Origin of the sequence: Streptomyces sp. NPDC048392 (assembly GCF_043200575.1) — a bacterium.
Taxonomy (GTDB): Bacteria; Actinomycetota; Actinomycetes; order Streptomycetales; family Streptomycetaceae; genus Streptomyces.
In genome coordinates this window covers 56154-112034 of record NZ_JBICYB010000018.1, presented here as the reverse complement: position 1 = coordinate 112034, position 55881 = coordinate 56154, and the positions used below count along the sequence as shown (strand labels likewise).

52 protein-coding genes and 2 pseudogenes (2 of these 54 running past the window's edge) are annotated in these 55881 nt (G+C 72.4%); 22 read left to right on the top strand and 32 right to left on the bottom strand.

The window, feature by feature from the left end; all coding sequences use genetic code 11:
- Positions 1-16, bottom strand: partial view of a M23 family metallopeptidase gene (locus ACGFYH_RS23510; protein WP_393805117.1) — the beginning only. It extends 674 nt beyond the left edge of the window; only the first 16 of its 690 coding nucleotides appear in the window; it begins with the start codon at positions 14-16; its stop codon lies beyond the left edge, outside the window.
- A 409-nt stretch (positions 17-425) separates the two neighbouring features.
- Between ACGFYH_RS23510 and ACGFYH_RS23505 the strand changes: the two genes are divergently transcribed.
- The 6 genes and pseudogenes from ACGFYH_RS23505 to ACGFYH_RS23480 all read left to right on the top strand — a co-directional run bounded on the left by ACGFYH_RS23505 (position 426) and on the right by ACGFYH_RS23480 (position 8066).
- On the top strand, positions 426-3011 hold the full coding sequence (locus ACGFYH_RS23505) for an NACHT domain-containing protein (RefSeq protein ID WP_393805116.1): 2586 nt from the start codon (positions 426-428) through the stop codon (positions 3009-3011).
- A 9-nt stretch (positions 3012-3020) separates the two neighbouring features.
- Positions 3021-5588 carry an NACHT domain-containing protein gene (locus ACGFYH_RS23500; RefSeq protein WP_393805115.1) on the top strand — a complete coding sequence of 856 codons (2568 nt, stop codon included), beginning with the start codon at positions 3021-3023 and terminating at the stop codon, positions 5586-5588.
- Between the two features lie 131 nt (positions 5589-5719).
- Positions 5720-6379 carry an HAD family acid phosphatase gene (locus ACGFYH_RS23495; protein WP_393805114.1) on the top strand — a complete coding sequence of 220 codons (660 nt, stop codon included), beginning with the start codon at positions 5720-5722 and terminating at the stop codon, positions 6377-6379.
- Between the two features lie 185 nt (positions 6380-6564).
- Entirely contained in the window at positions 6565-6993 is a 429-nt protein-coding gene (locus tag ACGFYH_RS23490) for a hypothetical protein (RefSeq protein ID WP_393805113.1), read from the top strand.
- 248 nt (positions 6994-7241) lie between these two features.
- Positions 7242-7640: pseudogene (locus ACGFYH_RS23485) on the top strand (NACHT domain-containing protein); the annotation flags it as partial.
- A 234-nt stretch (positions 7641-7874) separates the two neighbouring features.
- The gene (locus tag ACGFYH_RS23480; RefSeq protein WP_393805152.1) at positions 7875-8066 is read left to right on the top strand and encodes a hypothetical protein; all 192 of its coding nucleotides are present in this window, start codon (positions 7875-7877) and stop codon (positions 8064-8066) included.
- Positions 8067-8155: 89 nt separating this feature from the next.
- Here ACGFYH_RS23480 and ACGFYH_RS23475 read toward each other — a convergent pair whose 3' ends face one another.
- The gene (locus ACGFYH_RS23475) at positions 8156-10684 is read right to left on the bottom strand and encodes an ATP-dependent Clp protease ATP-binding subunit (RefSeq protein ID WP_393805112.1); all 2529 of its coding nucleotides are present in this window, start codon (positions 10682-10684) and stop codon (positions 8156-8158) included.
- Between the two features lie 441 nt (positions 10685-11125).
- Between ACGFYH_RS23475 and ACGFYH_RS23470 the strand changes: the two genes are divergently transcribed.
- Entirely contained in the window at positions 11126-11827 is a 702-nt protein-coding gene (locus ACGFYH_RS23470; protein WP_393805111.1) for an SCO3374 family protein, read from the top strand.
- Here the strand turns inward: ACGFYH_RS23470 and ACGFYH_RS23465 are convergent, their stop codons facing one another.
- The 10 genes and pseudogenes from ACGFYH_RS23465 to ACGFYH_RS23420 all read right to left on the bottom strand — a co-directional run.
- Positions 11828-12163, bottom strand: a complete 336-nt coding sequence (locus tag ACGFYH_RS23465) for an Lsr2 family protein (RefSeq protein WP_271319599.1) — start codon at positions 12161-12163, stop codon at positions 11828-11830.
- 256 nt (positions 12164-12419) lie between these two features.
- A complete protein-coding gene (locus ACGFYH_RS23460) occupies positions 12420-12929 on the bottom strand; it encodes an amino-acid N-acetyltransferase (RefSeq protein WP_393805110.1) in 510 nt (169 codons plus the stop codon).
- A 9-nt stretch (positions 12930-12938) separates the two neighbouring features.
- Entirely contained in the window at positions 12939-13337 is a 399-nt protein-coding gene (locus tag ACGFYH_RS23455; RefSeq protein WP_393805151.1) for a BlaI/MecI/CopY family transcriptional regulator, read from the bottom strand.
- A 152-nt stretch (positions 13338-13489) separates the two neighbouring features.
- Complete coding sequence (locus ACGFYH_RS23450; protein WP_393805109.1) at positions 13490-13669, bottom strand: hypothetical protein; 180 nt, start codon at positions 13667-13669, stop codon at positions 13490-13492.
- A gap of 23 nt (positions 13670-13692) precedes the next feature.
- Complete coding sequence (locus ACGFYH_RS23445) at positions 13693-14376, bottom strand: hypothetical protein (protein ID WP_393805150.1); 684 nt, start codon at positions 14374-14376, stop codon at positions 13693-13695.
- Positions 14377-14870: 494 nt separating this feature from the next.
- Positions 14871-15668 (bottom strand): type III pantothenate kinase, encoded by a 798-nt coding sequence (locus ACGFYH_RS23440; RefSeq protein ID WP_393805108.1) that lies wholly within the window; start codon positions 15666-15668, stop codon positions 14871-14873.
- A gap of 5 nt (positions 15669-15673) precedes the next feature.
- Positions 15674-16654 carry a carboxylating nicotinate-nucleotide diphosphorylase gene (nadC, locus tag ACGFYH_RS23435; RefSeq protein WP_393805149.1) on the bottom strand — a complete coding sequence of 327 codons (981 nt, stop codon included), beginning with the start codon at positions 16652-16654 and terminating at the stop codon, positions 15674-15676.
- Positions 16655-16659: 5 nt separating this feature from the next.
- Positions 16660-18393, bottom strand: a complete 1734-nt coding sequence (locus ACGFYH_RS23430) for an L-aspartate oxidase (RefSeq protein WP_393805107.1) — start codon at positions 18391-18393, stop codon at positions 16660-16662.
- Positions 18390-19391 (bottom strand): pantoate--beta-alanine ligase, encoded by a 1002-nt coding sequence (panC, locus tag ACGFYH_RS23425; protein WP_393805106.1) that lies wholly within the window; start codon positions 19389-19391, stop codon positions 18390-18392. Before panC ends, ACGFYH_RS23430 begins: the two co-directional genes overlap by 4 nt.
- Positions 19392-19675: 284 nt before the next feature.
- Positions 19676-20593: pseudogene (locus ACGFYH_RS23420) on the bottom strand (Rossmann-like and DUF2520 domain-containing protein); the annotation flags it as partial.
- Between the two features lie 212 nt (positions 20594-20805).
- Here ACGFYH_RS23420 and ACGFYH_RS23415 point away from each other — a divergent pair.
- Positions 20806-22002 (top strand): threonine aldolase family protein, encoded by a 1197-nt coding sequence (locus ACGFYH_RS23415; RefSeq protein WP_393805105.1) that lies wholly within the window; start codon positions 20806-20808, stop codon positions 22000-22002.
- A gap of 138 nt (positions 22003-22140) precedes the next feature.
- Here ACGFYH_RS23415 and ACGFYH_RS23410 read toward each other — a convergent pair whose 3' ends face one another.
- Complete coding sequence (locus ACGFYH_RS23410; RefSeq protein ID WP_393805104.1) at positions 22141-22815, bottom strand: response regulator; 675 nt, start codon at positions 22813-22815, stop codon at positions 22141-22143.
- Positions 22816-22934: 119 nt separating this feature from the next.
- On the bottom strand, positions 22935-24140 hold the full coding sequence (locus ACGFYH_RS23405; protein WP_393805103.1) for a sensor histidine kinase: 1206 nt from the start codon (positions 24138-24140) through the stop codon (positions 22935-22937).
- Positions 24141-24258: 118 nt separating this feature from the next.
- Here ACGFYH_RS23405 and ACGFYH_RS23400 point away from each other — a divergent pair, with 118 nt between their 5' ends.
- A complete protein-coding gene (locus tag ACGFYH_RS23400) occupies positions 24259-25401 on the top strand; it encodes an SAM-dependent methyltransferase (RefSeq protein ID WP_393805102.1) in 1143 nt (380 codons plus the stop codon).
- On the opposite strand, the gene ACGFYH_RS23395 is transcribed toward ACGFYH_RS23400, so the two are convergent.
- Positions 25366-26517 carry an NADH-quinone oxidoreductase subunit D gene (locus ACGFYH_RS23395; RefSeq protein ID WP_393805101.1) on the bottom strand — a complete coding sequence of 384 codons (1152 nt, stop codon included), beginning with the start codon at positions 26515-26517 and terminating at the stop codon, positions 25366-25368. The genes ACGFYH_RS23400 and ACGFYH_RS23395 overlap by 36 nt on opposite strands.
- Before the next feature lie 31 nt (positions 26518-26548).
- Here ACGFYH_RS23395 and ACGFYH_RS23390 point away from each other — a divergent pair, with 31 nt between their 5' ends.
- Both ACGFYH_RS23390 and ACGFYH_RS23385 read left to right on the top strand, forming a co-directional pair.
- On the top strand, positions 26549-27079 hold the full coding sequence (locus ACGFYH_RS23390; RefSeq protein ID WP_393805100.1) for a PH domain-containing protein: 531 nt from the start codon (positions 26549-26551) through the stop codon (positions 27077-27079).
- Positions 27080-27474: 395 nt separating this feature from the next.
- On the top strand, positions 27475-28749 hold the full coding sequence (locus ACGFYH_RS23385; protein WP_393805148.1) for a PH domain-containing protein: 1275 nt from the start codon (positions 27475-27477) through the stop codon (positions 28747-28749).
- Between the two features lie 55 nt (positions 28750-28804).
- Here ACGFYH_RS23385 and ACGFYH_RS23380 read toward each other — a convergent pair whose 3' ends face one another.
- Together ACGFYH_RS23380 and ACGFYH_RS23375 are read right to left on the bottom strand one after the other, a co-directional pair.
- Positions 28805-30127 (bottom strand): hypothetical protein, encoded by a 1323-nt coding sequence (locus tag ACGFYH_RS23380; RefSeq protein WP_393805099.1) that lies wholly within the window; start codon positions 30125-30127, stop codon positions 28805-28807.
- Positions 30128-30261: 134 nt separating this feature from the next.
- Positions 30262-31413 (bottom strand): alpha/beta hydrolase, encoded by a 1152-nt coding sequence (locus ACGFYH_RS23375; protein ID WP_393805098.1) that lies wholly within the window; start codon positions 31411-31413, stop codon positions 30262-30264.
- 204 nt (positions 31414-31617) lie between these two features.
- On the opposite strand from ACGFYH_RS23375, the gene ACGFYH_RS23370 reads away from it, so the two are divergent.
- The 6 genes from ACGFYH_RS23370 to ACGFYH_RS23345 all read left to right on the top strand — a co-directional run bounded on the left by ACGFYH_RS23370 (position 31618) and on the right by ACGFYH_RS23345 (position 36726).
- A complete protein-coding gene (locus tag ACGFYH_RS23370) occupies positions 31618-33420 on the top strand; it encodes a phosphatidylglycerol lysyltransferase domain-containing protein (protein ID WP_393805097.1) in 1803 nt (600 codons plus the stop codon).
- Between the two features lie 191 nt (positions 33421-33611).
- On the top strand, positions 33612-34475 hold the full coding sequence (gene folP / locus ACGFYH_RS23365; RefSeq protein WP_393805096.1) for a dihydropteroate synthase: 864 nt from the start codon (positions 33612-33614) through the stop codon (positions 34473-34475).
- Positions 34472-34975, top strand: coding sequence for a nuclear transport factor 2 family protein (locus ACGFYH_RS23360; protein ID WP_393805095.1), 504 nt, complete (start codon positions 34472-34474; stop codon positions 34973-34975). Before folP ends, ACGFYH_RS23360 begins: the two co-directional genes overlap by 4 nt.
- 233 nt (positions 34976-35208) lie before the next feature.
- Positions 35209-35568: a dihydroneopterin aldolase gene (gene folB / locus ACGFYH_RS23355; protein WP_393805094.1), complete on the top strand. Its 360-nt coding sequence runs from the start codon at positions 35209-35211 to the stop codon at positions 35566-35568.
- Positions 35565-36176, top strand: a complete 612-nt coding sequence (gene folK / locus ACGFYH_RS23350) for a 2-amino-4-hydroxy-6-hydroxymethyldihydropteridine diphosphokinase (protein WP_393805093.1) — start codon at positions 35565-35567, stop codon at positions 36174-36176. Before folB ends, folK begins: the two co-directional genes overlap by 4 nt.
- 61 nt (positions 36177-36237) lie before the next feature.
- The gene (locus tag ACGFYH_RS23345) at positions 36238-36726 is read left to right on the top strand and encodes a DUF3180 domain-containing protein (protein ID WP_393805092.1); all 489 of its coding nucleotides are present in this window, start codon (positions 36238-36240) and stop codon (positions 36724-36726) included.
- Positions 36727-36816: 90 nt separating this feature from the next.
- Here ACGFYH_RS23345 and folE read toward each other — a convergent pair whose 3' ends face one another.
- The 6 genes from folE to dacB all read right to left on the bottom strand — a co-directional run bounded on the left by folE (position 36817) and on the right by dacB (position 44515).
- Entirely contained in the window at positions 36817-37422 is a 606-nt protein-coding gene (gene folE / locus ACGFYH_RS23340) for a GTP cyclohydrolase I FolE (protein WP_393805091.1), read from the bottom strand.
- 120 nt (positions 37423-37542) lie between these two features.
- A complete protein-coding gene (gene ftsH / locus ACGFYH_RS23335; RefSeq protein WP_393805090.1) occupies positions 37543-39582 on the bottom strand; it encodes an ATP-dependent zinc metalloprotease FtsH in 2040 nt (679 codons plus the stop codon).
- A 194-nt stretch (positions 39583-39776) separates the two neighbouring features.
- Positions 39777-40316: a hypoxanthine phosphoribosyltransferase gene (hpt, locus tag ACGFYH_RS23330; RefSeq protein ID WP_238696629.1), complete on the bottom strand. Its 540-nt coding sequence runs from the start codon at positions 40314-40316 to the stop codon at positions 39777-39779.
- 95 nt (positions 40317-40411) lie between these two features.
- Entirely contained in the window at positions 40412-41458 is a 1047-nt protein-coding gene (tilS, locus tag ACGFYH_RS23325; protein WP_393805089.1) for a tRNA lysidine(34) synthetase TilS, read from the bottom strand.
- 191 nt (positions 41459-41649) lie between these two features.
- The gene (locus tag ACGFYH_RS23320) at positions 41650-42777 is read right to left on the bottom strand and encodes a zinc-dependent metalloprotease (protein ID WP_393805088.1); all 1128 of its coding nucleotides are present in this window, start codon (positions 42775-42777) and stop codon (positions 41650-41652) included.
- 136 nt (positions 42778-42913) lie between these two features.
- On the bottom strand, positions 42914-44515 hold the full coding sequence (dacB, locus tag ACGFYH_RS23315) for a D-alanyl-D-alanine carboxypeptidase/D-alanyl-D-alanine-endopeptidase (protein WP_393805087.1): 1602 nt from the start codon (positions 44513-44515) through the stop codon (positions 42914-42916).
- Positions 44516-44594: 79 nt separating this feature from the next.
- Here dacB and ACGFYH_RS23310 point away from each other — a divergent pair, with 79 nt between their 5' ends.
- Positions 44595-45086 carry an inorganic diphosphatase gene (locus ACGFYH_RS23310; RefSeq protein WP_007452023.1) on the top strand — a complete coding sequence of 164 codons (492 nt, stop codon included), beginning with the start codon at positions 44595-44597 and terminating at the stop codon, positions 45084-45086.
- 113 nt (positions 45087-45199) lie between these two features.
- A complete protein-coding gene (locus ACGFYH_RS23305; protein WP_393805086.1) occupies positions 45200-46909 on the top strand; it encodes a threonine/serine exporter ThrE family protein in 1710 nt (569 codons plus the stop codon).
- Positions 46910-47001: 92 nt separating this feature from the next.
- Here ACGFYH_RS23305 and ACGFYH_RS23300 read toward each other — a convergent pair whose 3' ends face one another.
- The gene (locus ACGFYH_RS23300) at positions 47002-47994 is read right to left on the bottom strand and encodes a VTT domain-containing protein (RefSeq protein WP_393805085.1); all 993 of its coding nucleotides are present in this window, start codon (positions 47992-47994) and stop codon (positions 47002-47004) included.
- Between the two features lie 134 nt (positions 47995-48128).
- Here ACGFYH_RS23300 and ACGFYH_RS23295 point away from each other — a divergent pair, with 134 nt between their 5' ends.
- Complete coding sequence (locus tag ACGFYH_RS23295) at positions 48129-48494, top strand: YbjQ family protein (protein ID WP_393805084.1); 366 nt, start codon at positions 48129-48131, stop codon at positions 48492-48494.
- Between the two features lie 29 nt (positions 48495-48523).
- Here the strand turns inward: ACGFYH_RS23295 and ACGFYH_RS23290 are convergent, their stop codons facing one another.
- On the bottom strand, positions 48524-49285 hold the full coding sequence (locus ACGFYH_RS23290) for a MerR family transcriptional regulator (RefSeq protein ID WP_393805083.1): 762 nt from the start codon (positions 49283-49285) through the stop codon (positions 48524-48526).
- 133 nt (positions 49286-49418) lie between these two features.
- Here ACGFYH_RS23290 and ACGFYH_RS23285 point away from each other — a divergent pair, with 133 nt between their 5' ends.
- Positions 49419-50846 carry a glutamate decarboxylase gene (locus tag ACGFYH_RS23285; RefSeq protein ID WP_393805082.1) on the top strand — a complete coding sequence of 476 codons (1428 nt, stop codon included), beginning with the start codon at positions 49419-49421 and terminating at the stop codon, positions 50844-50846.
- 16 nt (positions 50847-50862) lie between these two features.
- Here ACGFYH_RS23285 and ACGFYH_RS23280 read toward each other — a convergent pair whose 3' ends face one another.
- Positions 50863-51084 carry a DUF397 domain-containing protein gene (locus tag ACGFYH_RS23280; RefSeq protein ID WP_393805081.1) on the bottom strand — a complete coding sequence of 74 codons (222 nt, stop codon included), beginning with the start codon at positions 51082-51084 and terminating at the stop codon, positions 50863-50865.
- On the bottom strand, positions 51035-51871 hold the full coding sequence (locus ACGFYH_RS23275; RefSeq protein WP_393805080.1) for a Scr1 family TA system antitoxin-like transcriptional regulator: 837 nt from the start codon (positions 51869-51871) through the stop codon (positions 51035-51037). Before ACGFYH_RS23275 ends, ACGFYH_RS23280 begins: the two co-directional genes overlap by 50 nt.
- A 435-nt stretch (positions 51872-52306) precedes the next feature.
- Between ACGFYH_RS23275 and ACGFYH_RS23270 the strand changes: the two genes are divergently transcribed.
- Positions 52307-52618 carry a hypothetical protein gene (locus ACGFYH_RS23270; protein ID WP_393805079.1) on the top strand — a complete coding sequence of 104 codons (312 nt, stop codon included), beginning with the start codon at positions 52307-52309 and terminating at the stop codon, positions 52616-52618.
- 10 nt (positions 52619-52628) lie between these two features.
- Here the strand turns inward: ACGFYH_RS23270 and ACGFYH_RS23265 are convergent, their stop codons facing one another.
- From ACGFYH_RS23265 to ACGFYH_RS23245, 5 genes are all read right to left on the bottom strand, one after another.
- A complete protein-coding gene (locus ACGFYH_RS23265; RefSeq protein ID WP_393805147.1) occupies positions 52629-53357 on the bottom strand; it encodes an ABC transporter permease in 729 nt (242 codons plus the stop codon).
- A gap of 65 nt (positions 53358-53422) precedes the next feature.
- A complete protein-coding gene (locus ACGFYH_RS23260) occupies positions 53423-54379 on the bottom strand; it encodes an ATP-binding cassette domain-containing protein (RefSeq protein WP_393805078.1) in 957 nt (318 codons plus the stop codon).
- A gap of 73 nt (positions 54380-54452) precedes the next feature.
- Positions 54453-55094, bottom strand: a complete 642-nt coding sequence (locus ACGFYH_RS23255) for a PadR family transcriptional regulator (RefSeq protein WP_393805077.1) — start codon at positions 55092-55094, stop codon at positions 54453-54455.
- 80 nt (positions 55095-55174) lie between these two features.
- On the bottom strand, positions 55175-55687 hold the full coding sequence (locus ACGFYH_RS23250; RefSeq protein ID WP_393805076.1) for a type II toxin-antitoxin system prevent-host-death family antitoxin: 513 nt from the start codon (positions 55685-55687) through the stop codon (positions 55175-55177).
- A 47-nt stretch (positions 55688-55734) separates the two neighbouring features.
- Positions 55735-55881 carry the 3' portion of an aldehyde dehydrogenase family protein gene (locus ACGFYH_RS23245; protein WP_393805075.1) on the bottom strand. The gene runs 1314 nt beyond the window's last position, so 147 of the gene's 1461 nt are visible here — the last part of the coding sequence; the start codon falls outside the window, past its right edge; its stop codon occupies positions 55735-55737.

Sequence of the window (55881 nt, the reverse complement as noted above, 5' to 3'; positions counted from 1 at the left end):
TGACACGCGGGAACATTCGAACCTCATGGGGACGGGTGCGGAGGAATGCCCACCGGCGGGACGCACAGGGCGCTCACCGGGCGGGCTCAACCTTGGTAACCCGACGCCCCCGAACCGCACAAAGGTGTGACCTACGACCCTATGTAGTACTTAAGCGCGAAACTTCATTACTCTTGACAGAGCCGCCATTACGGACAAAAGCAGCTCAGAGGCCTGGAATCCGACCTTCTCCCCGCACCCCCGCTGCTCCGTTATGTCCGTTTTCGTAGTTCTCGCGGTTTCCACTATTCCCCGTAGTACACGGTGAACGGCCTGTGCGGCACATCACCGGCGGCCGGGACCGAAGGGCCGGCGAATGTGACGGGGGCTACTCCCGTCCCGGCTAACCCGCCCCCCGCACAAGGGGGTTCACCTAGGCTCGGGCCATGGTCGACGTCACAGCACTCGGGGCCCGTGTCGCGTCCAGCGCGGTCGCGCCCCTCGTCCGCCGGCTCTTCGTCCGGGACGGGCCGGGAGCGGGGCTGGTGGACCGGCCGGTGCGGATCTCGGCGCTGGTGTCCTTCCGGGGCGAGCGGCGGAGCGTCACACCCGAGGACGTCGACAAGGTCGCCGGGGAGCTGGTCCGCAGGGCGCTGACCGCGGCCGGTCCCGGCGAGCGGCCCGTCGACGCCGCCGAGGCGACGGCCGTCAAGGACGCCCTGGCCCGCACTCTCGCCCGGCTCGGCGAGATCACCGTCGAGGACTACGAGGCCGTCGGGCTGGGCCCCGAGCGCTTCGCCCGCGAGCTGAGCGCGGGCGTGCCGCCGGCCTCGTACGGGCTCGGCGAGGCCGGCACGCTGCTGTACGAGCGGCTGCTGCACACCGCCTCGCTGCACATCCTGAACTTCCTCACCCAGCGCTCCACCTACGTCGCCCGCCAGCAGACCGTGCAGACCCGGCAGCTCGCCCGGCTGGTCCAGGCCGTGGACGTACTGCTGGAACGGCTGCCGTCCCGGTCGGCCGAGGACGCCGGGTTCGAGGAGCGCTACGCGGACCACGTCGCCGCCCGGTACGGCACCCTCACCATCTACGGGCTGGACGCCGGAACCCGGGAGTGGCCGCTGGACACGGCGTACCTGAGCCTGGAGGCCACCCGGCCGCAGACGGCAGGGGACGGGCGCCGCGACACGGAGTACCCGGTCGTGGCCGCCGAGCAGGTGCTCGCCGGCCACGACCAGGTGTTCCTGCGCGGAGTCGCCGGTTCCGGCAAGACGACCCTCGTGCAGTGGCTGGCGGTGACGGCGGCGAGCCGGGTCTACGACCACGGGCTGACCCACCTCATCGGGCGGGTGCCGTTCGTGCTGCCGATGCGCCGGATCGTCCGGCCGGGGACCGAGCTGCCCTTCCCCGGCGACTTCCTGCGCGCGGTCGGCTGTCCCGTCGCAGGGGAGCAGCCGCCGGGGTGGGTGGAGCGCGTCCTGCGGGCCCGGCGCGGGGTGCTGCTGGTCGACGGCGTCGACGAGATCGCCGCCGACCGCCGCACCGCCGCCCGGCACTGGCTGCGCGAGCTGGTGCGGGCCTTCCCCGGCAACCTGTGGCTGGTCACCTCGCGCCCCTCGGCCGTCCCGGAGGACTGGCTGGCCGCGGAGGGCTTCAGCGAACTCGCCCTCGCCCCGATGGGCCGCGACGGCGTCGCCACCTTCGTACGGCGCTGGCACCGCGCGGCCGAGGTGGCCGCTTCCGTCGGAGAGTCCCTGCTGGCGTCCGTGCGCAGCGCCTCGGAGCTGAGCGGGCTGGCCACCAACCCGCTCATGTGCGGCATGCTGTGCGCCCTGCACCGCGACCGGCGGGGTTTCCTGCCGCAGGACCGCCGGTCGCTCTACGAGGCCGCCCTGACCATGCTCCTCGAACGCCGGGACCGGGAACGTGAGCTGCGCGGCCTCGGCGGGGTGCGGCTCGCGTACGCCACACAGGTGCAGCTCCTGCAGAGGCTGGCGTGGTGGCTGATCCGCAACAGCCGGGCGGAGATGGACCGGGACGAGGCGCTCGGCATCGTGGGCCGGGCCCTGCCCGCACTGAACCTGGACGGCGCCGGTGACGAGGACGTCTACCGTGCGCTGCTGCTGCGCTCCGGGCTGCTGCGCGAGCCCGCCGAGGGCCGGGTGGACTTCCTGCACCGCACCTTCCAGGACTACCTGGGGGCCCGGCTGGCCGTGCAGGAGATGGACTTCGACCTGCTGGTCAACCACGCCGGCACGGACCAGTGGGAGGACGTGATCCTGCTCGCCCTCGCCCACGCCAGGCCGAAGGAGGCGGAGCACATGCTGCGCCGGCTCACGGACCTGGGGACCCCGCGCGGGACGCTCCTCGCGGCGGCCGGGCTGCGGTATGCGGCCGAGGTGGCGCCCGAGGTGCGCGGCCGGGTGGAGGAGGGGCTGGCGACGCACGTTCCGCCGACCGGCTTCGACGAGGCGCGGGAGGTGGCGCAGGCCGCGGGTGACTTGGTGCTGACCCTGCTGCCGGGCCCCGAGGAGGTCAGCCATGCCGTCGGCGCCACCGTGGTCAGTACGGCCGTCGAGGTGGGAAGCGAAGCGGCGTTGCAGTTCCTGACGACATACCGGGACCATCCCGGAAAGGACGCCCAGACGATCCTGGCCGCGGCCTGGCGGCACTTCGACCGGGACCGGTACGCGCACGAGATCCTCGCCCACCTGCCGCGGCAGAGGCCCGTGCACGTGTACACGACCGACGACCTCCGCACCCTGCGCACGCTGGGCGGGTGGGGGCACATCGTGGTCCGGGGCGCCTACCGCGTGGCGGACCTCACGGAGCTCATCGTCCCGGAGCGCCTCACCCTTCTCTCCCTCGATGCTCCACATCCGGTCGAGGGACTGAACTGGCTGTCGGCGTTTCCCCGTCTGGAGGGCGTCTCGGTGTTCACCGAGCCGGACGAGACCTGGGCCCGGCAGGTCCCGGCCGGGGTCCGGCTCCAGTACCCGACCCACTCCCCGTCCCTCGACCCCTGGGAGTAACCCACATCCATGGATGCCGTCGTCCGCACCCCCTCCCACCTCGCCGCCCCCCTCGTCCACCGGCTCTTCCGCGCCCCCGTTCGGCCGCCCGTGTTCTGCGAGCCGGTCCCCGGCCTCGTCACCTGGCGCGGCCCGGAGGCCTCCGCCACCCCGGACGACGTCCACCGCACCGCCGCCGACCTGGTGCACCTCGCCGCCGAGCGGCACACGGCGCCCACCGCCGAACTGGCCCCGGTCGTCGACGTCCTGGCCCGTACCCTGCTCGCCGTCGCCGAGGTCGACGTCACCGACGCCGACGCCGTACGACTGGGCCCGCAGGACTACGCGCGGCGGCTGCGGGGCGCGGTGCAGGGCGCGGACCGGGAGCTGTCGCCGGACGCGGCCTGGTTCCACGACGCGCTGCTGGTCTCGGTGTGCCTGCACGTCCTGCACCACCTGGTGCGGCGCTCCGCGTACCTCCAGCGACGACTGCCGGGACGGGCGAGCCGGATCGCCCAGCTGGTCGACCTTCAGGACGCCGAGGCGGCGGCCCGGCAGCCCGAACGGCCCGAGGCGGACGTGGCGTTCGAGGCCGAGTACGCCCGGTGGGTGGCCCGGCGGCACGGCTGGCTGACCATCGTCGGCGTGGACTTCCCCAACGCGCCCGACCGTTGGCCGCTGGAGGAGACCTACCTGAGCCTGGAGGCGGAGGAGCGCAGCGGCGGTGTGGCCGAGGACGAGCAGCGCACCGTACTGCTGGCGGACCGCGCCCTGGAGGACCACGAACGGGTGCTGCTGCGCGGCGGGGCCGGGTCGGGCAAGACGACTCTGGTGCAGTGGCTGGCCGTGGCCGCCGCCCGCGCGGGCGACCGGGTCCCCTTCGTCCTGCCCGTACGCCGCTTCGCCCGCGAGGGCTTCCCGGCCCCGGACGACTTCCTGCACGCGGTCCGGCACCCGCTCGCCGACCGGGCGCCGGAGGGGTGGGTGGTGCGCACCCTGCTCGCCGGGCGCGCGCTGCTGCTGGTCGACGGCATCGACGAGGCACCGGAGAAGACACGCGGCGAGCTGCGCGACCGGCTGCGCCGGCTGCTGCGCGTCTTCTCCGGCAACGGCTGCCTGGTCACCTCCCGGCCCTCCGCCGTGTCGGACGGCTGGCTCTCCGGTGAGGGGCTGGCCGAGGAGGACTTCGTCGAGCTGTCCCTCGCGCCCATGTCACGGGACCAGGTGACGCGGTTCATCCGGGACTGGCACTCGGCGGCCCGGACGGACGAGCAGAGCCGCTCCCCGGGGCCGCGGGAACGGGGCGCGCTGGACGAGTACGAGCAGCGGCTGCTGCACTCCGTGCGGATCTACCGCGAGCTGCGCCAGCTCGCCACCAACCCGCTGATGTGCGGCCTGATATGCGCCCTCAGCCGCGACCGGGCCGGTTCCCTCCCCAGCGGCCGCAAGGAGCTGTACGACGCCGCCCTGGAGATGCTGCTCCAGCGCCGCGACCCCGAACGGGACGTGCTGTACGCCGACGACGTGCGGCTCCAGCAGAGCACCCGTGAACGGCTGCTGCAGAAGCTGGCCCACGCCATGCTGGAGGAGGACGCCTCCGAGCTGACCCGAGAACGGGCGGTCGGCATCCTGGACGCCGCGCTGCCCGCGATGCCCGCCGCCCGCGCGCAGGGGGACGGCGCGAAGATCTTCCGGCACCTGCTGCACCGGACGGGCCTGCTGCGCGAACGGTCGGGCGAGTCGGTCGACTTCGTGCACCGGACCTTCCAGGACTACCTGGCCGCCAAGGAGATCGTGGCGCGCGACCGGTTCCCCACACTGGTCGACCACGCCCACCAGTCCGAGTGGGAGGAGGTCATCCGCATGTCCGCCGCCCACGCCCGCCCCGAGGAGTGCGCCCAGTTCCTGGAACGGCTGCTGGCGCCCGCGCCGGGACTGCGGCGCCCGCAGGTCAACCACCGCAGGCTGATGGCCGCTGCCTGCCTGGAGCACGTCACCGAGCTCGATCCGGCCGTCCAGCGGCTCGTCCACGACCGTACGAAGAACCTGGTGCGTCCCACGACGGAGCTGGCCGCCCGGGGGCTCGGCTGGGTCGGCCCCATCGTCCTGGAGCTGCTGCCCGACCCGGGCCAGGTCACCGACGACCGGCAGGCCCTGCTGCTCGCCATCACCGCGACCCGGGTGGCGGACGACGCGGCGATCGACTACCTGGTCCGGCTGCGCTCCCGTGCCGCCCTGCCGGTCCGCACCGAACTCGCCCGTGGCTGGCGCCACTTCGACACCGAGCGGTACGCCGAGGAGATCATCGCCCATCTGGACCCGGACGGCCTCTACTTCCCGGTCTCCGACACCGTCGAACTGGCGGCGCTGCGCGATCTCGGCGGGCGGCCGCGCATCCAGGTGGCCGGTGTGATGCGGGCGGAGGAACTGCTGGCGGGGCTGCTCCCCGATCAGCTGACCCACCTCTGGCTCAACGCGGAGCTGCCCGACACCGACGTCTCCTGGCTGTCCGGCCTCCCCCGGCTGCGGGTCCTGCGGGTCAACCCCCGGCTGCCACGGGTGCGGAACGTGCCGAACGGGGTGGAGATCACGGCATGAGCGCAGGCCGGACGGCCGACTACTGCCCAGTAACCCAATCGTTGCCGTCCGGCCACTTGCTGGGGCCAGCATGCACGCGACAACTTTGTGCCGTCAGGCATCCGCGCAGGCATGAGAGGACCCCACCCCCCATGACCGATCAGACCGGACAGACCAGACAGACCCGGCGCCCCACGTGGACGCGGGCCGCCGCGGCGGCCGCCGTCACCGCGGCGGCGCTCACCACCACGGCCACGCCGTCCGTCGCCGCCCCTGCCGAGACGCACCGCACGGCGGTGACGCCGTCGGCGGCCGCCGACGTCGACTACGACACCTGGCAGCGGGACTGCCGGGCCGTGCTGGACGGAGCGCTGCCCTACCTGAAGGAACGGATCGCCGACTCCGCACCCGGTGAGAAGCCTGCGATCGTCCTCGACGTCGACAACACCTCCCTGGAGACCGACTTCGGCTTCCGCTACCCCCAGCCCGCCAACCGGCCGGTCCTGGAGGTCGCCGAGTACGCCCAGGAGCACGGCGTCGCCCTGTTCTTCGTGACCGCCCGGCCCGGCATCATCGGGACGCCCACCGAGTGGAACCTCGCCCACGCCGGCTACGAGTCCTCCGGGCTGTACGTCCGCGGCTTCCTCGACCTGTTCAAGGACGTCGCCGTGTACAAGAGCGAACAGCGCGCCGAGATCGAGTCGAAGGGCTACACGATCATCGCGAACGTCGGCAACAGCGCCACCGATCTGTCGGGCGGCCACGCCGAGAGGACCTACAAGCTGCCGGACTACGACGGTCAGTTGTCCTGACGCGGCAGTGCTTACGCGGCAGTCCTGACGCGGCAGTCCTGACGCCCGTCAGGCTCCCCGTGTCGATCTACCACGGGGGCGGCGCATGGAACCGACGGTACTCGGCGGGAGGTTGGCGTCCAGCCTGGTCGCCCCGCTGGTGAGGAAGCTGTTCGTGACGGGCGGACCCGGCGCCGGACTGGTCGATGGACCGGTCCGGCTGGCCCGCCTGGTGTCCCTTCCGGGGCGAGCAGCGCACGCTCGGCGAGAAGGAGGTACGGGGGCTCGCCGGGAGGCTGGTGGCCGACTCCCTGGACTCTCCGGGCGAGCCGCCCTTCCCGCGCGACGAGGAGACGGCCGTCGCCGACGCCCTGACGGCACGGCTCCTCGCCCTGGGCGACCTGGACATGGACGACGTGCAGGCGGTGCGGCTGGGCCACCGCGAGCTGGCCGCCCGGCTGCGGCAGCAGGCGTCGGGCGCCGGGCCGGGGACCTGCCTGTCCGCCGACGCGGGCTACTTCCTCGACTCCGCGACGGAGTGGGCCTGCCTGCACATCCTGGAGTTCTTCACCCGGCGCTCCACCTTCGTCGCCCGCACTTCGGTGGCCCAGGCCCGCGGCGCCAGGCCGAGCTGATCGCGAAGGTCGACGAGCTGATCACCCGCGTCCCCCGTCCGGACGCCGGGGACACGGCGTTCGAGCGCCGCTACCTGCCCTACGTCGCCGGGCAGCACAACCGCATCACCATCTACGGCATCGACCTGCGCGACTCCCCCGACCGGTGGCCCCTGGAGATCGCCTGTCTCACGCTGGAGGCGACCAGCGACCGCGAGGACGACCGGGACGCCACGCCCGGCGAGGACGCGTCGGGACGCACCAGACGGATGCCCGCGGACGAGACGCTGGACAGGAAGCCCAGGGTGCTGCTGCGCGGCGACGCGGGCTCCGGCAAGACGACCCTGGTGCAGTGGCTGGCGGTGACCGCGGCACGCGAGCGCACGCGCATCCCGTACATCCTCCCGCTGCGCACCTGGTACGCACCGGCCCGCTGCCCGCCCCGGCCGCCTTCCTGAGCGCCGTCGGCTGCCCGCTGTCGCCGCCCGACGGCTGGACGGAACGTCCTGACCGCCGGCCGGGCGCTGATCCTGGTCGACGGTCCGGACGAGATCCCGGCAGCGGACCGGCACGCCACCCGGGACTGGCTGCGCGGTCTCCTGCACGCCTTCCCCGGCAACCGCTGGCTGCTGACCACCCGGCCCACCGCCGTACGCGCCGACCTCACCGAGGCGCTGCCGGCCGAGGCACCGCTGAGCTTTCTCTACCCGGGCCGCAACAGCACGGACACCACCGGGCTGCGCGGGCTGGCGCACTGGAAATCGCTGCGCAAGCCCAGCCTGGGACCGCTGACCACGGAGCCGGGGGCGGCCGACTGGCGGGAGGTCGCCGCACTGCCCGGGCTCACCCACCTGTACATCGACGCGGCGCTCATCCGGGATCTGCCGGCTTCCCCCGGCCGCATGCCCGAGCTGCCCCGCGTCGAGCTACTGGCCGTCTACGACGTGGAGGGCACCGAGCACCTTGACGCACTGGCGTCCCGGCTGCCCGGTCTGCGTGCGGTGAGCCTCGGAAGCAGGTACGGATACTCCTTCCCGGTTTCCGGCTTCCAGCCGGTCTTTCCCGACGTCGAAGTGAGCCTGGCCCCACGCTGACCCGGCAGGACGCCGACGCGGCACGACGAAAGGGGCCGCCCCGGGACCGAAGTCCCGAAGCAGCCCCTTTCCCGGCTCACCCCGCGGGGCTACGCCTCCTTGCTCAGGTTCGGACCCGTGCCGCCCCCGGCCGCCTGCTCGATCGGCGGGACGTCGGGGAGGGCCGCCTTCTCCTCACCCCGGAAGGTGAAGGTCTTGGTGTCGCCCTCGCCCTCGGTGTCCACGACCACGATGTGACCGGGACGCAGCTCGCCGAAGAGGATCTTCTCCGACAGCGTGTCCTCGACCTCGCGCTGGATCGTGCGACGCAGCGGACGCGCGCCCAGCACCGGGTCGTAACCCTTCTTGGACAGCAGTTCCTTCGCGGACTGGGAGAGCTCGATGCCCATGTCCCGGTCCTTGAGGCGCTCGTCGACCTTCTCGATCATCAGGTCGACGATCCGCAGGATGTCGTCCTGGCTGAGCTGCGGGAAGACGACCACGTCGTCGACACGGTTGAGGAACTCGGGCCGGAAGTGCTGCTTGAGCTCGTCCTGGACCTTGTTCTTCATGCGCTCGTAGTTGGACTTCGTGTCACCCGCGGCGGCGAAGCCGAGGTTGAAGCCCTTGGAGATGTCCCGGGTGCCGAGGTTGGTCGTCATGATGATGACCGTGTTCTTGAAGTCCACGACCCGGCCCTGGGAGTCGGTCAGGCGACCGTCCTCCAGGATCTGCAGCAGCGAGTTGAAGATGTCCGGGTGGGCCTTCTCGACCTCGTCGAAGAGGACGACCGAGAACGGCTTGCGGCGGACCTTCTCCGTCAGCTGACCGCCCTCCTCGTAGCCCACGTAGCCGGGGGGCGAACCGAAGAGACGCGAGACCGTGTGCTTCTCGCTGAACTCCGACATGTCGAGGGAGATCAGCGCGTCCTCGTCGCCGAAGAGGAACTCCGCGAGCGCCTTGGACAGCTCCGTCTTACCGACACCGGACGGGCCGGCGAAGATGAACGAGCCACCGGGACGCTTCGGGTCCTTCAGACCGGCACGGGTACGGCGGATCGCCTTCGAGAGCGCCTTGACGGCGTCCTTCTGGCCGATGACCCGCTTGTGGAGCTCGTCCTCCATGCGCAGCAGGCGGGACGACTCCTCCTCCGTGAGCTTGAAGACCGGGATGCCGGTCGCCGTGGCGAGGACCTCGGCGATCAGCTCGCCGTCCACCTCGGCGACGACGTCCATGTCGCCGGCCTTCCACTCCTTCTCCCGCTTGGCCTTGGCGGCCAGGAGCTGCTTCTCCTTGTCGCGGAGGGAGGCGGCCTTCTCGAAGTCCTGCGAGTCGATCGCGGACTCCTTGTCCCGGCGCACACCGGCGATCTTCTCGTCGAACTCGCGCAGGTCCGGCGGCGCGGTCATCCGGCGGATGCGCATCCGGGAACCGGCCTCGTCGATCAGGTCGATCGCCTTGTCCGGCAGGAAGCGGTCCGAGATGTAGCGGTCGGCGAGCGTCGCCGCCTGGACGAGGGCCTCGTCCGTGATGGAGACACGGTGGTGGGCCTCGTAACGGTCGCGCAGACCCTTGAGGATCTCGATCGTGTGCGGCAGCGACGGCTCCGCGACCTGGATCGGCTGGAAACGGCGCTCGAGGGCCGCGTCCTTCTCCAGGTGCTTGCGGTACTCGTCCAGCGTGGTCGCACCGATGGTCTGCAGCTCACCGCGGGCCAGCATCGGCTTGAGGATGCTCGCGGCGTCGATGGCGCCCTCGGCGGCACCCGCACCGACCAGCGTGTGCAGCTCGTCGATGAACAGGATGATGTCGCCGCGGGTGCGGATCTCCTTGAGCACCTTCTTCAGGCGCTCCTCGAAGTCACCGCGGTAGCGGGAGCCGGCGACCAGCGCGCCGAGGTCCAGGGTGTAGAGGTGCTTGTCCTTGAGGGTCTCGGGCACCTCGCCCTTGACGATGGCCTGCGCGAGGCCCTCGACGACGGCGGTCTTGCCGACGCCGGGCTCACCGATGAGCACCGGGTTGTTCTTGGTGCGGCGGGACAGCACCTGCATGACCCGCTCGATCTCCTTCTCGCGCCCGATGACCGGGTCGAGCTTGGACTCACGAGCGGCCTGGGTGAGGTTCCGGCCGAACTGGTCGAGGACCAGGGACGTGGAGGGCGTGCCCTCCGCAGGACCGCCGGCGGTGGCGGTCTCCTTGCCCTGGTAGCCGGAGAGCAGCTGGATGACCTGCTGCCGCACCCGGTTGAGATCGGCGCCCAGCTTGACCAGGACCTGGGCGGCGACGCCCTCGCCCTCACGGATCAGGCCGAGCAGGATGTGCTCCGTGCCGATGTAGTTGTGGCCCAGCTGGAGGGCCTCGCGGAGCGACAGCTCCAGGACCTTCTTGGCACGGGGGGTGAAGGGAATGTGACCCGACGGGGCCTGCTGGCCCTGCCCGATGATCTCCTCCACCTGCTGGCGGACCGCCTCGAGCGAAATCCCGAGGCTCTCAAGGGCCTTGGCGGCGACACCCTCACCCTCGTGGATCAGGCCCAGGAGGATGTGCTCGGTGCCGATGTAGTTGTGGTTGAGCATCCGGGCTTCTTCCTGAGCCAGGACGACAACCCGCCGCGCGCGGTCGGTGAACCTCTCGAACATCGTTAATCGCTCCTCAGAGCGGTCAGGCAGTAAGGGGAACTTCCCCTCCCTGTCCTTCCGCAGCTTAGTCCCGCAAGCGGGGACCGCTCATTCCAACTGCCGACACCGTCGATGGCCTCCTGACCCCTGACGTCGACATCTGCCACAACCCGATGGTGCGAGACGATGTTCCCGCAGGCCAGGCACTTACCCCACTCGCCAGTACGCCGATGGCGAACGCGAGACGGCCCGATCTGCTTGTCGCCCCCTCCCACTAGGGATGTCTTACCCGCCGGGGCTGACACTCCATGCCGCGCGCACCGATTCCCTCCGCTACGGGCGAACAACCTTGCGCCTCCCCGCACCCCCGCACGCCCCCTCTTACCGGCCTTTTCGGGCACTCTGCGCACCCACGACGCCACCCAGCGTAACCCGGACGTACTTCCGACTGTTGCGCTTGGCATGCTTGGCGCCCCGCACCCGGTCCCCGTCGCTCCCCCGGCTCCCGTCGTGCCGTCGCCCCGCCGGCCCACCGGGAACGGCGGCTCGGCACGGGAGCGGACGCGGTGGTGGTACGAGAGCGTGCTCGGGTGGCCGACGGTGCCCGGGGAGCCGCTGCGGCTGCGCGCGGGCGTCCGCTTCGACGTCCTGGACGTCCCGGCCGGGGCCGGGCACGCGGCACTGCGACGGCTGGAGCCACCGCAGGGGCGGGAGCGGTCCGGGCGGCCCGGCCCGCTCCCGCCGCGGCCGGGCTTTCCGGTGGCCGTCCGGGGTGAGCGGATGCTGCTGCTCGTGGCGGCGGGCGGCGCGGAGGAACTGCCGGGGCTGCTGGAGTGGCTTGAGTGGGGCTCGCTGGCCCTCGATCTGACGGCGGTCGGAGCGGGCGGCCTCGTGGAGGCGCCCCGCGCCCCGGGACCCGGCTCGGCCGTCCCGTCGCCGCGTCCCCCGGACCGCGACGGCCCGCGGGGGGCCGCCGTCTGGCTGCGGCCCCCGGAGCCGGGACGCGAGGTCGAGTCCTCGCTGCCGGCGCTCTCCGCCCTCGGGGGTGCCGGGGCCGCCCTCGATCTCGCACGGTTGGTCCACACCCTGGCCACGCAGTGCCACCGCGTCCGGATCACCGCTTCCGGATCACCGCGGGTGCGCCCCGCGCCGCGGACCGGGTGATCAGCCGTTGGCCTGCTCGTACGCCTCACGGACCTTCGCGGGAACACGGCCGCGGTCGTTGACCTCGTAGCCGTTCTCCTTCGCCCAGGCGCGGATCGCCGCGGTGTCCTGGCTGCCACCGGAGGCGGCGCGGGCCTTGCCGCGTCCGCCCGAGGCACGGCCCCCGGTACGACGGCCACCCTTGAGGTACGGATCGAGCAGACCGCGGAGCTTGTCCGCGTTGGCGGTGGTGAGATCGATCTCGTAGGTCTTGCCGTCCAGCGCGAACGTCACGGTCTCGTCTGCCTCGCCGCCGTCGAGGTCATCGACAAGAAGGACCTGAACCTTCTGTGCCACCGGATTTCCTTTCATCGATAACGTGAGGGGCGGAGGTCCGCCGGCGTCCGCCGTATCGCCGTCCCTTGTTATATGCAGTACTGCAGTACGCCGGAAAGCAAACCGCTTTTGCCGGAAAAACACAAACCCCCGGCGGAGACCGGTAGCCCGCCCCAGGGCCGGAAACATGCGCGTATCGGACATAGGGAACCCGCGAAGGGTGCCTCGGTGGAATAAACCTGGCGAAGGGCTGCGGATGCCTACCGCCGTCCGGCGATCACAGATGCAGAAGCATCCGGCTGTTGCCCAAGGTGTTCGGTTTCACCCGTTCGAGACCCAGGAACTCCGCAACACCCTCGTCATAGGAACGCAGCAGCTCCGCGTACACATCGGTGTCGACCGGTGTCTCACCGATCTCCACGAACCCGTGCTTGCCGAAGAAGTCCACTTCGAAGGTCAGACAGAAAACGCGGCGAACACCGAGCCAGCGCGCCGTGTCCAGCAACTTCCCCAGCAACTGATGTCCGACGCCCGCGCCCTTCAGGCCGGGCTTCACCGCGAGAGTCCGCACTTCCGCGAGGTCTTCCCACATCACGTGCAGGGCGCCGCAGCCGACCACCTCTGCGTTGTCGTCCCGTTCCGCGACCCAGAACTCCTGGATGCTCTCGTAAAGCGTCACCATCGCTTTGTCGAGCAGGATGCGGTCACGGACGTACGCGTCGAGGAGCCGGCGTACGTCCTGGACATCCCTGGTGCGGGCCCGCCGGACGCTGATGGCATTTGGCATGGAGGGACGCTATCGCTCGCCGCCGTCCGGTACCGCGCCGGGGTTGGGGGCGGGGGTTTCCGGTCCTCGCACGATGCGGATGGCGTCTCCGAGTGCCTGGCGCTGTTCCTCGCTCATCATGCCGAAGAAGGCGATGAGGGCGGCGGCGGGGTTGTCGCTCTGCGACCAGGCGTCGTTCATGAGGGCGGCGGCGTAGGCGGCGCGAGTGGAGACCGCCTCATATCGATAGGCCCGGCCTTCCGACTCCCGGCGCACCCAGCCCTTCTGATGGAGATTGTCCAGAACGGTCATCACGGTGGTGTACGCGATGGACCGTTCCTGTTGCAGGTCTTCCAGGACTTCTCGAACGGTCACGAGGCGGTTCCACTTCCACACCCTCGTCATGACCGCGTCTTCGAGTTCTCCCAATGGGCGAGGCACGCTTCGAACGATAGTGGGAGATCCGAGCGAACGCGTGCCGGACGTGCCCTTCCGCTGGCAAACGGGCACAAAAGGGGCGTACGGCTCCGCAGGGGAGGGAGCCGTACGCGGGGCCGGTGCCGTGCCCTACGCGGGGCCGGTCAGGCCTCGGGGTGCGGGGACGCCTGCCGGGCGCCTTCCGCTCGCGCGAGGGCGGCGTCGACGACGGCGTCCTCCTTGGCCTTGTTGGCGCCGCCCTGGGTCTTCACGATCACCCTGATCAGGCCGACGAAGAACACGGCCATGACGGCCGGGGGCACGAGCGCGGAGACGTAGTCCATGGGACCAGGGTAGCCAGGCGCCGTCAGCCGGCGGCGAGGCGGTGCCGGGAGCCCGGGGCCGGCGGAGCGGGCGGCGCGGGCGGCGCGGGCTTGCGGCGGGGGAAGACCTCACCGGGAGTGGGGACGGGGCGTTTGGGCGTCGCCGGGGCGGGACGGGGGGCCGGGCTCGGGGCGGGCTTTCGCGCGGGTTCCTTGTCGGGCCGGCGGCCGCCGGGGACGGCGTGGAGGCGGGTACGCGCGGCGGGGACCGTCACCGTGGCCGGGGTGGCCGGGGTGGCCGAGGCGGCCGAGGCGGCCGGAGCGGCCGGAGCGGCCGGAGCGGCCGGAGCGGCCGGAGTGATCGAAGTGGCCGGGGCGGCCGGAGCGGCCGTCGCGGGCCCGCAGCGGGCCAGCAGCGCGGCCGCGGCGGGGTTGCCGCGCAGGGCGCCCAGGGCCGCGAGATCGTCCGCGCCGGGGCGGTGGCCGGCGCCCAGCGCCTCGTCCAGGAGCGCGAGGTAGCCGGTGGCGGTGCCGGGGAGGGCGGCGCGGTACCGGGCGAGGTCGGCCACCAGGAAGGCGCGCAGCCGGGCGCCCTCCCGCATCGCCTCGTCGAGCGACTCTGCGAGGCGGAGGCAGTCCTGGGTCTCCTGGGCGGAGACGGGGCTGGGGTTCAGGGCGAGGGCGAGGGCTCGCCGGAGCACGCGCAGCTCCTGAGCACCGAACGCCATGCCGCCGCGGGGTCCGTAGGGCGTGGGCATGCGGCGACGATACGCGCTAATCAGACAAACTCGGCATAGGGGGCGCGCGTGTGGCGCCGCCCCCACCCGGATGCGGGCGCACACCGCCCCGGCCGCGGGCGGTCGTGACCCACCCCGGCCGCAACATCACGCCGCCGGGCGGCACCGGTCGGCGACACCCCCCTCACTCGGGGGACAACGGGAGCGGGGAAGGCACCCCACAACACCGGGCCGCGGTGCCCACACCGCCCCGGCCGCAGGCAGTCCTGACCCACCCCGGCCGCAACATCACGCCGCCGGGCGGCACCGGTCGGCGACACCCCCCTCACTCGGGGGACAACGGGAGCGGGGAAGGCACCCCACAACACCGGGCCGCGCGTCCACCCGCCCGGCGCCCGACGCCGGGTGCCGGGTGCCGGGTGCCGGGAGCACCGGACCGCCGACCGCACCCACGCCGGAGGCCCCGGCCGGGAAGGCCGGGCCTCCTACATCCGGGCGACGTTCCGCTCGTACACCAGCCGCAGGCCCATCAGCGTCAGCCACGGCTCGTGCTCGTCGATCACCGAGGACTCCCCGAGCACCATCGGCGCGAGCCCACCCGTCGCGATGACCGTCACGTCGTCCGGGTCCTCGGCCAGCTCCCGCGCCATGCGGTTGACGACCCCGTCGACCTGCCCCGCGAAGCCGTACACGATGCCGGACTGCATCGCCTCGACCGTGTTCTTGCCGATCACGCTCCGCGGCCGGGCCACCTCGATCTTGCGCAGCTGGGCGCCCCTGACGCCCAGCGCCTCGACCGAGATCTCGATGCCGGGTGCGATGACCCCGCCGACGTACTCCCCGCGCGCGCTGACCGCGTCGAACGTCGTCGCGGTGCCGAAGTCCACGACGATCGCCGGACCGCCGTACAGCTCCACCGCGGCGACGGCGTTGATGATGCGGTCGGCGCCGACCTCCTTGGGGTGGTCGGTGAGGATCGGGACGCCCGTCTTGACGCCCGGTTCGACGAGGACCGCGGGGACGTCGCCGTAGTAGCGGCGGGTCACCTCGCGCAGTTCGTGCAGCACCGAGGGGACGGTCGCGCAGATGGCGATGCCGTCGATGCCGTCGCCCAGCTCGTCGCCGAGGAGCGGGTGCATGCCCATCAGGCCCTGGAGGAGGACCGCCAGCTCGTCGGCCGTACGGCGCGAGTCCGTGGAGATCCGCCAGTGCTCGACGATGTCCTCACCGTCGAAGAGGCCGAGGACGGTGTGCGTGTTGCCTACGTCGATCGTCAGCAGCATGGGTTCTACTCCGCCGCTCGCAGGTCGAGGCCGATGTCCAGGATCGGGGAGCTGTGGGTGAGGGCGCCCACGGCCAGGTAGTCGACGCCCGTGTCGGCGTACGCCTTGGCGTTGGCGAGGGTGAGGCGGCCCGAGGCCTCCAGCGCGGCGCGGCCGGCGACGAGGGCCACCGCCTCCTCGCACTCCTCGGGCGTGAAGTTGTCCAGCAGGATCAGGTCGGCACCGGCGTCCACGACCTCGCGCAGCTGGTGCAGGGTGTCGACCTCGACCTCGATGGGCAGGTCGGGGAAGCGTTCGCGCACCGCGTTGAAGGCCTCGGCGACGCCGCCGGCGGCGACCACGTGGTTGTCCTTGACGAGGGCCGCGTCCGAGAGGGACATGCGGTGGTTGACGCCGCCGCCGCAGCGGACCGCGAACTTCTCCAGGCCGCGCAGTCCGGGGGTGGTCTTGCGGGTGTCGCGGACCTTGGCCTTCGTGCCGTCCAGGACGTCCGCCCACGCGCGCGTGGCCGACGCGATGCCCGACATGCGGCACAGGAGGTTCAGCGCGCTGCGCTCCGCGGTGAGGATGTCGCGGGTGCGGGTGGTGACGGACAGGAGCCTGTGGCCCGCTTCCACGCGGTCGCCGTCCTCGACGTGGCGCTCCACCTCGAACTCGTCCGCGCAGACGACCGAAAGCACCGCCTCGGCGACCCGGAGGCCCGCAACGACGCCCGCCTCACGCGCGGTGAAGTCGGCCGTGGCCACGGCGTCCTCGGGGATGGTCGCGACCGTCGTCACGTCCACGCCGCCCGCCAGGTCCTCCTGGACGGCGACGTTCGCGATGTCCTCGACCTCCACGGGGTCGAGTCCTGAGTCGAGCAGGAGTGCCGCGAGCGCGGGGTCGAGGCCGCACTCCGTGTAGGCGTCTTCTTCGGTTTCCGCGCCACAGGCGCAGCCGTCGCCGCAGCCTCCGCCGGAGGCGAGGGGAAGGTCGGGGGTGTTCACTGCTGTCACTGCTCCTGGGGACGCTGCGTCGGCTCGGTGCCGTGGGTGGTCGGGGGGAAGTCTGGCGTGTCGGTGGTGTGCACGGCGAGGGTGCGGTCCGGGTTCAGGCGTACGACGATGTGGCGCCGCCACGTCGTGTCGTCGCGGTCCGCGTGGTCATCGCGCCAGTGGCAGCCGCGGGTCTCCTCGCGTCGGGCCGCCGCGGCCACCAGGACCCGGGCCACGCACAAGAGGTTGGTGGCCTCCCAGGTGTCGACGCCCGGCTCGGACGTCTTGCCGTTCTCGTGCAGGGCCTCGCGGGCCTCGGAGTGGAGGCGGTGCAGCCGGTCGTCCGCCCGGGTGAGGGAGCCGGCCGAGCGCAGGACGCCGGCGCCGTCGGTCATGATCCGCTGGATCGTGAGGCGGGCCTCGGGCGGGAGCAGGGGGTAGGCCGGACGGTCCGGGCACGGCAGCGGTGCGGGCACGCGCGCGTGGAGGGCGCCGTCCGCGTGGCCCGCCGCGATGTCGGCGGCGATGCGTTCGGCGTAGACCAGTCCCTCCAGGAGCGAGTTGGAGGCCAGGCGGTTGGCGCCGTGCACGCCGGTGCAGGCGACCTCGCCGCACGCGTACAGGCCGGGGACCGTGGTACGGCCGCGGGCGTCGGTGCGGACCCCGCCGGAGGCGTAGTGGGCGGCCGGGGCGACGGGGACCGGCTCGGTGACCGGGTCGATGCCGTGGGCGCGGCAGGCGGCGAGGATCGTGGGGAAGCGGTGCTCCCACATGTCGGCGCCGAAGTGCCGGGCGTCGAGGTACATGTGCTCGGCGTCCCGCTCCCGCATGCGCCGCATGATGCCCTTGGCGACGATGTCGCGGGGGGCGAGTTCGGCGAGTTCGTGCTGCCCGAGCATGAAGCGCACGCCGTCCGCGTCCACCAGGTGGGCGCCCTCCCCGCGTACCGCCTCGGAGACCAGGGGCTGCTGGCCCTCGGCGTCGGGGCCCAGGAAGAGGACCGTGGGGTGGAACTGCACGAACTCGAGATCGCTGACCTCGGCGCCCGCGCGGAGGGCGAGTGCGACGCCGTCGCCGGTCGAGACGGAGGGGTTGGTCGTCGCGGAGAAGACCTGGCCCATGCCGCCGGTCGCCAGGACCACCGCGGGGGCGTGGACGGCCCCCACGCCGTCGTGCTGGCCCTCGCCCATGACGTGCAGGGTCACACCGGCCGTACGGCCCTCGGCGTCCGTGAGGAGGTCCAGGACGAGGGCGTTCTCGACGGTGCGGAGCCCACGCGCGCGTACCGCCTCGACCAGGGCGCGGGAGATCTCGGCGCCGGTGGCGTCGCCGCCCGCGTGGGCGATGCGGCGGCGGTGGTGGCCGCCCTCGCGGGTGAGGGCCAGGCCGCCCTCGGCGGACTCGTCGAAGTGCGCGCCGGTCTCGATGAGGCGGCGTACGGCCGCGGGGCCCTCGGTGACCAGGATGCGCACCGCTTCCTCGTCGCACAGGCCCGCGCCGGCGACCAGGGTGTCGTCCAGGTGCTGTTCGGGGGTGTCGCCCTCGCCGAGGGCCGCGGCGACGCCGCCCTGCGCCCAGCGGGTGGAGCCGTCGTCGAGGCGGGCCTTGGTGACGACGACGGTCCGCAGGCCGGCGGCCTCGCAGCGCAGGGCCGCGGTGAGGCCGGCGACGCCGGAGCCGACGACCACCACGTCGGCGGCGATGGCCCAGCCGGGTGCGGGGGCGTGCAGTCGTATGCCTGTGCTGGTCACGAGGCGGCTCCGAAGGTGAGGTGGACGTTGTCGATCAGCCGGGTGGCGCCGACCCGGGCGGCGACGGCGAGGACGGCTTCGCCCGTGTGGTCGTCGCCGATCTCGGCGAAGTCGGACGGGTCGACCAGAGCGAGGTAGTCGAGTTCCAGCGGCGGGTCGGCACGTGCGGCGTCGTCCAGCACCAGGCGGGCGGCGGCCCGGACGGCGCCCGCACCGCCCGGGGCGGACGTGGCGACGGCGTGGGCGTCGGCCGCCGCGCGGGACTCGCCGAGCGCGCTGAGCGCCTCGGCGCGCTCCTGCGTGGCGGGTACTTCGCGGGCCCGCGCGCGCAGCGCCTCCTGGGCGGCGTGCCGGTCAAGGCCGGCGAAGAGCGCCTGGGAGAGCGCGAGGGCGGTACGGCGTTCCCGGGCCGAGAGGTAGCGGTTGCGGCTGGACAGGGCCAGGCCGTCCTCCTCGCGCACCGTGGGGACGCCGACGATCTCGACGCCGAAGTTCAGGTCGCGGACCATGCGGCGGATCAGTGCGAGCTGCTGGGCGTCCTTCTGGCCGTAGAGGGCGAGGTCCGGGCGGGTGAGGTGGAGCAGCTTGGCGACGACGGTGAGCATGCCGTCGAAGTGGCCGGGGCGGGAGGCGCCCTCCAGGAGCTCGCCCATGGGGCCTGCCGTGACGCGCACCTGGGGTTCGCCGCCCGGGTACACCTCGTCGACGGAGGGGGCGAAGACGGCGTCGGCGCCCGCCTGCCCGGCGATCTTCAGGTCGGCGTCCGGAGTGCGCGGGTACCGGTCGAGGTCTTCGCCGGCGCCGAACTGGAGCGGGTTCACGAAGACGGTGACGACCACCTCCCCGTCGGGGCCCGCCAGGTCGCGCGCCGTGCGGATCAGGGTGGCGTGGCCTTCGTGCAGGGCGCCCATGGTCATCACGACGGCCCGGCGCCCGTGCCGCACGCGCGCGTGCAGTTCGTCGGCGGTGCGCAGCAGGACGGGCGGGGTGGTGGTCATCGGGCGTCTCCCTCGGTGCCGTCGGGGTCGTCGGTGCCGTCGGTGCCGTCGGGGTCGTCGGTGCCGTCGGTGCCGTCGGGGTCGTCGGTGCCGGGGTCGTCGGTGCCGTCGGGGCCGGGACTTCCGTCGGTGCCGCCGGTGCCGGTGGTTCCGCCGGCACCGCCCGCTCCACCGCTCCCCGCCGGTCCGCCGTCCCCGCCGGTGCCGCCCGTACCACCGCTCCCCGCAGGTCCGCCGTCCCCGCCCGCTCCACCGGTCCCCGCCGGTCCGCCGTCCCCGCCGGTGCCGCCGGGCCCCGTGGCTCCGTCGGCCAGTACCCCGAGCAGGTCCTCGGCGAGTTCGGCCTTCAGCAGCCCGCGGTCCAGGGCGCGGTCGGCGGTCGCGCGGGCCATCGCCAGGTAGCCGGCGACGGCCTGTGGGGCGTGTTCGCGCAGCTCCTCGATGTGTGCGGCGACCGTGCCCGCGTCCCCGCGCGCGACGGGGCCGGTGAGGGCCCCGTCGCCGGAGCGCAGGGCGTTGTCGAGGGAGGCGCCGAGCAGCGGGCCGAGCATCCGGTCGGGGGCCGCCACGCCGGCCGTGCGCAGCAGTTCCATGGACTGGGCGACCAGGGTGATCAGGTGGTTGGAGCCCAGGGCGAGCGCGGCGTGGTACAGCGGACGCCTGTCCTCGGCGATCCACTCCGGCTCGCCGCCCATCTCGATGACCAGGGCCTCGGCGGCCAGCCGCAGCTCCTCGGGCGCGGTGACGCCGAAGGCGCAGCCGGCCAGGCGCTGGACGTCCACCGGGGTGCCGGTGAAGGTCATCGCCGGGTGCAGGGCCAGCGGCAGGGCGCCCGCGCGCAGGGCGGGGTCCAGGACCCTCGCGCCGTACCGTCCCGAGGTGTGGACGAGCAGCTGGCCCGGCCGCACCGCCCCGGTCCCGGCGAGCCCGGTCACCAGGCCGGGCAGCGCGTCGTCGGGGACGGTCAGCAGGACCAGCTCGGCGCGCTGGAGGACCTCGGCGGGCGTCATGAGCGGCACGTCGGGGAGCAGGGCCGCGGCACGCCTTCTGGAGGCGTCGGAGACCCCGGAGACGGCCACCGGGCGGTGCCCGGCGAGCTGGAGGGACGCGGCCAGCGCCGGGCCCACCCGTCCGGCGCCGACGACGCCTACGGTGAGCCGCGCGGGGCGGTCCTTGGGATCTGGCTGTGGGCTTGTGTTCACGCGACGGCGGCCTTCCCGTTCCAGTCCGCTCGGGGTACCGGACGATTTCTCGTCATGTTAACGCGATTGGTTCGGGCGCCGTCCGGTTGTCCACAGCCTGTGGGTTTCCGTGTGAAGGAGCGGCACACCCGCGCCCGCGCTTGTGGACATGTGTCGGAACGCGGGGGAAAACCCGGGTGCCCGCCCCGGCGCCCGCGCGGCATGATCTCCGCATGAGCGAAACGGCGGCACGCGGCGGTACGGCGGAACGAACGGAACCGGCCGGGGAGGAGGAACGGGAACGCCGCCGACGCCTTCGCGAACGACGCGTGGCCGTCCACCGCGACGTGCGGCGGGTGCTCGCCCGCCCGGGCTTCATCACGACCCTGCGGGAGCGCATCGCCCTGCTGGACGGAGCCGACGGGCTGTACGACCTCGACGCGCCGTCCGACATGTACGGCAACGGCATCGTGGAGGCCCTGGAGGAGAAGACCGCCGCCCTGCTCGGCACCGAGGCCGCCGCCTTCTTCCCGACCGGGACGATGGCCCAGCAGGTGGCCCTGCGCTGCTGGGCGGGCCGCACCGGCGACCCGGCCGTCGCGCTGCACGGGCTCGCTCATCCCGAGGTGCACGAGCGCGACGCCCTCAGCCGGGTGAGCGGGCTGCGCCCGGTACGGGTGACCAGCGAGCCCCGGCTGCCGACCGCCGACGAGGTGCGCGGCTTCGAGGAGCCGTTCGGTGCGCTGATGCTGGAACTGCCGCTCAGGGATGCCGGCTATCTGCTCCCCACCTGGGAGGAGCTCACCGACGTCGTCGAGGCGGCGCGGGAGCGCGACGCGGTGGTGCACTTCGACGGAGCCCGCCTGTGGGAGTGCACCGTGCACTTCGGCCGCCCCCTGGCCGAGATCGCGGGTCTGGCCGACAGCGTGTACGTGTCGTTCTACAAGTCCCTCAAGGGCTACGGCGGAGCCGCCCTGGCGGGCCCCCGGACGCTGGTCGAGGAGGCGAAGGCCTGGCGGCACCGGTACGGCGGCCAGCTCTTCCAGCAGTTCCCCACGGTGCTGTCGGCGCTGGCCGGGCTGGAGCGCGAGCTGCCCCGGCTGCCGGGGTACGTGGCCCACGCGCGTGTGGTGGCCGCCGCGCTGCGCGAGGGCTTCACCGCGGCCGGGCTGCCGTGGGCGCGGGTGCACCCCGAGGTGCCGCACACCCACGAGTTCCAGGTCTGGCTGCCCTGTGACGCCGACGCCGCGGGCGAGGCCGCGCTCCGGCAGGGCGAGGAGACCGGGACGATGCTCTTCTCCCGGCCCTGGGACCCGGCGGGGCCCGGGATCGCCGTCACCGAGGTGGGGGTGGAGGCGGCGGGCCTGGAGTGGACGGCCGACGACGTGAAGGCGGCGGTCGGCGAGTTCGCGGCCCGGCTGAAGCTCTGACCGGCCACGTGCGGGTGTACCGCAGCCCGCCCGGGTACACCACAGCCCGCCCGGGCGCACCGCAGCCTGTCCGCGTGCACCCCGCAGCCCGCCCGGGCGCACCACAGCCCGCCCGGGTACACCACAGCCCGTCCGGCGTCAGCCCTTACCGCCGCCGGCCCGCACCAGCCCGGTCTCGTAGGCCAGGACCACGACCTGTACGCGGTCACGCAGGCCCAGCTTGGTCAGGATGCGGCCCACGTGTGTCTTCACCGTCGCCTCCGACAGCACGAGCCGCGCCGCGATCTCCCCGTTGGACAGGCCTTGCGCCACCAGCAGCATCACCTCGCGCTCCCGCTCGGTGAGCCGCTGGAGCTCCTTGTGCCCGGCCTCCTGGCCGGTGGTCGGCAGCATCGGCGCGAACCGGTCCAGGAGCCGGCGCGTGGTCGAGGGCGCGACCACCGCGTCACCGCTGTGCACGGAGCGGATGGCGGCGAGCAGCTCGCCGGGCGGTACGTCCTTGAGCATGAAGCCGGAGGCACCCGCCTTCAGCGCCGAGAAGGCGTACTCGTCGAGGTCGAAGGTGGTCAGGATCAGCACCTTCGGCGCGTTCGGGGCCACGCAGATCCGGCTGGTGGTCTCCACGCCGTCGAGCTTGGGCATGCGGACGTCCATCAGGACGACGTCCACAGCCGTCGAGCGCAGCACCTGGAGGGCCTCGACGCCGTCGCCCGCCTCCGCGACGACCTCCATGTCCGGCTGGGCCGCCAGCACCATCCGGAACCCGGTGCGCAGCAGCACCTGGTCGTCGACGAGCATTACGCGGATCGCCATCGGGGCCTCTTCCGTTCTCCGGCAGCCCAGGTCTGCCGGCTTGTTCCGCCGGTTCTTCTTCCGGCTCGTCTTCCGGATGTGACAGGTGTCAACGCCGTACACGCGTACGGCCGCGCATGTCAGTGTGCGGGTTTGAGCGGCAGCAGCGCACTGACGCGGAATCCTCCGCCCGGACGCGGGCCCGCGTCCAGCGTTCCGCCGACCATGCCGATCCGCTCGCGCATGCCGATCAGGCCGTGGCCCTGGCCGTCGAAGCCGCCCTCCTCGTACAGCTCGTGCGGGGCGCCCTTGCCGTCGTCCTCGACGAGCAGTCCGAGGCCGTCGTCGAAGTAGACGAGGCGCACGCTCGCGCCCGCGTCGGCGCCGCCGTGCTTGCGCGTGTTGGTCAGCGCCTCCTGCACGATGCGGTACGCGGTCAGTTCCACCCCGCTGGGCAGCTGCCGGGGGGTGCCCTCGACCTTGAAGTCGACGGGCAGCCCGGAGGTCCTGCACTGCTCGACGAGGTCCTCGATCTGCTGGACGTCGGGCTGCGGGACGTACTCGCCGGCCTCCTCGTGCTCGCCGGTGCGCAGCACGCCGAGCAGACGGCGCATCTCCGCGAGCGCCTGACGGCCGGTGGAGGAGATGGTCTCCAGGGCCTTCTTCGCCTGATCCGGAGCCGCGTCCAGGACGTAGGCGGCGCCGTCGGCCTGCACCACCATGACGGAGACGTTGTGGGCGACGACGTCGTGCAGTTCGCGCGCGATCCGGGCGCGCTCGGCGGCGACCGCGACCTTGGCCTGTGCCTCGCGCTCCTTCTCCAGCCGGGTCGCGCGCTCCTCCAACTGCGCGAAGTAGGCGCGGCGGGTGCGGACGGAGTCACCGAGCACCCAGGCGAGGGCGAAGGGGACCGCCTGGAACACCGTCACGGCGATGGTGGTCCCGATGCCCGTTTCGCCGCCGGACCAGCGCAGCTGGGCGAGGGGCGCCGCGCACAGGCCCGCGGCCAGCGCGGTGCGGGAGGCCCAGCGGGCGCCGGTCGCGGCCACGGTGTAGATGATGACCAGGAAGGCGAAGTCGGCGGGCATCGTCGAGACGTCGAGCGCCAGTTGCCCCACGCCGAGCGCGACGGCGAGCAGCAGCATCCTCTCCGGCGTCCGCTGGCGCAGCGCGATCACGACGCTGAGCAGCACCACGAAGGGGAGGATCAGCGCCAGGTCGTCCGTCCCGTCCGCCCGGGTCCCCGGGGCCGCCGCAGAGACCACGGAGATCCCGAGCACGACGAGGGCCCAGAAACAGTCGACCCCGGTCGGGTGTCTGCGGAGGAAATCGTAGAGGCGCTGCACGTAACCCAGCGTAGGGAAGTGGAATAGGTGCAGGGGTCAACCGGAGGGCCGATCCGTATCCCCCGCGCGTACTCCGCAAGGTGGAGGCTCCGTTCTCCTGTGCCCCTAGCCTGGGCTTGTGACACCAGGGACACCAGGGACACCAGAGACGGCAGGGGCGCCAGGGCCAGGCGGAGCTCCGGAGGCGACAGGGCCTGACGGGGGTCCGGAGACGCATGAGGAATGGCGGGGATGGCGCGAGGCCACGCGGGACGCCCTCTACGGACCACAGGGGTTCTACCGTGCGGGTCCCGGGGGTCCGGCGGGGCACTTCCGCACGTCCGTGCACGCTTCGCCGCTGTTCGCCGGGGCCGTGGCGCGGCTGCTGTGCCGGGTCGACGAGGCGCTGGGACGGCCCGGTTCGCTGGACTTCGTGGACATGGCGGCCGGGCGGGGCGAGCTGGTCACCGGGGTGCTGGCGGCCCTGCCCGCCGACGTGGCCGTCCGCACGCGCGCGTACGCCGTCGAGGTCGTCGGCCGCCCCGAGGGGCTCGACCGCCGGGTCCGATGGCGCCCGGAGCCGCCGGAGGGCGTCACCGGGCTGCTGTTCGCCAACGAGTGGCTGGACAACGTACCGGTGGAGGCGGCGGAGGTGGACGCCGCGGGGGTGGCACGGCGGGTGCTCGTCCGGGACGACGGGACCGAGCGGCTCGGGGAGCCGCTGACCGGCACGGCGGCCGAGTGGCTGGCCCGGTGGTGGCCGCTGGCCGGCGAGGAGGGGCTGCGGGCGGAGATCGGGCTTCCCCGCGACGATGCCTGGGCCTCCGCCGTGTCGGCGCTGGACGGCGGTCTCGCGGTGGCCGCCGACTACGCGCACACGGCGGCCGCCCGCCCGCCTTTCGGGACGCTCACCGGCTTCCGGGAGGGACGGGAGACCCGCCCGGTGCCGGACGGTTCGTGCGACATCACCGCCCATGTCGCGCTGGACGCGTGTGCGGCCGCCCCCGCCGCGAGGTGCGCGCCGGGGTGCACGCCCCCCGATGCGCTGATGCGCCCCCAGCGCGAAGCCCTGCACGCTCTCGGTGTCACCGGCGCACGCCCCCCGCTCGCGCTGGCCGCCACCGATCCGGCGGCCTACGTGCGGGCCCTCGCGAGCGCCTCCCAGGCCGCCGAGCTGACCGCGCCGGGCGGTCTCGGCGACTTCGGGTGGCTGCTCCAGCCGGTGGGGCCCCTCGACGCCGCCGCGCTACTTGTCGATGTCCCCGACCACGAAGAACAGTGACCCCAGGATCGCCACCATGTCCGCGACCAGCGTCCCGGGCAGCAGGTCCGCCAGTGCCTGGATGTTGTTGTACGACGCCGAGCGCAGCTTCAGCCGGTACGGGGTCTTCTCGCCCTTGCTGACCAGGTAGTAGCCGTTGATGCCGAGCGGGTTCTCGGTCCAGGCGTACGTGTGGCCCTCGGGCGCCTTCAGCACCTTCGGCAGCCGTTGGTTGACCGGTCCGGGCTCCAGTCCGGCCAGGCGGTCCAGACAGGCGTCGGCAAGCGCGAGGGCGTTGTGCGTCTGTTCGAGGAGGCACTCGAAGCGCGCCAGGCAGTCGCCCTCGGTGCGCGTGACGACCTTCAGGGTGTCCTGGAGTTCGCCGTAGGCGAGGTACGGCTCGTCGCGGCGCAGGTCGAAGTCGACACCCGAGGCGCGCGCGATCGGGCCGCTGACGCCGTAGGAGTGCACGGCCTGCGGAGACAGGGTCCCCACGCCCCGCGTACGCCCCCGGAAGATCTCGTTGCCGAGCACCAGGTCGTCGAAGACGTCCATGCGCGAACGCACGGCGGCGACGGCGGCACGCGCGCGCGTGCTCCAGCCCGCGGGCAGGTCCTCCTTGAGGCCGCCGACACGGTTGAACATGTAGTGCATGCGCCCGCCGGAGACCTCCTCCATCACGTTCTGGAGGACCTCCCGTTCCCGGAAGGCGTAGAAGACCGGAGTGATGCCGCCCAGCTCCAGGGGGTACGACCCCAGGAACATCAGGTGGTTGAGCACGCGGTTCAGTTCCGCGAGGAGCGTTCGCGTCCACACCGCGCGCGTGGGGACCTCCATGCCGAGCATCCGCTCGACGGCGAGGACGACGCCCAGCTCGTTGGAGAACGCCGACAGCCAGTCGTGGCGGTTGGCGAGCATGATGATCTGACGGTAGTCACGGGCTTCGAACAGCTTCTCCGCCCCGCGGTGCATGTAGCCGATCACCGGTTCCGCGCTCGTGATGCGCTCGCCGTCCAGGAGCAGCTTGAGCCGCAGCACGCCGTGCGTGGACGGGTGCTGGGGCCCGATGTTGAGCACCATGTCGGTGCTCTCCGCGGCACCGCCGATACCGACCGTGGTCTCCGTCGTGGGAGTCATGAACCCAGTCTCCCCTACGTACGCTGGCCCCATGGAGACGGGGAGCCCTGACGACGCGGGCACGGCGTGGGCGACGCAGGCGGCGGATCCGGCGCGGGACGAGCCGGTGTGGACCGGCCTGCCACCGGGGCTGCTGCGCATGCGGCGGCTGTTGCTGGTGGTGTGGCTGGGTCTGCTGACGCTCGCCGCGGGCGTGCTGCCCCCACTGTTCCTCGACCCCCTGTGGGCCGCCCTGGCACTGCTGCCACTGGCCCTGCTGGGCTGGGGCTGGGTGATGCTGGGGCGCAACTGGCGCTCCTGGCGGTACGCCGAGCGCGCCGACGACCTGCTGATCAGCCGGGGCGTGCTGTGGCGGGAGGAGACCGTCGTCCCGTACGGGCGCATGCAGCTGGTCGAGGTGACCTCGGGGCCGGTCGAACGGCGCTTCGGCCTGGCCAGCGTGCAGTTGCACACGGCCGCCGCCGCGACCGACGCGACCATCCCCGGCCTCGACCCGGCCGAGGCGGAACGCCTGCGCGACCACCTCACCGAGCTGGGCGAGGCCCGATCGGCGGGGCTGTGACGGGGCCCGGGGCAGAGAACGGCACGACGGGGCCCGGGGCGGAGGAGGACACCACGAAGCCAGAGGCCGAGGAGGACACCACGAGGCCAGGGGGCGGCGTGCGCGGGCCGGAGGGCGGTGCCACGGAGGCCTTCCCGGCGGACCGGACGGACGCTGCCGGAACCGGTGCCGCGAACGGGGACGGTGTGCCGAGGAAGCCGGAGCGCGACACGGCCGGAGATCCGGGCCGCGCGACGGGGCCGGTCCCCCGCACGCCGTTCCCCGCGCCCGATGCCACGGGGAACGCCCGCGACACCACCGGCGCGGACGCCGGAGGGACGGCGCCGGAGGACGGCACGGCCGGGCCCCCGGGCACCGGTGCGCCCCCGCCCGCGGACGAGGTCGTCGAGCGGCGGCTGCATCCCGTCACGCCCCTGCGGCGGGCGTGGGCGCCGGTCGCCGTGCTCGTCGGCTGGGCCGTGCACGATCCCGACCAGGCACAGCGCCAGCTGACCCGGCTCACCACGGCCCACCTGCTGATCGGCCTCGCCGTGCTGATCCCGGCCGCCGCCCTGTACGGCTTTCTGACCTGGTGGTTCACCCACTACTCGGTGACCGGAACCGAGCTGCGCATCCGTACCGGGCTGCTGTTCAGACGCACCGCGCACATCCGCCTCGAACGCATCCAGGCCATCGACGTCACCCAGCCGCTGCTGGCCCGGGTCGCGGGCGTCGCCAAGCTCAAACTCGACGTCATAGGCACCGGCAAGAAGGACGAGCTGGCCTTCCTGGGCGCCGCCGAGGCGCGTGCGCTGCGGGCCGGGCTGCTCGCGCGCGCGGCCGGCTTCGCGCCCGAGACCGCGCACGAGGTCGGCGAGGCCCCCGCCCGGCAGCTGCTGCGGGTGCCGCCCGGCGTCCTCGCCGTCTCGCTGCTGCTGACCGGGGCCACCTGGGGCACGCTGCTCGCCGCCGTCGTCGTGCCGACGCTGCTGTGGCTGGCCACCCACAACCTGTGGACGGTGCTGGCGACCGCCGTCCCCCTGGTGGGTGCCGCGGGCGCGAGCAGCGCGGGCCGGTTCGTCGGGGAGTACGACTGGACGGTGGCCGAGTCCCCGGACGGGCTGCGCATCGATCACGGCCTGCTGGACCGTGCCCACGAGACGGTGCCGCCGGGCCGGGTGCAGACCGTGCGGATCGTGGAGCCGCTGCTGTGGCGGCGGCGCGGCTGGGTGCGGGTGGAGCTGGACGTGGCCGGGTCGTCGAACTCCGTACTGCTGCCGGTCGCCCCGCGGGAGATCGCCGAGTCCGTCGTCGCGCGGGTGCTGCCCGGGGTGACCGTGCCGGCGGGCCCTGAGCTGTCGCGCCCGCCGCGGCGGGCGGCGCGGTGCAGGCCCCTGTGGTGGCGCGGCCACGGACTCGCCGTCACCGACGCGGTCTTCGCCGCCCGGTACGGACTGCTGCGCCGCAGCCTGGCGCTCGTGCCGCACGCCAAGGTCCAGAGCGTCCGCCTGACGCAAGGCCCCTGGCGGCGCGCCCTGGGGCTGGCCGACGTACACGTGGACACGGGGGCGAACAAGACCGTGACCGCGCGGCTGCGGGACGCCGGCGAGGCGGCGGAGCTGCTGCGGAGCCAGGCGGAACGGTCCCGGACCGGGCGCCGGGACGCGCTCCCGGACCGGTGGATGGTCTGAGGCCCGGCCCGGCCCGGCCCGGCCTGGCCCCGCCCCACCCGGCCGCGGTCCGCGGTCAGGAGACCGCGCTGCGCAGTCCCTGTACGTCGATCCGCTCGGTTTCGTCGTGGGCCGTCAGGTCGATCACCTGACCCACCCCCCGGGACTCCTCGCCGGCCGGCTTGAAGGCCACCTCGGCCTCGGCCTTGTGCAGGGCGAGCGCCTCCTGGCCGACCACGTCGGCGAGGTCCTCGTTCTGGACGGTCTCCAGAGCGGCGTCGGACGAGGCGGCACCGTCCGCCGCGTCCTCGGGGGCCTTGGTGCCGAAGAAGTCGAAGCCGCCCTCGACCCTGGGACGCCGCGCCGGAGTCTCCGGTACGACGGCCACCGCGGTCGGCACCGTGAAGTGCCCCGCGCCCCGCCGGGTGGGCTGCGCGGACTGGGTGGGCTGCGCGGGCCGCTCGTCGGACTGGGGCGTCGGGGAGGCGGCGGCGGTGCGCTCGTGGCCGTCGGCCGCCTCGGGCCGCCCCTGCGTCTCGTCCTCCCGCGCCGCCCCGTCCTCCCGCGCCGCCCCGGCCGCCGCCGCGCTCTCGCCGCCGCCGCTTCCGCCGCCGTCCCCGTCGTCGTCGGAGGCGGAGTCGGAGTCGCCGGTGACTTGGGGGGCGTCGGAGCCGCCCGAAGCACCGGAGACTTGGGGGGCGTCGGGGACGTCGGAGCCGCCGGGGGCGTCGGTCCGGTCGCCACCGTCCGGGCCGGTGGGCGGGTCGTCGTCGAAGCGGGCCAGTGCCGCGTTCGCGCGCAGGAACAGCCGGGAACCCTCGGGCGAGAACACCGCGGGAGCCTCTCCGGCGGTCCGGCCCTCCTCGCTCGTCGCCTCGTCCTCGGGCGCCGCCGTCTCCTCGGCCGGGGCGGGCCGTGCCGCCGGCAGCGCGGGCGCCTGCGGCACGCCCTCTATCTCGAGCAGGCGGCGGCCCTCCAGCGCGCTGGCCCGCTCGGTCTCCGCGGTGGCGTAGCGGCGCAGCAGCGAGGCGTGCTCGTTGCGCAGCCCCGCCAGCTCGGTGCGCTTGGCCCGCAGCCGGTGCTCCAGCTTCTGCCGCAGCTCGCGCGACTCCTCCAGGTCGGACTCCAGTTCGGCGACCCGTTCCTCGAAACGCCACTCGTCGCTCGCACGCGCGCGCGTGAGGTCGGCGACCCGCCGGCCCGCCTGCGTGTCCCAGTGCCGCATGACGACCGCGCCGACCACGGCCGTCACCGCGGCGGCCGCGGCCAGTACGCGCAGGATCACGGTCTCGCTGAACAACCAGGGGCCGAGGGCGCAGACGACGGAGACGCCTGCGATCGCCGACGGAGGAAGCAGCCGGTGCAGAGGCGGGGAATGACGGTGACGTCCACGTGGCATGGCCAGAAACTTACCGCGCGTAGGCGATTCTTGGCGCCCCGCCCCGTAAAAACACGCCCATCTCCGACGTGTTCACACGGCACCGGGAATCCACATCTCCGACGACCCTCGATGGCGGGCGAATTACTTCAAGATCATTGAAGCGATCCGGCCCTCCGCGCGTCCCGGTCGCCGAGCCGCTCCCCCAGCCACTGGAGCGCCGCGGGAATCTCCCGCCGCCAGGTATTGAAGTTGTGCCCGCCGCTTTCCAGGATGATCGACGAGATCCGCGTCGGCTTCCTGTCCTTCACCCGCTCGATGAACCTCAGCGTGTCCTTGTAGTTCGTCTCGCCGGACTTGCTGCTGGTGACGAGCAGTGAGGTGTCGGGTGCGGGCATGTTCCCGAGATACCACCACAGGTTCGCCCGGTTCTTCCGGTCCTGGTCGCCCTGGAAGAGATCGCCCGTGGTGGGGTCGTTCGGCGCGTCGTAATAGGCGGACAGCCCGGCCCCTGCGGCGTACACCTCCGGATGGTGCGCGGCGAGCTTCAGGGCGCAGTAGCCACCGGTCGAGTTGCCGACGACGCCCCAGCTCCGCGGCCCCTCGTCCACCCGGTAGTGGGCGCCCACCGCCTCGGGAAGGTCCTTCGCGAAGAACGACTCCGTCTGCGGTCCGCCCGGCACGTCCACGCACTCCGTGTCGCGCGGCGGCGCCACCGTGGGCCGCAGCATCACCAGGATCATCGGCCGCGTCCGCCCGGACTTCGCCAGCTCCAGCGCCGTACCCGGATAGCGGAGCTTGTCCACCAGCGCCTCGGCGGTGCCCGGATAGCCGGTCAGGACGACGGCCGCCGGGAACGTACGGGCCCGGTGCCGGGCCTGGAAGTACTCCGGCGGCAGGTACACGAAGGCGGGGGACGCGATCCGCGTCGTACGGCCGACGATCCTTATCTCCTCGATCCGCCCCGCGGTTTCGGGCCGCGCCCCGCCGGCCCGGGGCACCCGCCGGTCGCCGACGACCCGCAGCGGTGTGCCGGTGCCGCCCGCCGAGTGGTCCACGACCACACCCTGACCGTCCTCCCGGCCGAACAGGTCGGCCCAGCTGCCGTAGAACCCGAAGGACTGGTTGGCGACCAGGCCGACCGCGGCGAAGACCGCCGCCTGGGTGGCGCACAGCAGGCCCACCCGGCCGAGGACCGCCCGCACGCTCCGCCGGGCCAGACGCGGCCACAGCCACACCGTGCCGACGAACAGCAGTACGCCGGCCGCCACCGCCAGCGCCAGCACCTTGTCGCTCGTGAGACCCATGTCCTGCTACCCGCCTGCGCTTTCCATGCGTCCGTTCGGGCCATCCGCCCGGACCCCCTTCGGGCTTTCCGATCGGAGGGAGTGAACCTCTCCCTCCGAGACACCGTCCTAGAGGACGCAATGTCGCCGGATGCCCGAAACGGGCCCGGATCCACGCCTTCTCGCAGAACTACAGGTGCGATGTCTGTCAGGACAGATGCGGAAATGTCGGGTGCGGTTCCGGCGGGGCCCACCGGCGTACGTCGCGTACCGCGCGGCCCCCGCGCGGAGAACGTGCCGGTCCTCGTCGGCCGCGCCTGCGCGCTCGTCGGCCTGCTGGACATCGCCGCCGGCGTCTTCCCACGCTTCAGGCACAGCCGTATGCACGCCCTCGCCGAGGTCCTGCCGGGTGCGTTCGGCCCGTTCGCCGCGGCCCTCTCGCTCAGCGCCGGCGTGCTGCTCCTGCTGCTCGCGCACGGGCTCAAGCGCCGCAAACGCCGGGCGTGGCGAGCGGCGGTGGCCCTGCTCCCGGTGGGCGCCGTCGCCCAGTTCGGCTACCGGCACTCGCTGCTCGGCGTACTGCTCTCCCTGGCCCTGCTGGCGCCCCTGCTGCGTCACCGCGACCAGTTCGCGGCCCTGCCCGACCCGCGCAGCCGCTGGCGGGCCCTGGCCAACTTCGTCCTCATGGGCGCCGGTTCGCTGGTCCTCGGACTGCTCGTCGTCAACGCCCACCCGCGCGGCATGCTCGGCGACCCGAGCCTGGCCGACCGCATCACCCACGTCGTCTACGGCCTGTTCGGCGTCGAGGGGCCGGTCGACTACCGGGGCACCACCTCCTGGACGGTCGCCTTCTCCCTGGGCGCCCTCGGCCTGCTGACCGCGATGACCACCATCTACCTGGCCTTCCGTCCCGAACACCCCGCGGCCCGCCTCACCGAGGACGACGAGACGCGTCTGCGCGCCCTCCTCGTCCGGCACGGTGGCCGGGACTCCCTCGGCCACTTCGCGCTGCGCCGGGACAAGGCCGTGGTCTTCTCCCCCAGCGGCAAGGCCGCCGTCACCTACCGCGTCGTCTCCGGGGTGATGCTGGCCAGCGGCGACCCGATCGGTGACGTGGAGGCCTGGCCGGGCGCCATCGAACGCTTCATGGACGAGGCCCGTGCCCATTCCTGGACCCCGGCCGTCATGGGCTGCTCCGAGACCGGCGGCGAGGTGTGGACCCGTGAGACCGGGCTGGACGCGCTCGAACTGGGCGACGAGGCGGTGGTGGACGTCGCGGATTTCTCCCTCGCCGGCCGCGCGATGCGCAACGTGCGCCAGATGGTCAAGCGCATCGAGCGCGCCGGTTACGAGACCCGGGTACGGCGCGTGGCTGACCTCTCCGACGCCGAACTGGACCGCGTCCGCCGCGCCGCCGACGCGTGGCGCGGCACCGACACCGAGCGCGGCTTCTCCATGGCCCTGGGCCGCGTCGGCGACCCGGCCGACGGCGACTGCCTGATCGCGACGGCACACAAGCAGGACACCGGGCCCGGCGAGTACGGCGACCTGAAGGCGGTCCTGCACTTCGTGCCGTGGGGCTCGGACGGAGCCTCCCTGGACCTCATGCGCCGCGACCGCGCGGCCGACCCCGGCATGAACGAACTCCTGATCGTGGCCGCGCTCCAGGCCGCCCCGAAGCTGGGCATCGCACGGGTCTCGCTGAACTTCGCCATGTTCCGCGCGGCGCTCGCCCGGGGCGAGAAGATCGGCGCGGGCCCGGTCCTCCGCGCGTGGCGCGGACTGCTGGTCTTCCTGTCCCGGTGGTTCCAGATCGAGTCCCTGTACAGGTTCAACGCGAAGTTCCGGCCCCGGTGGGAGCCGCGCTTCGTCGTGTACCGCCGCTCCGCCGACCTCCCCCGCATCGGCTTCGCGGCGATGCAGGCGGAGGGGTTCGTCACCCTCACGGTGCCGCTGCCGCGATTCCTGCGACACCGGAAGTCCTCGCGTCGACCCTGCGTGCACCGCGTGACGGAACGGGCGGCGTGACCGGTACGGCAGGCGGGGCGGTGGTACCGGGTCGTCCGGCGGGGGTGGGTGACGCGGCCCGGTCGGCCGGTGCCGCTGCGCCGGGCACCCGCCCGACACCCGCCGCGGGCACTGCGCACTCCCACCGAACCCGCTCAGGCCGCCGCGGGCACCCCGCACCGCCGCCAGAGGCCACCGCCTACGCTGAACACATGAGCAAGCAGACCGGCCGCCGACGTCACCTCGCCGGACTGGCCGCATGGGACCGCTGCGCGGTCATGGGGGTCGTCAACGTGACACCCGACTCCTTCTCCGACGGCGGCCGCTTCTTCGACACCACGGCCGCCGTCAAGCACGGCCTCGACCTGGTCGCCGAGGGCGCCGACCTGGTGGACGTCGGTGGCGAGTCCACCCGCCCCGGCGCGACCCGTGTCGACGAGGACGAAGAACTCCGCCGGGTCGTCCCGGTCGTGCGCGGCCTGGCCTCCGAGGGCGTCACGGTCTCCGTCGACACCATGCGCGCCTCCGTCGCCGAGCAGGCCCTCTCCGCCGGTGCCGCCCTGGTCAACGACGTCAGCGGCGGCCTCGCCGACCCCCGGATGATCCCGGTCGTCGCCGACGCGGGCGCCCCCTTCGTCGTCATGCACTGGCGCGGTCTGCTGGAGGGCGGCAACGTCAGGGGCGTCTACGGCGACGTCGTCACCGAGGTCGTCACCGAGCTCCACGCGCGCGTGGAGACGGTTCTTGAGGGCGGCATCGCACCCGACCGCGTGGTCGTCGACCCCGGCCTCGGCTTCTCCAAGGACGCCGAGCACGACCTCGTCCTCCTCGCCCACCTCGACCGCCTGCTGGGCCTCGGCCACCCCCTGCTGGTCGCCGCCTCCCGCAAGCGGTTCCTCGGCCGGGTCCTCGCCGGCCCGGGGGCGGCCCCGCCTCCCGCGCGTGAGCGCGACGCGGCCACCGCCGCGGTCTCCGCCCTCGCGGCGCACGCCGGCGCCTGGGCCGTACGCGTGCACGAGGTCCGCGCCACCGCCGACGCCGTACGGGTCGCCCGCGCCGTCGAAGGCGCCCGGTGAACGCGCCGCACCTCGACGTCGAACAGGTCGAGGCCGCCAACACCGCCTTCTACGAGGCGCTGGAGGAGGGTGACTTCGAGAAGGTCTCCGAGTTCTGGCTCGCCCCCTCCGACCTGGGCGTCGACGAGACGTACCACGACCCGGCCGACACCGGTGTGGTCTCCTGCGTGCACCCCGGCTGGCCGGTGCTCACCGGCCGCGGCGAGGTCCTGCGCTCCTACGCCCTGATCATGGCGAACACCGACTACATCCAGTTCTTCCTCACCGACGTGCACGTCTCCGTCACCGGCGACACCGCCCTGGTCACCTGCACCGAGAACATCCTGAGCGGCGGCCCCGCCCCCGACGGCGGCGAGGAGCTCGGGCCGCTCGTCGGCCAGCTCGTGGTCGCCACCAACACGTTCCGGCGCACACCCGCCGGCTGGAAGATCTGGTCGCACCACGCCTCCCCCGTACTCGCCGAGACCGAGGACGAGGACGGCGAGGACACCCCTGCCTGAGCCGGCCGAGGGAGAAGTGGTTGGAATCACGGACCGCCGGGTATGGGCGGCTACCAACCCGTGATCCACCGGGGCCGCCAGGGAGAACGCACGGTGAAACCTGTCGGCCCTCCGCCCGGCCCCGCACCCCGTGGCCCGGTGCTGTCAGTGCCCGCGGGTAGATTCGACTGGGGTCGCCGTACCGCCCGCACGTGGTACGACCGGCCGAACCGACGACTGCAGGAGTGATTCGCGTGGATCGTGTCGCGCTGCGCGGCCTGAAGGCCCGTGGGCACCACGGTGTGTTCCCCAGGGAGCGCGAGGACGGCCAGACCTTCCTCGTGGACATCGTCCTCGGACTGGACACCCGACCGGCCGCGGCCGACGACGACCTGGCGAAGACCGTGCACTACGGCATCGTGGCCGAGGAGGTCGTGGCCGTCGTCGGGGGCGAGCCCGTCAACCTCGTCGAGACGCTCGCCGAGCGCATCGCCCAGGTCTGTCTGAAGCACGAAGGGGTCGAGGAGGTCGAGGTCTGCGTCCACAAGCCGGACGCGCCGATCACCGTGCCCTTCGACGACGTGACCGTCACCATCGTCCGGAGCCGTGTATGAGCGCCCCCTTCGCCCCGGGTTCCAGCGACCCGACCGTACAGCCCGTGCCGGCCTCCGTCATCGAGCAGGTCGACGCCGCGGACACCACCCTCTCCAACCCCAAGCGCGCCGTGATCGCCCTCGGCGCCAACCTCGGCAACCGGCTGGAGACCCTCCAGGGGGCCATCGACGCCCTGGAGGACACCCCGGGTGTGCGCGTCAAAGGGGTCTCCCGGGTGTACGAGACGGAGCCGTGGGGCGTCGACCCCGGCAGCCAGCCGTCGTACTTCAACGCGGTCGTGGTCCTGAAGACCACCCTGCCCCCGGCCTCCCTGCTGGAGCGCGCGCACGCGGTCGAGGAGGCCTTCCACCGGGTCCGTGACGAGCACTGGGGGCCGCGCACCCTGGACGTCGACATCGTCGCCTACGCCGAGGTCGTCTCCGACGACCCGCAGCTCACCCTCCCCCACCCGCGCGCCCACGAACGCGCCTTCGTCCTCGCCCCCTGGCTGGACGTGGAGCCCGAGGCCCGGCTGCCCGGACAGGGCACGGTCGCCGACCTCCTGGAGGCCGTCACCCGCGACGGGATCGCGCCCCGCACCGACCTGGAACTCCGGCTGCCCGAGTAGTCGTTAAGGTCGACGAGGTCAGAACGACCACGTTGGGGAACCGAAGGGACACCGGGACACCGTGAAAGAGCTGCGCATCAGGGTGCTGGCCGGCGTGTTCGTCATCGCCGGGACTCTGTCCTGGGCCGGCGCGCGCCTGTGGAACTCGGTCGGGACCCTCCCGAGCGTCCCCCTGGCCGCGCCCGTCGTCCTCGCCCTGATCGCGGTGATCCTGCTGGCCACGGCGCTCTCGATCCGCGCCCGCCTGAAGGCCCAGCGGGAGCGGGTCCCGGACGCCAAGGGCGTCGATCCGATGATGGCGGCCCGTGCCGTCGTCTTCGGCCAGGCCAGCGCCCTGGTGGCGGCCCTCGTCGCCGGTATGTACGGCGGCACGGGCGTCTTCCTGCTGGAGTACCTCGACATCCCGGCCCGCCGCGACCAGGCCGTCTACGCCGGCTTCTCGGTCGTGGCGGGCATCGGCGTGATAGCGGCGGCGGTCTTCCTCGAGCGGGTCTGCAAGCTCCCGGAGGACGACGAACACGACGGCACGGGGGCGGCGCCGACGGTATGACGTACCCGGTTCACGAGGCGCGGCTGCGGACCACCGTGAGCAAGCCGTCCGTCCCTGCGAGGACGGGACCGGGCACCGCTGACACCCAGGTCAGCGGGCCACGATCAGGCTCATTGCCTCGGCTCGGGTCGTGGCGTCCCGGAGCTGACCGCGCACCGCCGACGTCGTGGTCTTGGCACCCGGTTTACGCACCCCGCGTACCGACATGCACATGTGCTCCGCCTCGATCACGACGATCACGCCCCGGGCCTCGAGTATCCGCATGAGGGAGTCGGCGACCTGCGTGGTGAGACGTTCCTGCACCTGCAGACGGCGGGCGAAGACCTCAACCAGCCGCGCGAGCTTCGACAGACCCGTGATCTTGCCACTCGCTGCCGGGATGTACCCGATGTGGGCCACGCCATGGAACGGCAGCATGTGGTGTTCGCACAGACTGACGATTTCTATGTCCTTCACCAGGACCATCTCGTCATGCCCGATGTCGAACGTCGTCGTCAGTACGTCCTCGGGCTTCTGCGTATGTCCCGCCAGGAGCTCCCGATAGGCCCGCGCCACTCGCGCCGGAGTCTCCCTGAGACCCTCGCGCTCCGGGTCCTCGCCGACCGCGGTCAGCAGTTCGCGTACGGCGTTCTCGGCCCGCTTCTCGTCGAACTCGCCGATCCTGCCCTCGCCGTCCAACGTCACGGGGTCGGTCATCTGGTGCCTCGTTCCTGATCCGTCCTGCGGTCGGCATACGGAAATGCCGTGCCCCCCAGGCTAGAACCTGGGGGGCACGGCACACATTCCGGGCCTGGTGGGCCGCCGGAGGTGACCTGGTCAGCTCTCCGGGCGGTCCTCCGGTGCCCGTTCCGGTGCCGGAGCGGGCTCCACCGTGGTGCTCTTGGTGGTGGAGATCGCGGCCGTCGCGCCGTTCGCCCCGTTCGTCAGTGCGAGCTCCTTCGGGGAGAGCACCGGCGGACGCGTCGAGGGCGTACGGCGGGAGGAACCGGTCCAGGCGGGCCGGGCCGGGCGCTTGACGATCTGGGCGAAGACCTCGGCGATCTCCTCCTTGCCCAGCGTCTCCTTCTCCAGCAGCGCGAGGACGAGGTTGTCGAGGACGTCGCGGTTCTCGACCAGGATCTCCCAGGCCTCGTTGTGCGCCGTCTCGATGAGCGTCTTGACCTCCTCGTCGACCAGCGCGGCGACCTCTTCCGAGTAGTCCCGCTGGTGACCCATCTCACGCCCGACGAACGGCTCGGTGTTGTCGCCACCGAACTTGATCGCACCGAGACGCTCGGTCATGCCGTACTGCGTGACCATCGCCCGGGCCAGGCCGGTGGCCTTCTCGATGTCGTTGGCCGCACCCGTCGTCGGGTCGTGGAAGACGAGCTCCTCGGCCGCACGGCCGCCCAGCATGTAGGCGAGCTGGTCGAGCATCTCGTTGCGCGTGGTCGAGTACTTGTCCTCGTCCGGGAGCACCATCGTGTACCCGAGAGCGCGGCCTCTGGACAGGATCGTGATCTTGTGGACCGGGTCGGAGTTCGGTGAGGCCGCCGCGACCAGGGCGTGACCGCCCTCGTGGTACGCGGTGATCTTCTTCTCCTTGTCCGACATGATCCGGGTCCGCTTCTGCGGGCCCGCGACCACACGGTCGATCGCCTCGTCCAGCATGTGGTTGTCGACCAGCTTCTGGTTACTGCGGGCCGTCAGCAGAGCGGCCTCGTTCAGCACGTTGGCGAGATCGGCACCGGTCATGCCGGGCGTACGGCGGGCGACGGCCGACAGGTCGACGTCGGGCGCCACCGGCTTGCCCTTCTGGTGAACCTTGAGGATCTCCAGACGGCCCTGCATGTCCGGACGGTCGACGGCGATCTGCCGGTCGAAACGGCCGGGGCGCAGCAGCGCCGGGTCGAGGATGTCGGGCCGGTTCGTCGCGGCGATGAGGATCACGCCGCCCTTGACGTCGAAGCCGTCCATCTCGACGAGCAGCTGGTTCAGGGTCTGCTCGCGCTCGTCGTGACCGCCGCCGAGGCCGGCGCCGCGGTGACGGCCGACCGCGTCGATCTCGTCGACGAAGACGATGGCCGGCGCGTTCGCCTTGGCCTGCTCGAACAGGTCGCGCACTCGGGAGGCACCGACACCGACGAACATCTCGACGAAGTCGGAACCGGAGATCGAGTAGAACGGCACGCCCGCCTCACCCGCGACGGCACGCGCGAGCAGGGTCTTGCCGGTGCCGGGCGGGCCGTACAGCAGCACGCCCTTGGGAATCTTGGCGCCGACGGCCTGGAACTTGGCCGGCTCCTGCAGGAACTCCTTGATCTCGTGGAGTTCCTCGACGGCCTCGTCCGATCCCGCGACGTCCGAGAACGTCGTCTTCGGGGTGTCCTTGGTGATGAGCTTCGCCTTGGACTTGCCGAAGTTCATGACCCGGGAGCCGCCGCCCTGCATCTGATTCATCAGGAACAGGAAGACGACCACGATCAGGACGAACGGCAGCAGGGAGAGCAGAATCCCGACGAACGGGTTCTGCTTCGACGGCGACACCGTGTAGCCGTCGGGGATCTGCTTGTCCTGGTACTTGTTCTGCAGTGTGTTGGCGAGGGTCACGCCCTGGTCGCCGATGTAGCTCGCCTGGATCTTCGAGCTGTCCTCGACCTTGGTGCCGTCCTTGAGCTGCACCTTGATGGTCTGCTCGTCGCCGGTGGTCAGCTTGGCCGACTCGACCTTGTTGTCGTTGATCGCCTGGACGACCTGGCCGGTGTCCACCGTCTTGTAGCCGCCGGACGAGCCCACGACCTGCATCAACACGACCACGGCAAGGACGGCCAGCACGATCCACATGATTGGCCCACGGAAGTATCGCTTCACGTCCATCCACACGGAGCGGTGTCGCCCCGTCCCTCCTGCCATAGTGAGTTTGATAAGACAGTTCTTCCGACGGTACCCCAGCGCGGCGGCCCTCAGCCGCACGGGAGGGCTGACGTCCCGTCTGCATGCTCCAACGGCGCGAGGGCCCCGGGGGTTCCCGGTCCGCCGGCCGAAACGCCGTGAAGCCCGTACCGGCCGTGTCAGCCGCCGTACACGTGGGGCGCGAGCGTACCGACGAACGGGAGGTTGCGGTACTTCTCGGCGTAGTCGAGGCCGTACCCGACGACGAACTCGTTGGGGATGTCGAAGCCGACCCACTCCACGTCGATGGCGACCTTCGCGGCGTCGGGCTTGCGCAGCAGCGTGCACACCTTGAGGGAGGCGGGCTCGCGCGAGCCGAGGTTGGAGATCAGCCAGGACAGGGTGAGGCCTGAGTCGATGATGTCCTCGACGATCAGGACGTGCCTGCCCTTGATGTCGGTGTCGAGGTCCTTGAGGATCCGCACCACACCGGAGGACTGGGTGCCCGCGCCGTACGACGACACCGCCATCCAGTCCATCGTGACGGGGGTGGACAGCGACCGGGCGAGGTCGGCCATGACCATCACGGCGCCCTTGAGCACACCGACGATGAGCAGGTCCTTGCCCGCGTACTCCGCGTCGATCTTCGCGGCCAGCTCGGCCAGCTTCGCGTCGATCTCTTCCTTGGTGATGAGTACCTTCTCGAGGTCGGCACCCATGTCGTTCGCGTCCACCCGCATCACTTTCGGTCGTCCCACCGGCCACTCCGCAGCATCCCGGCGATCCGTGCGCGGATCGGAGGGAGGGCCCGGATTCAGCCTTGCCGAATCACCAGTCTGCCACCCTGGCGCCGGGCGACGACTTTGCCGGGGAGGTTGATGGCCCCCTGACCGCGCCAGCCGGTGATCAGCCGGTCGACTTCCTCGATGTGGCGGGCGAACAGGCCACCGCCCGGTGAACCGGCCTCGATGGCGGCGCGGCGCAGGATCCGGCGGCGGACGGCGGGCGGCAGGGCGTAGAGCTTGGCGCACTCCAGGACGCCGGTGGCGTCGCGGACGCCGGCCTCGGCCTGGCGGGCCCAGGTGTCGAGGGCGTCGGCGTCGTCCCGGGAGAGCTGGGCCGTACGGGCGAGGGCCTCGACGACGCCCTTGCCGAGGGCCTTCTCCAGGGCGGGCAGGCCCTCGTGACGCAGCCGGGAGCGGGTGTAGGCGGGGTCGGCGTTGTGCGGGTCGTCCCAGACGGGCAGGGACTGGACCATGCAGGCCTTGCGGGCGGTCTGGCGGTCGACCTGGAGGAAGGGGCGCCGGTAACGGCCGTCGGCCCCCGAGACCGCGGCCATGCCCGACAGGGAGCGGATGCCGGAGCCGCGGGCGAGGCCCAGCAGGACGGTTTCGGCCTGGTCGTCGCGGGTGTGGCCGAGCAGGACGGCGGCGGCCCCGTGGCGGGCGGCGGCGGCGTCCAGGGCGGCGTAGCGGGCGTCCCGGGCGGCGGCTTCGGGCCCGCCCGCGCGGCCGACGGTCACGGCGGTGGCCTCCACGGGGTCGAGGCCGAGTTCGCGCAGGCGCAGGACGACCTCTTCGGCGCGCAGGTCGGACCCGCTCTGCAGCCCGTGGTCGACGGTGACGCCGCCGGCGCGGATGCCGAGGCGGGGGGCCTCGAAGGCGAGGGCGGACGCGAGCGCCATGGAGTCGGCGCCGCCTGAGCACGCCACGAGCACGAGCGGTGACGGCGGGCGCTCGGGCGTTCGTTCGGCGGCCGTCGCGGCGGGGACGCCGGCCGGAGTGTTCAGTTCGATGAGGATGTCGTGGAGGACGCGGCGGACCGCCAGGCGTATCGCCGCGACCGCAGGATGGGGACCCATGTCCGGTGCCCTTCATGAAGTTGTCGGGGGTGAGCCCGAGGTTCGGTCACACAGAGTGTGTAGATGGTGACAGAAACGGGCCGTTCCCTGAGCATCGCACGCCTGCCGAAGGCTCACGGTCCCTCGGACGGGTGATTGAAGGGGCGTTTGCCTGCCGTCGGCCGGAATCGCTCACGCCCCGCCCGCGGGGCTCACGCCTCCGGCTTGCGGTGCACCCGCGCGATCCAGTCCGCCGGTTTGGCGATCTCCGACTTGGTGGGCAGCGTGTTGGGCGAGGTCCAGACGCGGTTGAAGCCGTCCATGCCGCACTCGTCGACGACGGCCCGCACGAAGCGTTCGCCGTCGCGGTACTGGCGGAGCTTGGCGTCCAGGCCGAGCAGCTTGCGCAGCGCCATGTCGAGGCGGGAGGCGCCCTTGGCGCGGCGTTGCTGGAACTTCTCGCGGATCTCCCCGACGCTCGGCACGACCGCCGGGCCGACCCCGTCCATGACGAAGTCGGCATGGCCCTCCAGGAGGGACATGACGGCGGTGAGGCGGCCGAGGACCTCCCGTTGGGCCGGGGTCTGCACCAGCTCCACCAGCGACCGGCCGCCGTCGTCCTCCTCCGCCTCGGGAGGGCCGCCGGCGAGGGTCTGGGCGGCCTCGCGGAGCCGTTCGAGCACGGTCATCGGGTCGACGTCGGTCTCCGCGAGGAACGACTGGATTTCGCCCTCCAGGTGGTCGCGCAGCCAGGGCACCGCGGTGAACTGGGTGCGGTGCGTCTCCTCGTGCAGGGTCACCCACAGGCGGAAGTCGTGCGGCTGGACGTCGAGTTCCCGCTCCACGTGCACGATGTTCGGCGCGACCAGCAGCAGCCGGCCGCCGCCGCCCGCGCCCGCCGGGAGTTCGCGGGTGGCCGGGGCGAACGTCTCGTACTGGCCGAGGACGCGGGAGGACAGGAACGACAGCAGCATGCCCAGCTCCACGCCGGTGACCTTGCCGCCGACGGCGCCGAGGACCGCGTTGCCCGCGCCACCGCCGCGCCGCTCCTGCATCTTCTCCAGCAGGGGCTTGAGGAGCTCCCGGAACCCGGCGACGTTCGCCCGCACCCACCCCGGGCGGTCGACGACGAGGACGGGGGTGTCGTGGGCCTCGTCGGTGGCCATACGGGTGAAGCCCCGGACGTGTTCCTCCGAGGACTTCGCATGGCGGCGGAGCTCCGCGACGACGGCCCTGGCCTCGTCGCGGCTCACCTCGGGGCCCGGCCGTACGAGCCGGGTCGCGGTCGCCACCGCGAGGTTCCAGTCGACCATGCCGGAATGTGCGCCGATGCTCGTCATGCGTCAACGGTACGGGAGCGCTGCCGCTTGGGGCAGGCTGTGACCGGCGGTGCGGTGGGGGGGCTGACGTCCTCGGGGGCGAGGGCGCGCAGCTGTGCCAGGTCCGCGCGGGTGCGGAGGGGACGGCGCCGCGCGGCTACGGCGTCCGGGACGCCAGGCCGGTCGTCGCACGGTCCAGGGCCGACTGGGCCGCCCACGGGTCTGTCGTGCCGCGGGCCAGGAAGGCGAAGCCCAGGAGGCGGCCGTCGGGGGTGACCACCGTGCCCGCGAGGGTGTTGACGCCGGTCAGGGTGCCCGTCTTGGCGCGGACGAGGCCCGCTGCGCCGTCCGTGTAACGGCCGGCCAGGGTGCCGGTGAAGTGGGCGACGGGCAGGCCGGTGAGCACCGGGCGCAGCTGGGGGCGGGACGGGTCGGCCGCCTCGGTCAGCAGGGCGGTGAGCAGGTCGGCGGTGAGCAGGTCGGTGCGGTCAAGGCCGCTGCCGTCGTGGAACCGCGCGCCGCGCACCGGCAGGCCGAGCTGCTTCAGGCGGGCGGTGACGGCGGCGCCCGCCCCGTCGAAGTCGGCGGGTTTGCCGGTGGCCGCGGCGGTGTGCCGGGCCAGGGCCTCGGCGAGGTCGTTGTCGCTGTTGGTCAGCATCCGCTCGACCAGGGCCGACAGCGGGGGCGAGGAGACCGTGGCTAGGGTGTCGGCGCGGCCCGTGGCCTTGGAGGGGCCGGGGACCGACGCGGTGACGCCGTGCTGCTCGAGGAAACCGGCGAAGGCGCGGGCGGCGTCGGCGGCCGGGTCGGGCACGCGCGGGGCGGGGCCGCTGGTGGAGTCGTCGGCGCGGCCCTCGTCGGCCATCAGCGCGGTGACGCGCGCGAGGTTCTCGTTGACTCCGATCGGGTGCGTCTCCGTACCGGCGTAGAGCGTCGTGTCGTACGACAGCGTCACCTTGCGCACGTCCCGCTTCTTCAGGGCGGCCGCGGTCCTCTCGGCGAGGGTGCGCAGGCTCGCGAGGCCTCGGGGGGCCTCGCGAGCGGTGAGGGTGGGGTCGCCCCCGCCGATCAGGACGAGTTCGCCGGTGTCGGTCTCCAGTGCGGTGCGGGTGGTGAGGCGGCGGTCGGGGCCGAGAGCGGTGAGGGCGGCGACGGCGGTGGCGATCTTGGTGGTGGAGGCGGGGACGAGGGGGTCGTCGGCGCCGAGGCCGTAGAGGCGCTCGCCGGTGGTGAGGTCGACGACGGCCGCCGCGCGTCGCTCGCCGAGTGCGGGGTCGTCCTTCAGGAGGGGATCGAGGAGGTCCCGGAGATCCGCGAGGGCCTTGTCGCCGGGTGCCGCCCCGACGCCGCCCGGGGTGGCGGCGCCGCCGAGGCCGGCCAGTACGGCACCGGCGCTGGGCGCGGGACGGGGGGAACCGGACGCCGTACCGGAGGCCCCGGGCCCGCCACCGTGATCTGTGCCACCCGCACGATCCAGGGCGGCGGCCCGGTCCCGCTCGGCCGTACGCTGCCCCGTGGAGTCCCAGGGGCCGGCGGCGGTCACCACACCGGCGGCGAGAGCCAGCCCGGCGGTGGCGGCACCGGCGGTGTACTGCCAGGTCTTCGGCCTCATGACCCGGGCGAGCTGCGGCTTCGCGGCCCGTGCGGTCCGGGGCCCGGCGGCCCGGGTGAGGCGCGCCAGACGGGGGCGTACGGCGCCCGCGGCCCGCACCACGTGCGGTCTCGCGGCCTGCCAAGGCCTCGGCTCCGGCACTATCACCAGCCCCTTTCGCGATCACCCACCTGCGTGAGGGACACTTAACCACCAGAACTATGTGCTGATCATGGAGGAGCGTCCGGTGGAGTTCGACGTCACGATCGAGATCCCGAAGGGTTCGCGGAACAAGTACGAGGTGGACCACGAGACCGGTCGTATCCGCCTGGACCGCCGCCTGTTCACCTCGACCGCCTACCCGACCGACTACGGCTTCGTGGAGAACACCCTCGGCGAGGACGGCGACCCGCTGGACGCGCTGGTCATCCTGGACGAGCCGACCTTCCCGGGCTGCCTCATCCGCTGCCGCGCGATCGGCATGTTCCGGATGACGGACGAGGCCGGCGGCGACGACAAGCTGCTGTGCGTGCCGTCGACCGACCCTCGGGTGGAGCACCTGCGTGACATCCACCACGTGTCGGAGTTCGACCGCCTGGAGATCCAGCACTTCTTCGAGGTCTACAAGGACCTGGAGCCCGGCAAGTCCGTCGAGGGCGCCGACTGGGTGGGCCGCACCGACGCCGAGGCCGAGATCGAGCGGTCGTACAAGCGCTTCAAGGACCAGGGCGGCCACTGATCGGGCGCCCCTCCCGTACCGGGCCGCACGCACCCGCGTGCGGCCCGTTCGCGTTTCGGTGCGCATACTGAGGTGAACAGGAGGGTGTGTTCGTACCAGGGAGCGTTGCGCAGGTGACGGAGGCGGAGGACCGCAAACCGCAGTCGGACGAGGCCCGCAGTGCCTTCCGGCAGCCCAGTGGGATCGTCGCGTCGATCGACGGCGAGTCGTCGACGACGTCCGAGTTCGAGATCCCCCAGGGGCTCGCCTTCTCCCGGCACACCGGCACGGAGTCCGAGACGACCTCGGAGTTCTCACTCCCCGACGGCCTGGAGGTGCCGTCGGCGGCACCCGCGGACCACGAGGGCTCAGCGTTCATCATTCCGAGCACCCACAGCGCGTGGACCGCCCCGACCGCCTTCACTCCGGCGAGCGGCTTCCCGGCGGTGAACCTGACGGACGTGCCCTGGCAGGACCGTATGCGCGCCATGCTGCGTATGCCGGTGGCCGAGCGGCCCGCGCCCGAGCCGTCGCAGAAGCACGACGACGAGACCGGCCCCGCCGTGCCGCGCGTGCTCGACCTGACCCTGCGTATCGGGGAGCTGCTGCTGGCGGGCGGTGAGGGCGCCGAGGACGTGGAGGCGGCCATGTTCGCCGTGTGCCGGTCCTACGGCCTGGACCGCTGCGAGCCGAACGTCACCTTCACCCTGCTGTCGATCTCCCACCAGCCGTCCCTGGTCGAGGACCCGGTGACGGCGTCGCGGACGGTACGCCGCCGCGGCACCGACTACACCCGGCTCGCGGCCGTGTTCCAGCTGGTGGACGACCTGAGCGACCCGGACACGCAGATCTCGCTGGAGGAGGCCTACCGGCGCCTCGCCGAGATCCGCCGCAACCGGCACCCGTACCCGACCTGGGTGCTGACCACGGCGAGCGGGATGCTCGCGGGCGGGGCCTCGTTGCTCGTCGGTGGCGGGCTGACCGTGTTCTTCGCGGCGATGCTGGGCTCGATGCTCGGCGACCGGCTGGCCTGGCTGTGCGCCGGACGCGGACTGCCGGAGTTCTACCAGTTCGCGGTGGCGGCGATGCCGCCCGCCGCGATGGGCGTCGCGCTGACGGTGACGCACGTCGACGTGAAGGCGTCCGCGGTCATCACCGGTGGCCTGTTCGCGCTGCTGCCCGGGCGGGCACTGGTCGCCGGGGTGCAGGACGGCCTGACCGGCTTCTACATCACCGCGGCCGCGCGCCTGCTCGAGGTCATGTACTTCTTCGTCAGCATCGTCGCCGGGGTGCTGGTGGTGCTGTACTTCGGCGTCCAGCTGGGTGCCGAGCTCAACCCGGACGCCGCGCTGGGCACGGGCGACGAACCGTTCGTGCAGATCTTCGCCTCGATGCTCCTGTCGCTGGCCTTCGCGATCCTGCTCCAGCAGGAACGGTCCACCGTGCTGGCGGTCACCCTGAACGGCGGCGTCGCCTGGTGCGTGTACGGCGCCATGCACTACGCGGGCGGCATCTCACCGGTGGCCTCCACGGCCGCCGCGGCCGGCCTTGTGGGTCTGTTCGGGCAGCTGATGTCCCGGTACCGGTTCGCGTCGGCGCTGCCGTACACGACCGCGGCGATCGGACCGCTGCTGCCCGGTTCGGCGACGTACTTCGGGCTGCTGGCGATCGCGCAGAGCGAGGTCGACGCGGGGTTGCTGTCGCTGTCCAAGGCGGTGGCGCTGGCGATGGCCATCGCGATCGGGGTGAACCTGGGCGGGGAGATCTCGCGGCTGTTCCTGAAGGTGCCGGGTGCGGCGAGTGCGGCGGGGCGCCGGGCGGCGAAGCGGACGCGGGGTTTCTAGCGCGGGGCGCCCACGAGCCCGGACGGTTCGGTCCGTCGGCGGCTGCGAACGCGTCGTGGCTGGTCGCGCGGTCCCCGCGCCTCTGAGGAGGGTCAGCGTCCCTGGCTGTACGGGTACTGCCCGCCCTGCTGGTCGCCGTGCGGCTGCTGGTCGCCGTAGGGCTGCTGGTCGCCGTGCGGCTGCTGGTCGCCATAGGGCCGCTGGTCGCCATAGGGCCGCTGCTGGTCGTAGCTCTGCTGGCCGTAGTTCTGCGGGTACTGCGGGGCGTACGGCTGCTGCTGGTACTGCTGCGGCGGCTGGTACTGCGGCGGCTGCTGCTGGTGCTGCGGCTGCTGGTGCTGGTACTGGTGCGGCTGCCGTTCGTACGGGTCCACGCGGCGGAGCTGGGTCGTCGCGTCGTCCATGACCGGGTACGAGGGCTGCTGCCGGTCCGCCGGAGGGACCGGCCCGGTCGCGGCGGCGGCGCGCTGCTTCTTCCTGCGTTCGCGCAGGAACTCGATGGCGATCGGGACGACCGAGACCAGGACGATCAGTACGAGGATCGCCTCGACGTTGGTGCGGATGACCTCGATCTGGCCGAGCCAGTAGCCCGCGAGGGTGACGCCGGTGCCCCAGGCGACGCCGCCGATCACGTTGTACGTGAGGAAGGTGCGGTACTTCATGCGGCCGGCGCCCGCCACGATGGGGGCGAAGGTGCGCACGATGGGCACGAAGCGGGCCAGGACGATCGCCTTGGGGCCGTACTTGTCCATGAACTCGTGGGCCTTCTCCAGGTTCTCCTGTTTGAAGAGCTTGGAGTTGGGGCGGCTGAAGAGCCTGGGACCGAAGAACTTGCCGATCATGTAACCGACTTGGTCACCGAGGACGGCGGCGGTCACGATCAGGGCGCACACCAGCCACAGCGGCTGGCTGATGTACTGGCCCTGGGCGACGAAGAGGCCCGCGGTGAACAGCAGCGAGTCGCCGGGCAGGAACGCGAAGAGTCCGGACTCGGCGAAGACGATGAGCAGGATGCCGGGCAGACTGAACGTCTCGATCAGGTAGTCCGGGCTGATCCACTCGGGACCGAGCGCAAGGGTGGTCACGGGATTGTGGCTCCTGCTGCTGGGGGGAGGCGGGCTGGACCTGGCTGCCCAAACGTACAACGCAGCCGCGGTGTCCCTGGTTCCACGGGACGCCCCGGGGTGCACTGTGCCGTTCCGCGGGAAACCCGAGAACCATGGGTATTGAAGAATACGGCGGCGGCCAGGGCCCGCAGCCCGAGGTGCTCGTCGTGACCACGAACGACCTGCCGGGCCACCGTGTGCAGGAGGTGCTCGGGGAGGTCTTCGGACTGACCGTGCGCTCCCGGCATCTGGGGAGCCGGCTCGGCGCGGGGCTGAAGTCGATGATCGGCGGCGAGCTGCGCGGCCTCACCAAGACGCTGGTGGAGACGCGCAACCAGGCGATGGAACGGCTCGTCGAGCAGGCACGCGCGCGTGGGGCCAACGCGGTGCTGGCGTTCCGCTTCGACGTGACGGAGGCGGCGGACGTGGGCACCGAGGTGTGCGCGTACGGGACGGCGGTGGTCGTGGCCCGGGAATGAGGTCCGGGCCACGGCCGTTCGAAGGACGCTCAGGAGGTGTGCCGGGCGGCGTTCGCGAGGAACGCGTCGCGCTGGTAGGCGGCGAGGCCCGGCCTGGTGGCGTCGATGTTCCTCGTGAACCGCTCGTCCGAGACGTACATCTCGCCGATGCAGGTGTGCATCTCGTACCCGCAGTCGTAGTGGTTGCGGGACATCCACCGGCGGTGCTCCTCGGCGGCGTCCATGGCCGCATCGGAGTCGGCGGGTGCCTCGTCGTCCATGAGGGCGACGAAGCGCCGGTTGATCTCGTCGGCCTCGCGCTGGATGCGCTGCCAGTCCTCCTTGGTGTACGAGGCCGCGCGCCGCCGCGCCTGACGGTAGGCGTCGGTGTCGCCCCAGCGCTGCTCGACCTCGTCCTCGTACTGGTCGGGGTCGTGGTCCCCGAACACCTCGAACTTCTCCTCAGGCGTGAGATTGATCCCCATGCTGCGTGCCTCCATGGCGTGTTCCACGGCCGCGGCCATCTTCCGCAGCTTCTCGATCCGGGCGGTCAGCAGCTCGTGCCGGCGGCGCAGGTGCGCGCGCGGGTCCGCGGCCGGGTCGTCGAGCAGGGCGGCGACCTCGTCGAGCGGGAAGCCCAGCTCCCGGTAGAACAGGATCTGCTGCAGCCGGTCGAGGTCGGCGTCGCCGTAGCGCCGGTGGCCCGCGTGGCTGCGCTCGCCCGGTGCGAGCAGGCCGATGTCGTCGTAGTGGTGCAGGGTGCGCACCGTCACTCCGGCGAAGCCGGCCACCTGTCCCACGGAGTAGCTCACTTCCGCTCCCTTCTGTGACGCCGTCCACGCTGCCGCCTCACGCGGCGTGAGGTGCAAGTCCGGTGCGGCCCCGGGTGCAAGTCCGGTGCGGCCCCGGGTGCGGGGCCGGGGGCTCGGGCCTACCGTCGGTTGCATGTCACTGCACAAGGGTCCCCGCCCGTCCCACGACGACGATCGTGACCGGCGCCGGCTCGCCGTGAACCCCTTCCACGCGGCGGCGAACCCGCTCGGCGGCATGACCGAGGCCCCGCCCGCCCACCGGCTGCCCGACTCCCCGCTGCCGCCGGAGAGCGCGTACCGCCTGGTCCACGACGAGCTGATGCTGGACGGCAACGCGCGCCTCAACCTGGCCACCTTCGTCACCACCTGGATGGAGCCGCAGGCCGGGGTGCTGATGAGCGAGTGCCGGGACAAGAACATGATCGACAAGGACGAGTACCCGCGCACCGCCGAGCTGGAGCGGCGCTGCGTGGCGATGCTCGCCGACCTGTGGCACGCGCCCGACCCGTCGGCGGCCGTGGGCTGCTCGACGACCGGGTCGAGCGAGGCGTGCATGCTGGCCGGGCTGGCGCTCAAGCGGCGGTGGGCGCTGCGCAACGCCGACCGGTACCCGGCGAAGGACGTGCGGCCCAATCTCGTCATGGGCGTGAACGTGCAGGTCTGCTGGGACAAGTTCTGCAATTTCTGGGAGGTGGAGGCCCGGCAGGTCCCGATGGAGGGCGACCGCTTCCACCTGGACCCGCAGGCCGCCGCCGAACTGTGCGACGAGAACACCATCGGGGTCGTCGGCATCCTGGGCTCCACCTTCGACGGCTCCTACGAACCGATCGCCGACCTGTGCGCGGCCCTCGACGCCCTCCAGGAGCGCACCGGCCTCGACATCCCCGTGCACGTCGACGGGGCCTCCGGGGGCATGGTCGCGCCGTTCCTGGACGAGGACCTGGTCTGGGACTTCCGGCTGCCGAGGGTCGCCTCGATCAACACCTCGGGACACAAGTACGGGCTGGTCTACCCGGGGGTCGGCTGGGCGCTGTGGCGGGACGCGGAGGCGCTGCCCGAGGAGTTGGTCTTCCGGGTCAACTACCTGGGCGGTGACATGCCGACCTTCGCGCTGAACTTCTCCCGGCCCGGGGCGCAGGTGGTAGCGCAGTACTACACGTTCCTGCGGCTGGGCCGCGAGGGCTACCGGGCCGTGCAGCAGACCGCGCGGGACATCGCGGGCTCGCTCGCCGGGCGGGTGGCGGCGCTCGGCGACTTCCGGCTGCTGACGCGCGGCGACCAGTTGCCGGTGTTCGCCTTCACGACGGCCGACGACGTGACGGCGTACGACGTCTTCGACGTCTCCCGGCGGCTGCGGGAGGGCGGCTGGCTGGTGCCCGCGTACACCTTCCCGCCGCACCGCGAGGACCTGTCCGTGCTGCGGGTGGTGTGCCGCAACGGCTTCTCGGCCGACATGGCCGACCTGCTGCTGGACGACCTGGAGCGGCTGCTGCCGGAACTGCGCCGGCAGCCGGGCCCACTGATCCGGGACAAGGGTGCGGCCACCGGGTTCCACCACTGACGGCTGCGCCGCCTGGTCAGGAGGGCAGTTCGCCGCCGCTGACCGCCGTGACGAACGCCGACCAGGCGGATGCCGGGACGATCACGGCGGGGCCGTGGGGGTTCTTGGAGTCGCGCACGGGAACGCCCCGGCGGTGGCCGTCGAGGACTTCGAGGCAGCTGCCCGCCTGATCGTTGCCGTAGGAGGACTTACGCCGTCCCTCCAGCACCGTGGCGTTCGGAATGACCAGGTCGGACATGGCGTTCATAGTCCTTTGCTGTCGCCCTGAGCAGAGCCAGGGACTCTTTCAGAGGCAGGGCGTTGCCCAACCCGAAATCGTAGCGATGCCGAAGCTCCCGGACGATGGACGGAGAGTCATGGAGCCTGCCCATCCAGAGGCCCTCACCGTAGGCCGCCGGCGGCTGGTCCTCGAACCACATCAGCGTGATGATATTGCTCAGGAGCGGATGGAGCCCCAGCGTGAACGGAAGCACGTGCACCTGAATCCGGCCGACTTCGGCAAGGCGCACGAGGTGGGTGAGCTGTTCCGCCATCACCTCTGGGCCGCCGATCTGGCGCCGTAGCACCGCCTCGTCCAGCAGCGCCCAGATTACGGGCGTCGCCGGATCATCGAGGACCTCCGCCCGCTTCAGGCGTGTGACAAGGCGCCTGTCACGCTCCTCTTCACTCACCGGAGGGAACGACGTGCTCAGAACCGCACGCGCGTACCCTTTCGTCTGAAGGATGCCTGGCACGAACGACAACGCGAACTCACGAATCGTCAGTGCCTGTTGTTCGAGCAAGCGAGCCGCCTCGAAGCAGGCAGCGACCACCACGTCTTGTTCCGGCAGAAACCGGCTCAGCACGTTTCCCGTGTTCAGGGCGTTGTCCAGACGCCGCGCGTCCTCCTGCGACGGCACTCGGCGCCCCGCCTCGATGTGCGCGATGTGCGTCCGGGTCATGACCGCCACGTCGGCCAGTTGCTGTTGCGTCAGCCCCGCCGCTTCACGCTGTTCCTTGAGCCGGTCACCGTAATTCGTGCTCACGCGATCAACTCCCATGTGACAAAGGAGCTGTCGCCTCGCACCCCCTGGCGAGCCTGGCGCGGCGCCTCGCACTTCGTTTGTCGATCGCTACACACAGCGACGTCGATCACGGAGTCACGCCATGCCCGGCCCTTTCGCCCGCCTCTGCGAACCACTGCTTCGCCCTGTCGTCCCCGGTGCGGGGCGGCATCGACGCACCGCGCGGGACCCCGGCGTCCCGTCGCCTCCGCCCGCCGGGGGACCGGCCTCGCGCCGGCTCGGCGCATGCCCGCTGCGCGGTGGGGACCACGCCCTTGTGCGCCCGTATCTCGTCGCGCACGAGCGGCGGGAGCGGGAGAGGCGCCGAAAGGCCCGTCGCCTCTCCCTGGTGATCGCCCCGCAAGGCGTCCACCTCGCCCCACCCCCACACTCGATCCGCTCCCTGGGAATGACCGCATGACACACCACGCCCTCACCCCCGCCCGGCTCCTGCCCCGGACAGGCCCCGAGGGGAAGCCGTGCTATCTCCTGACCGACGGCAGCGGACGCCTCTCCCGTGCCGCCGACACCGTCGAGAGCGTCCAACTCGGCATGGCCGGCGACCTCCTCGACCGCGTGGCCGACATGCTGGACGACCCGGACGTGACGTCCGGCCAACTCCGCTACGTCCTTGCCCGTACGAGCGAGGCCCTGACCGACGTGATGCGGATCGCGGAGAGCAGAGGTGCCCGTCTCCTCGCGCGGGCGGACGGCGGGCCGGGTTGCTGACGTCCCGCGCTCACCGGCTGAGCCGCGCGAAGCGCGCCACCGCCAGCGGGAAGAACACCGCGAGCAGGGCCAGCGGCCAGAGGACCGCCGCCCACACGTGGCCGGACTCGCCGCCGGGGCCGCCGAAGAGGTCGCGGACGGCCGTGGCGGTCTGGGACATGGGGTTCCACTCGACGACCGTGCCCAGCCGGCCGGGCATGGAGTCCGGCGCGGCGAAGGCGTTGGAGAGGAAGCCGACCGGCCACACCAGGATCTGCACCGCCTGCACCAGCTCGGGCTTCCCGGCCGCCAGGGCCAGGAGGATACCGATCCACAGCATGGCGAAGCGGAAGAGCAGGAGCAGGCCGACCGCGCCGAGGAAGGCGCCGGGGCCGCCGTGGGCCCGCCAGCCGAGCGCGTACCCGACGCCGGTCAGCACGGCGAGGCCGACCGCCGACTGGAGCATGTCGGCGGCGGAACGGCCCACCAGCACCGCGCCGTTGGCCATCGGCAGCGAGCGGAAGCGGTCGACGACGCCCTTGTCGAGGTCCCGGGTGACGGCGATCATGGTGCCCTCCAGGCCGAAGGCCATGGTGAGCGCCAGCATGCCGGGGACCAGGTAGTCGACGTACTCGCCGCTCACGCCCCGGCCGCCGCCGACCAGGTAGCCGAACATCAGCAGCAGCATGACCGGGAAGACCAGGCCGACGACGACCGTCACCGGCTGCCGCCCCCAGCGGGCCAGCTCCCGGCGGGTCATGGTCCAGGAGTCGGTCAGGGCGTACGTCACGGGCCTCGGGACCGTGCTCGTGCTCACTCCGGTACTCACACGGCCTCCTTCGTGCGGTCGGTGACGGTGCGGTCGGTGAGGTGCAGGAACACCTCGTCCAGGGTCGGGCGGCGCAGGGCCACGTCCTCCGCGTCCAGACCGGCTTCCTCCAGCGCCCGTACGACGCCGGTCAGTGCCGCCATCCGGTCGGTGACCGGGGCGCTGAGCAGCCGGCGGTCGGCGTCGACGCGGACGCCGGTGAGCGGCAGCAGAGCGACCGCCGCGCCCAGTTGACCGGCGTCGCGCAGGACGACGTCGACGCGGTCGCCGCCGATGGCGGCCTTGAGTTCGTCCACCGTGCCGTCGGCGACGACCCGGCCGGCGTCGACGACCGAGATGCGGTCGGCGAGCTGATCGGCCTCCTCCAGGTACTGGGTGGTGAGCAGGACCGTCGTACCGGCGCCCACCAGGGCGCGGACCGAGTCCCACACCTCGGCGCGGCCGCGCGGGTCGAGTCCGGTGGTCGGTTCGTCCAGGAAGAGCACCTCCGGTTCGGTGAGGAGGGACGCGGCCAGGTCCAGGCGGCGCCGCATACCCCCGCTGTAGGCGCCGACCGGCTTGCGTCCGGTGTCGGTGAGGCCGAAGCGGGCGAGCAGTTCGTCGGCACGCGCGCGTGCCCGTCGTGCGCCCAGGTGATGGAGGCGGCCGACCATCTCCAGGTTCTGCCGACCTCCCAGCTCCTCGTCGAGAGCCGCGTGCTGGCCGAGCAGGCCGATGCGCAGCCGTACCGCGTACGCCTCGGCGACGATGTCGTGTCCGGCCACCTCTATCCGGCCCGCGTCGGGCCGCAGCAGGGTGGACAGGATACGGACCAGGGTCGTCTTGCCCGCGCCGTTCGGGCCCAGTACGCAGTGCACCGTGCCGCGCGCGACCGTGAGGTCGAGTCCGTCGAGCGCGTCCTTGCCGCCGTACTTCTTGCGTGCGCCTTCGACGGTGATCGCCGCGTCGGCCACTGGAACTCCCCTCGCTAGACAAATTTGACTACCCCGGGAAGGTAACGCGCTTCCCTCGGTTGGTCAAACTTGATTAGTGGGCGTCCCCGTAGTGCGGCCGTCCCGTCGCGTAGGGGTTCTCCTCGCCCTCGGCCAGCACACCGACGAACGGCTCGCCCTCACCGGCGAAGGTGTACGCGCCACCCCGGACGCGCGCGACGAGGCCGCGGGTCCACTCGGCGCCGGAGTCGGCCGAGTGGACCCAGAAGTTCATGATCTCGCCGATGTGCCCGAGCTGACCGGGCCCCTCCGCGGGCGTGTAGTACTCGGTGACCGAGGCCCGCCACTCCTCGATCTTCCGCACCCGCTCCTCCAGCAGCGCGAGCGCCTCCTCGCGCGGGAGGTCGACCATGAAGCCGAGCGCCGCGGTGAGCACGTCCGGCCGCTGGTCGTAGGCGGTGAGATAGGCGCGCAGCAGGGTGAGGAACTCCTCGGTGCCCCGCTCGGTGATCTCGTACTCCACGCGCGGCGGACCGCCCACCGTGGACGGCGCGATCTCGTGCGCGAGCAGCAGCCCCTGCTTCGCCATCTGCTTCAGCGCGTGGTAGATCGAGCCGGGCTTGGCGTTGGACCACTCGTGCGCGCCCCAGTACTCCAGGTCATTGCGCACCTGGTAGCCGTGGGCCCGCCCGTGCTGGCGGACCGCGCCGAGCACCAGGAGACGGATCGCTGACATGGGGTCCAGGTTAGGCGGGGAGGCCCTCTTCCCTCGCCACCAGGTCCCGGGCGAAGACGCCGTCGAGGGCTTGGGCTCGCTCAGGCCTCCGTGCGTCCGACGTGCTCGATGTACGGCGTGCGGGCCTCGGCATCGAGACGGTAGAGGACGCGCCACCGGCCGTGACGGAGCCGCCGGTGGTCGGCTCCCCACGCACGGGAGCCCTCCGGCCGGGGACGACCCGCGGGCTGATCGGTGGCGTACAGGAGGTCGTCAACTCCTGCGGGATCGCCCTTGAGGTGCCGGTGGCCGCGTCCAGGGCAGCCGGCTCCCAGACGACCTCCCAGGTCACTCGCCACCCCGCCCGACCGCCTCAAGCAGGGCGCGGCGTGCCTCGGCGTGCGGGACGGGAGTCCCGATGCGCCCGAGCGCGCGGTCCCGTCCAGGCGGGCCGGCGCCGGCGCGTCCCCGACGTCCTCCGGCTCGGCCGGTGACACGAGGACGACGGCCGGTACACCCCGGCCGGTCAGCGTGATGCGTTCGTGCCGCGCGGCTCGCCGGGCCAGCTCACCGAGCTTGCCCCTCGCTTCGGCAATGGGGCGGGTAGCGGACATGCGTCCACTGTGCACCTGGACGCATGTCCGCCCAGCCCGTGTGCGGCTCAGAACGGGAACCCGCTGCGCCCGTGCTGCACCGAGATCCACTTCTGCGTGGTGAAGGCGTCCAGCATCGTGTCCCCGTTGAGGCGGCCGATGCCGGAGTGCTTCTCGCCGCCGAACGGCACGATCGGCTCGTCGTGCACGGTGCC

What these genes read in the sequence shown, in the direction of transcription:
- ACGFYH_RS23505 (WP_393805116.1), top strand. Translation starts at nt 426, where the DNA reads ATGGTCGACGTCACAGCACTCGGGGCCCGTGTCGCGTCCAGCGCGGTC.
- ACGFYH_RS23500 (WP_393805115.1), top strand. Translation starts at nt 3,021, where the DNA reads ATGGATGCCGTCGTCCGCACCCCCTCCCACCTCGCCGCCCCCCTCGTC.
- ACGFYH_RS23495 (WP_393805114.1), top strand. Translation starts at nt 5,720, where the DNA reads ATGACCGATCAGACCGGACAGACCAGACAGACCCGGCGCCCCACGTGG.
- ACGFYH_RS23490 (WP_393805113.1), top strand. Translation starts at nt 6,565, where the DNA reads ATGGACCGGTCCGGCTGGCCCGCCTGGTGTCCCTTCCGGGGCGAGCAG.
- ACGFYH_RS23480 (WP_393805152.1), top strand. Translation starts at nt 7,875, where the DNA reads ATGCCCGAGCTGCCCCGCGTCGAGCTACTGGCCGTCTACGACGTGGAG.
- ACGFYH_RS23475 (WP_393805112.1), bottom strand. Translation starts at nt 10,684, where the DNA reads ATGTTCGAGAGGTTCACCGACCGCGCGCGGCGGGTTGTCGTCCTGGCT.
- ACGFYH_RS23470 (WP_393805111.1), top strand. Translation starts at nt 11,126, where the DNA reads ATGCTTGGCGCCCCGCACCCGGTCCCCGTCGCTCCCCCGGCTCCCGTC.
- ACGFYH_RS23460 (WP_393805110.1), bottom strand. Translation starts at nt 12,929, where the DNA reads ATGCCAAATGCCATCAGCGTCCGGCGGGCCCGCACCAGGGATGTCCAG.
- ACGFYH_RS23450 (WP_393805109.1), bottom strand. Translation starts at nt 13,669, where the DNA reads ATGGACTACGTCTCCGCGCTCGTGCCCCCGGCCGTCATGGCCGTGTTC.
- ACGFYH_RS23445 (WP_393805150.1), bottom strand. Translation starts at nt 14,376, where the DNA reads ATGGCGTTCGGTGCTCAGGAGCTGCGCGTGCTCCGGCGAGCCCTCGCC.
- ACGFYH_RS23440 (WP_393805108.1), bottom strand. Translation starts at nt 15,668, where the DNA reads ATGCTGCTGACGATCGACGTAGGCAACACGCACACCGTCCTCGGCCTC.
- panC (WP_393805106.1), bottom strand. Translation starts at nt 19,391, where the DNA reads ATGACCACCACCCCGCCCGTCCTGCTGCGCACCGCCGACGAACTGCAC.
- ACGFYH_RS23415 (WP_393805105.1), top strand. Translation starts at nt 20,806, where the DNA reads ATGAGCGAAACGGCGGCACGCGGCGGTACGGCGGAACGAACGGAACCG.
- ACGFYH_RS23410 (WP_393805104.1), bottom strand. Translation starts at nt 22,815, where the DNA reads ATGGCGATCCGCGTAATGCTCGTCGACGACCAGGTGCTGCTGCGCACC.
- ACGFYH_RS23395 (WP_393805101.1), bottom strand. Translation starts at nt 26,517, where the DNA reads ATGACTCCCACGACGGAGACCACGGTCGGTATCGGCGGTGCCGCGGAG.
- ACGFYH_RS23390 (WP_393805100.1), top strand. Translation starts at nt 26,549, where the DNA reads ATGGAGACGGGGAGCCCTGACGACGCGGGCACGGCGTGGGCGACGCAG.
- ACGFYH_RS23380 (WP_393805099.1), bottom strand. Translation starts at nt 30,127, where the DNA reads ATGCCACGTGGACGTCACCGTCATTCCCCGCCTCTGCACCGGCTGCTT.
- ACGFYH_RS23375 (WP_393805098.1), bottom strand. Translation starts at nt 31,413, where the DNA reads ATGGGTCTCACGAGCGACAAGGTGCTGGCGCTGGCGGTGGCGGCCGGC.
- ACGFYH_RS23370 (WP_393805097.1), top strand. Translation starts at nt 31,618, where the DNA reads ATGTCGGGTGCGGTTCCGGCGGGGCCCACCGGCGTACGTCGCGTACCG.
- folP (WP_393805096.1), top strand. Translation starts at nt 33,612, where the DNA reads ATGAGCAAGCAGACCGGCCGCCGACGTCACCTCGCCGGACTGGCCGCA.
- folK (WP_393805093.1), top strand. Translation starts at nt 35,565, where the DNA reads ATGAGCGCCCCCTTCGCCCCGGGTTCCAGCGACCCGACCGTACAGCCC.
- folE (WP_393805091.1), bottom strand. Translation starts at nt 37,422, where the DNA reads ATGACCGACCCCGTGACGTTGGACGGCGAGGGCAGGATCGGCGAGTTC.
- ftsH (WP_393805090.1), bottom strand. Translation starts at nt 39,582, where the DNA reads ATGGACGTGAAGCGATACTTCCGTGGGCCAATCATGTGGATCGTGCTG.
- hpt (WP_238696629.1), bottom strand. Translation starts at nt 40,316, where the DNA reads ATGGGTGCCGACCTCGAGAAGGTACTCATCACCAAGGAAGAGATCGAC.
- tilS (WP_393805089.1), bottom strand. Translation starts at nt 41,458, where the DNA reads ATGGGTCCCCATCCTGCGGTCGCGGCGATACGCCTGGCGGTCCGCCGC.
- ACGFYH_RS23320 (WP_393805088.1), bottom strand. Translation starts at nt 42,777, where the DNA reads ATGACGAGCATCGGCGCACATTCCGGCATGGTCGACTGGAACCTCGCG.
- ACGFYH_RS23295 (WP_393805084.1), top strand. Translation starts at nt 48,129, where the DNA reads ATGGGTATTGAAGAATACGGCGGCGGCCAGGGCCCGCAGCCCGAGGTG.
- ACGFYH_RS23285 (WP_393805082.1), top strand. Translation starts at nt 49,419, where the DNA reads ATGTCACTGCACAAGGGTCCCCGCCCGTCCCACGACGACGATCGTGAC.
- ACGFYH_RS23280 (WP_393805081.1), bottom strand. Translation starts at nt 51,084, where the DNA reads ATGTCCGACCTGGTCATTCCGAACGCCACGGTGCTGGAGGGACGGCGT.
- ACGFYH_RS23270 (WP_393805079.1), top strand. Translation starts at nt 52,307, where the DNA reads ATGACACACCACGCCCTCACCCCCGCCCGGCTCCTGCCCCGGACAGGC.
- ACGFYH_RS23265 (WP_393805147.1), bottom strand. Translation starts at nt 53,357, where the DNA reads ATGACCCGCCGGGAGCTGGCCCGCTGGGGGCGGCAGCCGGTGACGGTC.
- ACGFYH_RS23255 (WP_393805077.1), bottom strand. Translation starts at nt 55,094, where the DNA reads ATGTCAGCGATCCGTCTCCTGGTGCTCGGCGCGGTCCGCCAGCACGGG.
- ACGFYH_RS23250 (WP_393805076.1), bottom strand. Translation starts at nt 55,687, where the DNA reads ATGTCCGCTACCCGCCCCATTGCCGAAGCGAGGGGCAAGCTCGGTGAG.